At 68.0% G+C, this 57,671-nt stretch carries 53 protein-coding genes, 1 pseudogene and 1 riboswitch (1 of these 55 running past the window's edge); of the genes and pseudogenes, 31 read left to right on the forward strand and 23 right to left on the reverse strand.

Features of this window, described 5'->3' with window-relative positions:
• Together ON33_RS38055 and ON33_RS43170 are read left to right on the forward strand one after the other, a co-directional pair.
• Positions 1–722, forward strand: a 722-nt coding sequence (locus tag ON33_RS38055; RefSeq protein ID WP_373281022.1) for a hypothetical protein, incomplete at its 5' end; no start/stop codon positions are given.
• 192 nt (positions 723–914) lie between these two features.
• Positions 915–1,118, forward strand: a complete 204-nt coding sequence (locus ON33_RS43170) for a hypothetical protein (RefSeq protein WP_245550384.1) — start codon at positions 915–917, stop codon at positions 1,116–1,118.
• Between the two features lie 189 nt (positions 1,119–1,307).
• Here the strand turns inward: ON33_RS43170 and ON33_RS44360 are convergent.
• From ON33_RS44360 to ON33_RS08205, 7 genes and pseudogenes are all read right to left on the reverse strand, one after another.
• A pseudogene (locus ON33_RS44360) lies at positions 1,308–1,694 on the reverse strand (AraC family transcriptional regulator ligand-binding domain-containing protein); the annotation flags it as partial.
• An 808-nt stretch (positions 1,695–2,502) separates the two neighbouring features.
• Complete coding sequence (locus tag ON33_RS08185; RefSeq protein WP_051151795.1) at positions 2,503–3,450, reverse strand: glycoside hydrolase family 5 protein; 948 nt, start codon at positions 3,448–3,450, stop codon at positions 2,503–2,505.
• The gene (locus ON33_RS08190) at positions 3,437–4,030 is read right to left on the reverse strand and encodes a PadR family transcriptional regulator (RefSeq protein WP_051151796.1); all 594 of its coding nucleotides are present in this window, start codon (positions 4,028–4,030) and stop codon (positions 3,437–3,439) included. Before ON33_RS08190 ends, ON33_RS08185 begins: the two co-directional genes overlap by 14 nt.
• A 93-nt stretch (positions 4,031–4,123) precedes the next feature.
• The gene (locus ON33_RS41035; RefSeq protein ID WP_157184451.1) at positions 4,124–4,273 is read right to left on the reverse strand and encodes a hypothetical protein; all 150 of its coding nucleotides are present in this window, start codon (positions 4,271–4,273) and stop codon (positions 4,124–4,126) included.
• A 239-nt stretch (positions 4,274–4,512) separates the two neighbouring features.
• Complete coding sequence (locus tag ON33_RS08195) at positions 4,513–5,367, reverse strand: class I SAM-dependent methyltransferase (RefSeq protein ID WP_040857164.1); 855 nt, start codon at positions 5,365–5,367, stop codon at positions 4,513–4,515.
• A complete protein-coding gene (locus ON33_RS08200) occupies positions 5,367–5,711 on the reverse strand; it encodes a VOC family protein (RefSeq protein ID WP_040857165.1) in 345 nt (114 codons plus the stop codon). The genes ON33_RS08195 and ON33_RS08200 overlap by 1 nt, the downstream gene beginning before the upstream one ends.
• Position 5,712: 1 nt before the next feature.
• Positions 5,713–5,883 carry a hypothetical protein gene (locus tag ON33_RS08205; protein WP_040857433.1) on the reverse strand — a complete coding sequence of 57 codons (171 nt, stop codon included), beginning with the start codon at positions 5,881–5,883 and terminating at the stop codon, positions 5,713–5,715.
• A 653-nt stretch (positions 5,884–6,536) separates the two neighbouring features.
• Between ON33_RS08205 and ON33_RS08210 the strand changes: the two genes are divergently transcribed.
• The 9 genes from ON33_RS08210 to ON33_RS08245 all read left to right on the forward strand — a co-directional run bounded on the left by ON33_RS08210 (position 6,537) and on the right by ON33_RS08245 (position 14,323).
• A complete protein-coding gene (locus tag ON33_RS08210) occupies positions 6,537–7,061 on the forward strand; it encodes a hypothetical protein (protein ID WP_051151797.1) in 525 nt (174 codons plus the stop codon).
• A 218-nt stretch (positions 7,062–7,279) separates the two neighbouring features.
• Positions 7,280–8,200 (forward strand): alpha/beta hydrolase, encoded by a 921-nt coding sequence (locus tag ON33_RS08215; protein WP_051151798.1) that lies wholly within the window; start codon positions 7,280–7,282, stop codon positions 8,198–8,200.
• Between the two features lie 123 nt (positions 8,201–8,323).
• Positions 8,324–9,019 carry an LmeA family phospholipid-binding protein gene (locus ON33_RS08220; protein WP_040857166.1) on the forward strand — a complete coding sequence of 232 codons (696 nt, stop codon included), beginning with the start codon at positions 8,324–8,326 and terminating at the stop codon, positions 9,017–9,019.
• A 77-nt stretch (positions 9,020–9,096) separates the two neighbouring features.
• Complete coding sequence (locus tag ON33_RS42690) at positions 9,097–9,315, forward strand: hypothetical protein (protein WP_218001381.1); 219 nt, start codon at positions 9,097–9,099, stop codon at positions 9,313–9,315.
• A gap of 61 nt (positions 9,316–9,376) precedes the next feature.
• On the forward strand, positions 9,377–9,568 hold the full coding sequence (locus ON33_RS42695) for a hypothetical protein (protein WP_218001382.1): 192 nt from the start codon (positions 9,377–9,379) through the stop codon (positions 9,566–9,568).
• A gap of 30 nt (positions 9,569–9,598) precedes the next feature.
• Positions 9,599–10,141: a dihydrofolate reductase family protein gene (locus ON33_RS43175; protein ID WP_040857168.1), complete on the forward strand. Its 543-nt coding sequence runs from the start codon at positions 9,599–9,601 to the stop codon at positions 10,139–10,141.
• Positions 10,142–10,212: 71 nt separating this feature from the next.
• Positions 10,213–11,946: a serine/threonine-protein kinase gene (locus ON33_RS38060; RefSeq protein ID WP_051151799.1), complete on the forward strand. Its 1,734-nt coding sequence runs from the start codon at positions 10,213–10,215 to the stop codon at positions 11,944–11,946.
• 146 nt (positions 11,947–12,092) lie between these two features.
• Positions 12,093–13,487, forward strand: coding sequence for a polysaccharide pyruvyl transferase family protein (locus ON33_RS08240; protein WP_040857169.1), 1,395 nt, complete (start codon positions 12,093–12,095; stop codon positions 13,485–13,487).
• Positions 13,484–14,323, forward strand: coding sequence for a glycosyltransferase family 2 protein (locus ON33_RS08245; protein ID WP_040857171.1), 840 nt, complete (start codon positions 13,484–13,486; stop codon positions 14,321–14,323). Before ON33_RS08240 ends, ON33_RS08245 begins: the two co-directional genes overlap by 4 nt.
• A 21-nt stretch (positions 14,324–14,344) precedes the next feature.
• Here the strand turns inward: ON33_RS08245 and ON33_RS08250 are convergent, their stop codons facing one another.
• Together ON33_RS08250 and ON33_RS08255 are read right to left on the reverse strand one after the other, a co-directional pair.
• Positions 14,345–14,956 carry an MspA family porin gene (locus ON33_RS08250; RefSeq protein WP_040857440.1) on the reverse strand — a complete coding sequence of 204 codons (612 nt, stop codon included), beginning with the start codon at positions 14,954–14,956 and terminating at the stop codon, positions 14,345–14,347.
• Between the two features lie 252 nt (positions 14,957–15,208).
• Positions 15,209–16,306, reverse strand: a complete 1,098-nt coding sequence (locus ON33_RS08255) for a class I SAM-dependent methyltransferase (protein ID WP_040857172.1) — start codon at positions 16,304–16,306, stop codon at positions 15,209–15,211.
• 14 nt (positions 16,307–16,320) lie between these two features.
• Here ON33_RS08255 and rfbC point away from each other — a divergent pair, with 14 nt between their 5' ends.
• Complete coding sequence (gene rfbC, locus ON33_RS08260) at positions 16,321–16,890, forward strand: dTDP-4-dehydrorhamnose 3,5-epimerase (RefSeq protein ID WP_040857173.1); 570 nt, start codon at positions 16,321–16,323, stop codon at positions 16,888–16,890.
• On the opposite strand, the gene ON33_RS08265 is transcribed toward rfbC, so the two are convergent.
• From ON33_RS08265 to ON33_RS08280, 4 genes are read right to left on the reverse strand one after another with little or no spacing between them, the layout of a single operon-like run.
• Positions 16,874–17,902, reverse strand: a complete 1,029-nt coding sequence (locus ON33_RS08265) for an NAD-dependent epimerase/dehydratase family protein (RefSeq protein WP_040857174.1) — start codon at positions 17,900–17,902, stop codon at positions 16,874–16,876. The genes rfbC and ON33_RS08265 overlap by 17 nt on opposite strands.
• 2 nt (positions 17,903–17,904) lie before the next feature.
• Positions 17,905–18,555: a PIG-L deacetylase family protein gene (locus tag ON33_RS08270; protein WP_040857175.1), complete on the reverse strand. Its 651-nt coding sequence runs from the start codon at positions 18,553–18,555 to the stop codon at positions 17,905–17,907.
• Positions 18,552–19,334 (reverse strand): glycosyltransferase family protein, encoded by a 783-nt coding sequence (locus tag ON33_RS08275; RefSeq protein WP_040857176.1) that lies wholly within the window; start codon positions 19,332–19,334, stop codon positions 18,552–18,554. Before ON33_RS08275 ends, ON33_RS08270 begins: the two co-directional genes overlap by 4 nt.
• The gene (locus ON33_RS08280) at positions 19,331–20,596 is read right to left on the reverse strand and encodes a class I SAM-dependent methyltransferase (protein WP_051151828.1); all 1,266 of its coding nucleotides are present in this window, start codon (positions 20,594–20,596) and stop codon (positions 19,331–19,333) included. The genes ON33_RS08275 and ON33_RS08280 overlap by 4 nt, the downstream gene beginning before the upstream one ends.
• 517 nt (positions 20,597–21,113) lie before the next feature.
• On the opposite strand from ON33_RS08280, the gene ON33_RS08285 reads away from it, so the two are divergent.
• The 5 genes from ON33_RS08285 (at position 21,114) to ON33_RS08305 (ending at position 29,562) form a co-directional block, all read left to right on the forward strand.
• Positions 21,114–22,625, forward strand: coding sequence for a sugar transferase (locus tag ON33_RS08285; RefSeq protein ID WP_040857177.1), 1,512 nt, complete (start codon positions 21,114–21,116; stop codon positions 22,623–22,625).
• Positions 22,626–22,761: 136 nt separating this feature from the next.
• Complete coding sequence (locus ON33_RS08290; protein WP_157184452.1) at positions 22,762–23,157, forward strand: effector-associated constant component EACC1; 396 nt, start codon at positions 22,762–22,764, stop codon at positions 23,155–23,157.
• Positions 23,144–27,466: a caspase, EACC1-associated type gene (locus ON33_RS38065; protein WP_051151801.1), complete on the forward strand. Its 4,323-nt coding sequence runs from the start codon at positions 23,144–23,146 to the stop codon at positions 27,464–27,466. Before ON33_RS08290 ends, ON33_RS38065 begins: the two co-directional genes overlap by 14 nt.
• A 69-nt stretch (positions 27,467–27,535) precedes the next feature.
• Entirely contained in the window at positions 27,536–28,762 is a 1,227-nt protein-coding gene (locus ON33_RS08300) for a cytochrome P450 (protein ID WP_040857179.1), read from the forward strand.
• Between the two features lie 71 nt (positions 28,763–28,833).
• Positions 28,834–29,562, forward strand: a complete 729-nt coding sequence (locus ON33_RS08305; protein ID WP_040857180.1) for a TetR/AcrR family transcriptional regulator — start codon at positions 28,834–28,836, stop codon at positions 29,560–29,562.
• 40 nt (positions 29,563–29,602) lie between these two features.
• Here ON33_RS08305 and ON33_RS08310 read toward each other — a convergent pair whose 3' ends face one another.
• The 3 genes from ON33_RS08310 to ON33_RS08320 form a co-directional block, all read right to left on the reverse strand.
• Positions 29,603–30,112 (reverse strand): GNAT family N-acetyltransferase, encoded by a 510-nt coding sequence (locus ON33_RS08310; protein ID WP_218001384.1) that lies wholly within the window; start codon positions 30,110–30,112, stop codon positions 29,603–29,605.
• On the reverse strand, positions 30,099–32,330 hold the full coding sequence (locus ON33_RS08315) for an MMPL family transporter (RefSeq protein ID WP_051151802.1): 2,232 nt from the start codon (positions 32,328–32,330) through the stop codon (positions 30,099–30,101). The genes ON33_RS08310 and ON33_RS08315 overlap by 14 nt, the downstream gene beginning before the upstream one ends.
• Before the next feature lie 140 nt (positions 32,331–32,470).
• Positions 32,471–33,862, reverse strand: a complete 1,392-nt coding sequence (locus tag ON33_RS08320; RefSeq protein WP_051151829.1) for a threonine/serine exporter family protein — start codon at positions 33,860–33,862, stop codon at positions 32,471–32,473.
• Positions 33,863–33,994: 132 nt separating this feature from the next.
• Between ON33_RS08320 and ON33_RS08325 the strand changes: the two genes are divergently transcribed.
• Together ON33_RS08325 and ON33_RS08330 are read left to right on the forward strand one after the other, a co-directional pair.
• Entirely contained in the window at positions 33,995–35,902 is a 1,908-nt protein-coding gene (locus tag ON33_RS08325) for an acyl-CoA dehydrogenase family protein (RefSeq protein ID WP_040857182.1), read from the forward strand.
• A gap of 382 nt (positions 35,903–36,284) precedes the next feature.
• Positions 36,285–36,953 carry a phosphatase PAP2 family protein gene (locus ON33_RS08330; RefSeq protein WP_051151803.1) on the forward strand — a complete coding sequence of 223 codons (669 nt, stop codon included), beginning with the start codon at positions 36,285–36,287 and terminating at the stop codon, positions 36,951–36,953.
• On the opposite strand, the gene ON33_RS08335 is transcribed toward ON33_RS08330, so the two are convergent.
• Together ON33_RS08335 and ON33_RS08340 are read right to left on the reverse strand one after the other, a co-directional pair.
• Positions 36,928–37,818: a nuclease-related domain-containing protein gene (locus ON33_RS08335; RefSeq protein WP_040857183.1), complete on the reverse strand. Its 891-nt coding sequence runs from the start codon at positions 37,816–37,818 to the stop codon at positions 36,928–36,930. The two genes, ON33_RS08330 and ON33_RS08335, sit on opposite strands and share 26 nt — an antisense overlap.
• A gap of 83 nt (positions 37,819–37,901) precedes the next feature.
• Positions 37,902–39,596, reverse strand: coding sequence for a GMC oxidoreductase (locus tag ON33_RS08340; RefSeq protein ID WP_040857184.1), 1,695 nt, complete (start codon positions 39,594–39,596; stop codon positions 37,902–37,904).
• A gap of 217 nt (positions 39,597–39,813) precedes the next feature.
• On the opposite strand from ON33_RS08340, the gene ON33_RS08345 reads away from it, so the two are divergent.
• The 7 genes from ON33_RS08345 (at position 39,814) to gcvP (ending at position 46,950) form a co-directional block, all read left to right on the forward strand.
• Positions 39,814–40,431 carry a CDP-alcohol phosphatidyltransferase family protein gene (locus ON33_RS08345; protein WP_040857185.1) on the forward strand — a complete coding sequence of 206 codons (618 nt, stop codon included), beginning with the start codon at positions 39,814–39,816 and terminating at the stop codon, positions 40,429–40,431.
• Positions 40,432–40,493: 62 nt separating this feature from the next.
• Positions 40,494–40,892: a glycine cleavage system protein GcvH gene (gene gcvH / locus ON33_RS08350; protein ID WP_051151805.1), complete on the forward strand. Its 399-nt coding sequence runs from the start codon at positions 40,494–40,496 to the stop codon at positions 40,890–40,892.
• Positions 40,893–41,077: 185 nt separating this feature from the next.
• Positions 41,078–41,548 carry a glycogen accumulation regulator GarA gene (garA, locus tag ON33_RS08355; RefSeq protein ID WP_040857187.1) on the forward strand — a complete coding sequence of 157 codons (471 nt, stop codon included), beginning with the start codon at positions 41,078–41,080 and terminating at the stop codon, positions 41,546–41,548.
• An 11-nt stretch (positions 41,549–41,559) separates the two neighbouring features.
• Positions 41,560–42,378, forward strand: coding sequence for a transcriptional regulator FtsR (ftsR, locus tag ON33_RS08360; protein ID WP_040857188.1), 819 nt, complete (start codon positions 41,560–41,562; stop codon positions 42,376–42,378).
• Between the two features lie 67 nt (positions 42,379–42,445).
• Positions 42,446–42,919, forward strand: coding sequence for a bifunctional nuclease family protein (locus tag ON33_RS08365; protein WP_040807814.1), 474 nt, complete (start codon positions 42,446–42,448; stop codon positions 42,917–42,919).
• Between the two features lie 223 nt (positions 42,920–43,142).
• Complete coding sequence (locus tag ON33_RS08370) at positions 43,143–43,709, forward strand: MerR family transcriptional regulator (protein WP_040857189.1); 567 nt, start codon at positions 43,143–43,145, stop codon at positions 43,707–43,709.
• A gap of 141 nt (positions 43,710–43,850) precedes the next feature.
• A riboswitch (glycine riboswitch) is annotated at positions 43,851–43,946 on the forward strand.
• 163 nt (positions 43,947–44,109) lie between these two features.
• Positions 44,110–46,950, forward strand: a complete 2,841-nt coding sequence (gcvP, locus tag ON33_RS08375) for an aminomethyl-transferring glycine dehydrogenase (RefSeq protein ID WP_040857190.1) — start codon at positions 44,110–44,112, stop codon at positions 46,948–46,950.
• An 80-nt stretch (positions 46,951–47,030) separates the two neighbouring features.
• On the opposite strand, the gene ON33_RS08380 is transcribed toward gcvP, so the two are convergent.
• The 5 genes from ON33_RS08380 to ON33_RS42700 all read right to left on the reverse strand — a co-directional run bounded on the left by ON33_RS08380 (position 47,031) and on the right by ON33_RS42700 (position 50,432).
• Positions 47,031–47,441: a DUF7144 family membrane protein gene (locus ON33_RS08380; RefSeq protein ID WP_040857191.1), complete on the reverse strand. Its 411-nt coding sequence runs from the start codon at positions 47,439–47,441 to the stop codon at positions 47,031–47,033.
• An 89-nt stretch (positions 47,442–47,530) separates the two neighbouring features.
• A complete protein-coding gene (locus ON33_RS08385; RefSeq protein WP_040857192.1) occupies positions 47,531–49,207 on the reverse strand; it encodes a substrate-binding domain-containing protein in 1,677 nt (558 codons plus the stop codon).
• Between the two features lie 128 nt (positions 49,208–49,335).
• Positions 49,336–49,602 carry a WhiB family transcriptional regulator gene (locus tag ON33_RS08390; protein ID WP_040857193.1) on the reverse strand — a complete coding sequence of 89 codons (267 nt, stop codon included), beginning with the start codon at positions 49,600–49,602 and terminating at the stop codon, positions 49,336–49,338.
• A 78-nt stretch (positions 49,603–49,680) separates the two neighbouring features.
• Positions 49,681–50,226 carry an HNH endonuclease gene (locus ON33_RS08395; RefSeq protein ID WP_040857450.1) on the reverse strand — a complete coding sequence of 182 codons (546 nt, stop codon included), beginning with the start codon at positions 50,224–50,226 and terminating at the stop codon, positions 49,681–49,683.
• 53 nt (positions 50,227–50,279) lie between these two features.
• A complete protein-coding gene (locus ON33_RS42700; RefSeq protein ID WP_218001385.1) occupies positions 50,280–50,432 on the reverse strand; it encodes a hypothetical protein in 153 nt (50 codons plus the stop codon).
• A 248-nt stretch (positions 50,433–50,680) separates the two neighbouring features.
• Between ON33_RS42700 and ON33_RS08400 the strand changes: the two genes are divergently transcribed.
• The 5 genes from ON33_RS08400 to ON33_RS08420 all read left to right on the forward strand — a co-directional run.
• On the forward strand, positions 50,681–51,625 hold the full coding sequence (locus ON33_RS08400; protein ID WP_040857194.1) for a LysR family transcriptional regulator: 945 nt from the start codon (positions 50,681–50,683) through the stop codon (positions 51,623–51,625).
• A 74-nt stretch (positions 51,626–51,699) separates the two neighbouring features.
• A complete protein-coding gene (locus ON33_RS08405) occupies positions 51,700–53,433 on the forward strand; it encodes an AMP-dependent synthetase/ligase (protein WP_245550386.1) in 1,734 nt (577 codons plus the stop codon).
• Positions 53,434–53,440: 7 nt separating this feature from the next.
• Positions 53,441–54,691 carry an NAD(P)/FAD-dependent oxidoreductase gene (locus tag ON33_RS08410; protein WP_040857452.1) on the forward strand — a complete coding sequence of 417 codons (1,251 nt, stop codon included), beginning with the start codon at positions 53,441–53,443 and terminating at the stop codon, positions 54,689–54,691.
• A complete protein-coding gene (locus ON33_RS08415; RefSeq protein WP_040857196.1) occupies positions 54,688–55,287 on the forward strand; it encodes an SGNH/GDSL hydrolase family protein in 600 nt (199 codons plus the stop codon). Before ON33_RS08410 ends, ON33_RS08415 begins: the two co-directional genes overlap by 4 nt.
• A gap of 40 nt (positions 55,288–55,327) precedes the next feature.
• Positions 55,328–57,671, forward strand: partial view of a type I polyketide synthase gene (locus tag ON33_RS08420; RefSeq protein ID WP_051151806.1) — the 5' portion only. Its footprint extends 4,121 nt past the window's final position; only the first 2,344 of its 6,465 coding nucleotides appear in the window; its start codon is at positions 55,328–55,330; the stop codon falls past the right edge of the window.

Raw genomic sequence — 57,671 nt, forward strand, 5'->3', positions numbered from 1 at the left:
GGCCGTTGCCTGAGGACACCGTGGAGGTCGTCGTGCGGGCGTGCTGGGCGTTGGCGCTGTGCACGGAGCTGTACCGCAATCCGCTCGTCTTCCCCAATTCCCCGCTGGCCGAACCGATTCGCAGTGGCCGGTTCACCACCGAGGACCTGCTGACGCTCGCTCCTGGCGACGCCGTCGCCGAGATCCGGTCGCTGTATCAGCTCGCGCTGGCCGAACTGGCCGACTTCCTCTCCGCCACAACGCCGGTGGCGGTCCTGGGCCCGACATTCTCGGCCTCGAAGCTGTGCGCCGCCGATGCCGACCTCATCGTGGACGGTGTCCTGATCGAGGTGAAAACCCGCCTCGGCGTAGCCAACCGCAGGACAGGGCAACGATCGGACTCGCTGCCGCTGACCGACATCTACCAGATCATCGGCTACGCGCTGTTCGACACCACCGACACCTTCGCCATCCACACCGCGGCCCTCTACTCCGCCCGCTACGGCGCACTGCACACCTGGCCGCTCCAACACCTGCTCGACACCCTCGCCGATGAGCCGATCGACCTCGCGGCCGAACGCGCCCACGTATGGAAACTTCTCGGCGGCCAGCAGATTCCGGCGGTCCCCACGCCCGGCGGTGAAACGCTGGCACGTCAGTCCTTGCCCATCACGGACTCCATGCGGTCGGCGAGCTTGGTGAGCAGGCTCGGCAGGTTAGTCCGCCGAGTACAACATCGATGATCTCCCCGAGCGGCCCGCCGAGGTGGTCGGCCACGATCAGCACACGTCCGCAGCACCAGTCGTCTGGTGGGCCGGCCTCCGTCGATAGGGGCGTGCCATCGCATCCGACCATTCGTGCCGAAGTTGATCTTCGATGCCGCGAAAGCCTCTGAGGTGCAGCAAAATTGGTGCACCTCCCCGAAAGGTCGATACGTGCCCAAACCCTTGATCACGATGGCCGCGATGGCGGTGGCCGCGGCTGCGATCACGGGCTGCAGCGAGCACCGCAGCAGCCCGTTGACTCCGCCTTCCCCGCAGACCTCCGCACCCGTCCTCGGCGGCGGCCAGCTCCCGGACATGATCGAGGTCCCGATTACCACCCCCGCATCGACACCATCGTCGACCATGGCCGGGTGACGGCCTGTGGGGTCCAGTTGGCCGAAGAGTCGCGTTGAGCACTATTCCTGAGCGTGATCGACTCAAGACGCTCGCATCAGCGGCCAAGAAGGTCAACGCCGAACGCATCAGTGTCTCGTCCGCGCCGGACAGAGGAAGGGTGGTAATGCTGCGCGGCACCCGCAACATTGCCGCCGGACGCGCGATCTGCACCGGTGCGCCGAAGAACCGCTCGTACCGGTCGATCGGCGCGCGCGGTCGATACGGTCGGTCCACCGACCGCAGCCCGTACCGGCCTCCCAGCAGGAATTCGAGGGCGCGATGAACGAAGCCGAGTCCCAGATCCATCCCTTGTGCTGAGACGAGTCGCTCATCCGGCGAGACCCCGTATCGCAGAGCCAGCACCCCTCGTGCTCCGTTGGGGTCTGCCTCCGCTGCGATGCTCATTCCCTGGGCATGCAGGAACAGGTACCGCGACGTGCATTCGAGCACCGTGGCGACGGTCGGTGCGTTCCGGATCGCCAAAGCCAGCGGACCCGGCGATCCCAGATCCTGGCGCGTGGCCACCCGTAATCCGAGATCCGGGCAGTCCAGCACCCGCGCGGCGGACTCGAGGACCCTGGCAACAGCGAGGTCCGAGACGAGTCACGTCGTCACTGTCAAGAGCGACCGGCGAGAGCCTTGCCCTCGCGGCAAGCTCGTCCGCGTCACCACCAAGCTCGGCCACAGTGGCGCGGAACCCCCGCAGCGCGGCGGAACGGATCGTTGACATGTCGCCCAGTATCAAATCTCAGGCATCACAGAGCAAGGAAGGAATCTCGGTCCGATGAACAACCCGCAGCCACCCGATCATGACTGGAAACTTCTCGGCGGCCAGCAGATTCCGGCGATCCCCACACCCTGCGGTGAAACGCCAACGCGTCAGTCCTTGTCCATCACCGACTCCATGCGGTCAGCGAGCTCGGCGAGCAGGCTCGGCAGGTTGCTGCGTCGAGTTCAACGTCGATGATCTCCCCGAGCGACACGCCGGGGTGATCGGCCACGATCAGCGCGCCCCCGCAGCGCCAGTCGTCCGGTGGGCCGGCCGCCGGTAGGGGCGTGCCATCGCATCCGACCATTCGTGCCGAAGTTGATCTTCAACACTGCGAAAGCCATTGCGGTGCAGCAAAATTGATGCACCCCCCTGAAAGGTCGATACGTGCCCAAACCCTTGATCACGATGGCAACGATGGCGGTGGCCGCAGCTGCGATCGCGGGCTGCAGCGACCACCGCAGCAGCCCGTTGACTCCGCCTTCCCCGCAGACCTCCGCACCCGATCACCGGCACCGTGTCAGAGCCCGGATGTCCCGAGTCCCTGCCAGCCGGCAACCCCGAGGCGCCGAAGGACCGATCGGCGCGACCTTGTCAGTCCATCAGCGCGCGTAACAGCGGCTGATTCCAGCTCCGGGATTCGAGGTCGTAGAGGGCGAAGGTGGGCGCGAAAGACCAGCAGCCCCAGGAGAACCCGCGTTCTTCGGCTTGGCGCCTGTTGAACTCGGTCCAGCAGGCGCGGCTGGCCGGGTCGGCTTTGGCGGTGGTGCCGAACTCGCCGACGAAAACGGGGCGCTGGTTGGCCTCGGCCCATGCGGCCAGGCCCTCGTAGCCCGCCGCCAATTCGCCGCGCTGCTGGTCGGTTCCGGTCCAGGTGGTGCCCAGCCATGAGCGCGGATCGCCGAACGGGGTGTCGGCACCCAGCCATTGCTCGCCCTGCATGGTGAAGGTGATCGGCCAGTACTGATGGACGGTGACGATCAGGTCGGGGTCCTCGGGCAGCGCCAACTGGGGCAGCATGCGAATGTTGTTGTAAGCGCCGGGCCCGAAGACGACGGCGCGCTCGGTGTCGGTCTTGCGGATCACGGCCAGTAGCTCGCGCAGGGTGTCGTTCCACAGCGGGTCGAGGGCATCACGCGGTTCGGTGAACGGCTCGAGCACCACCGACCGCGGGCGGTCGGCGAACGCAGTCGCGACCTGGTCGGTGATAGACAGCAGGCGCGGCAGGTACCGGGTCGGGTTCGCGATCAGGTCCGGGTCGAGGAAATTGGTGAGCACCACCGCCAGGTCACGTTCGGCCGCCAGGTCCAGATAGGTGTGCACGCGGTCCACAGCCTGTGGTGCGATACGGAATTCGGGTGCGTCGCCGCAGTGCGCCGCCCAGTACACACCCAGCCGGACCGCGGAGAACCCCGCCCGCCCGAAGAGGTCGAATTCGTGTGCAGTCAACTCGACGGTGTAGCCGGACTCCAACTCGGACCCGAGGTCCGGGCACACGTTGATCGTGCGGGCCAGCAGCCGGTTGATGTCATGAATGGTCATCGGAGTACTCCTCATCGGCGAGAGGCCAGGTCAATGTGCCCTGGCGGAGGTCGGCGGCGAAGGCGAGCAGCCAATCGCGTTCGGCACGTCGTAGTGCTTGGGCGTAGGTGTGATCGGTGAGGAAGACCGGCTCGACGTGCGACGCGGCAGAGAGCCCGGCCTCGACCTCCTCGACGGTGGCGTCGATACGCTCGGCGCGACGCGAGACCAGTTCCGCCACTTCACTTCCGGGTAGCGCGAACATGAACGCCAGCGCCGCGGCGAACGCGGCCGCGTCGTGCGTGGGATCGCTGAGCACCTTCCGCAGCCCGGTCTTCAGCGCAGTGATCCCGGCCGGGGTGATGCGGTAGACCGTGCGCTCCGGCCGGTTTCCGGAGCGCGTCGGGTCGTCCTGCTCGACCAGTCCGGCCGCCGTCAGCCGGGGCAGCAGGTCGTAGAGCGTCGCGTGCTTGAGCTTGAGAGTGCGGTCGAGCCCGCGCTCGCGCAACAGGGTTCGCATCTCATACGGGTGCCGCGCGCTTTCCGCCAGGAGTCCCAGCACGGCCAGGGCGGGAAGACTGAACAGTGGCCTGGGCGGCATGCTCCCCCTTTAGTCGAATTCGATTGATCGAATTCGACCATACGTGGCGACAGGTCACCACAGCCAGTGGGGGTCGCCGTAGTGGTTCACCGATCACGTGAAGCTGGTCAGCAGCGAGGTATCGGTATTCGACACCGCGATGGTGTTCATTCGGTCGTCCGTGGCGTTCGGGATCACCGAGCATCGCGCCGCGATCAACCGCCGATCCTCGTCATCCAGGTAGCAGAACCGTTCCAAATCCACCCGCGACAACACACCGACGACCTACCTCAGCGGCCAACTGCTGACACCAATCTCACGAGACAACCGATGACACCCACTCTCTACCAGTGGATTACGTCAAATCCGTTGTTTTCCGGGCCGTTCAGCTGCTCGGTCGAGGGAACTCCTCCACCACGACCGAGCAGCCGAGAGAGCCGTGACCTCGGCCAGCATCCCGGGGTGAACAGCTGGTGCTGCTCATCGCCAGTCGATGACGTGCATCAACAGGTCGCGATGAGGAACTGCTCGGAATCCGCCGGGCGAAGCCCGTCGGTGCGGCCGGTGAAGTAGCGCTCGATCAAGGTACCCGGTGAAACATGGTGGGCGGTGGCGAAACCCGCTTCCTTGGCCAGTGCCAGGATCTCGTCGGGGTGGTAGAAGCTGATGAACGGTGTGCCTGATTCGCGGGCACCGTGCTCGGCGTACCGGCGCATCCGCTGTTCTGAGGGGCCGACCGTCTCGATCGGGACCATGAAGGTCATGGCCAGCGTCGATCCACGTGCGAGCTGCGAAATCTCGTGCAGGGTAGCGGTATTCGCTTCTCGGGTGAGGTACATGGAGACGCCGGTCGAGGCGACCACCGCGGGACGGTGTGGGTCGAAACCCGCGGAGGCCAGTCGCTCCCACCAGGAGTCCACCTCGAAATCGACCGGCACCAGCCGAAGTCCCTCCGGAATGCCGTATCCGAGCTCGAGGAGACGTTGCCGCTTCCATGCCTGCGGGCCGGGCTGGTCGACCTCGAACACCGTCAAGCGTTCGGCCAGGTCCGGTCGGCGTTGGACGAAGGTGTCCAGCCCGGCTCCGAGCAGTACGTACTGATCGACGCCGTGCTCGACCTGCTCGGCGACGAGATCCTCGATGAAGCGAGCGCGCGACAGAACACCGGCGCGCATGGGCCCGGTGGTCCCCGGTTCCATGTCGGGACGGTTGCGCCACCCGTCGTCCGGCGCCGCCAGCCGCAGACCGATGTCGTCACGGAAAACGTACGGGGAAGAATCGACTTCGAGATGCAAGGCCCGCCACAGCGCGACCCGGACCGCGGTATGTTCGGCGGCAATCGATTTCGCCACAGCCATCACTGCTTGTCCAGTGGGGCCTGCAGGTTCCACAGCCGTCCGTCGGGGTCGCGGACGACCATTTCCTGCGTACCGTAATGCGTCTGCTCGAACTCGGAGACGATGTCGACCTCGCCGCCGGGGTGGTTCCGAGCGCTGTCGACCTGAAGGACCAGCCGGGTCCGGGTCGGCTCGGACGGCGGGATCTCGGCGACGAAAACGTAGGGCCCGGTCTCGTTGCGGAACTGCCCCGAATTGTGCCCGGTCTCGAACTCGATCTCGAAACCCATGTCCTGCAGGAACTTTGCCGTCTTTCCCCAGTTGTGTGTCTCCAGGAACACGGCCTCGATGCCTCGGGTCGTCATGTCAATCCTCTCCCTGTGCCGACTGTCGGTGGGTGTCGTCCAAGTACGCCCGCAGCGCGTCGGCCACCAGCGCCGACAACGACATCCCCGACTCGATCGCCTGAAACTTGACCTGCTTGATCAGCCCGATCGGCAGGTAGATGTTGAACTGCTTCACATCCTCGTCGCCCACATCCACGATGCTAGCATGCTAGCAAGCTATCCGAGGCATTCGCTAAGCGGTCGGCATCTCAGTGCGGAAGGACGGAGTCACACGTAGGTACATCGCTAGCGTGCGGTATCGGGCGTCAGAGTCGGCGCGAATGCGCTGCATTCGGCAGTTGTGGACATTCCGCCGGCCTCGGATCGGCACGGCCAGTTGATTCCGATGCCCCGCGCTGGCCGGTTCGGTCGGCGCGGTATGCGGCAGAACAGTGCGTTCTCGGCGCCGTGTAGATGGACGTGGCGGTGTCCACAGATAGTGGGGGGATCACCTCCGTGACCACCCAAGGAGGCACCGCGTGTATCCGGATTTTGCTGACATTCGGGTGACGAGTCGCAGATGAGAGTTCCTACCAGAATGTCAGCGGGTGATTCCCGGTGAGCAGGATCAGCGGGCGCTGGTGACGCAAGTTGTCGCATTCTGAACAGTTAGCCCAGTTAGTGCCGCGTGATCGGGCCCGCCGCGCGCCTGGGCTTGGGCCAGTAGGGATTTCGCCCGCGTTCGGGCAGAGCCCGCAGGACGGGCCGAGAGGCCGCGCGAAGCGATCGCGATCTGGACCTGACCCCGGGGCCCGTCGCGGTCGCGTCTACTGGAACCTGACGCCGGAGGAAGGATTCGAGGCGATGCTGGGCCGGCTGCGGTCCCCACTGCTGCGCGAGGCCCTGACCCACGCCGAGCCCGCCGGCGCGGTGCGCGGATTCCGGCCCAAACCCAGTGCGCGACACCACTATCATCGCCACTCCCCTGACGGCCTGGTCGTCATCGGGGACGCCAACACCTCGGTGAACCCGGTTTATGGACAGGGCTTGACGGTCGCCGCGTTCGGCGCGCAAGCCCTGGCCCGCGCCGTCGCGACCCACGACGGGATCGGCCACGCGGCCGCCCGCGCCGCGCGACGAGACATCCACACCGCCTCTACGCAAGCCTGGCTGATCTCCGGCGCCGAAGACGCCCGCTTCCCCAGCACGGTCGGTGGCCCATCGAATGTGCTCGTGAAAGCCCAGCATCGGTTCCTCGACCGGGCGCTGGCCCGTGCGAGCACCGACCCGCGGGTCGCGAAGGCGTTCCACGACACCATGTCGATGGTCTCCCCCGCCGCGCTACTGCGTCCCACAGTCCTGAGCTCGGTACTGCTGGGGGCCCGCTGACATGCGCACCACTACGACACCGGCTGGGCCGCAGCCGGATTCGCTGTTCCACGACGGGTACCCGTTCAACGTCGCCGCGTGGCTCCCGCCCGCGGCCGACGCCGCGGCCACCCCTGCCCAGATCGCGCACCACCAGCGTTACACCCGCATCGGCGACCCGGCCGCCGACGCCGTGGTCGAAATGTTCCGCACTCTAAGCAGCTGTGGGCAGGAGACTTGTGGAGATCGGACTAACCCGGCTCATCGATGAGAGGCTCGGCGTTCACGTCGCGGAGAGCCGGCAGTTCAACGCGTCCGCGAAACCTGTTGCCGGTCCCGCCACCTTCGAGGAACTTCGTCAGGTGCGGGACAGGCAGGCCGTGTCCCGCCCGTCGTCGGACAGCCGGGCAACCGTGTACACCGCCGAACTCGGCGACCGTCGAGTCCCGGTGCGGGTCACGGTTCCCCGGGAAGCGGGGATCCGAGCCGCCTGTCTCGAGATCCACGCTGGCGGCTTCTACCTGGGCTCAGCGGCGAGCGAGGATGCCCGCAACGCACGACTTGCCGACGCGCTCGGAGTAGCCGTGGTGAGCGTCGACTATCGACTGGCCCCGGAGCATCCCTGGCCCGCCGCACCCGACGACTGCGAAACCGCCGCACTCTGGCTCCTCGACCATGCCGAGTCATTGTTCGGGACAACGGATCTGGCGATCGGCGGAGCGTCAGCGGGATCCACTCTGGTCATGACCACCCTGCTGCGGCTGCGAGACCGAGGCCTGGCCGGGCGATTCGCCGGTGCCGTCCTGCAATTCGGCGCCTACGACCTCAGCGGGCAATCGCCCGGCGGCAGACTCTACGGCGACGAGTACTTCATCCAGGCATACGCCGGCCACATCGCCGACCGCACCGACCCCGACATCTCGCCCCTCTACGGCGACCTCACCAACCTGCCGCCGACGCTGCTGATGGTCGGCGCGCTCGATCTCCTGCTCGAAGACAATCTGGCCATGGCAGCCCGCCTGTCCGCAGCGGGAAACGCAGTGGACCTCCGCGTCTACCCGGAGTCCGCCCACAACTTCACCTCCCGCCCGACCGGCATGGCCGCCGCCGCCCTCCGCGACGCCGATTCGTGGCTCGCCCAACGCCTGGCCGGGAAATAACCACCCGACCACACGAACCCGAATTCCGCGTTGACCTGGAATTCGATGACCGAGTGGCGGGTCGGAGGCAGCGGACGGGCCCGATCGCCAGCATGATGGTGGGATGGCTGAACGGGTGAGTGCATGCGTGCGTTACTGACAATGGTGGTGCTCCTGGCGATCGCGGTGGTCGTCGGAGACCGGGTAGGGGTCGTGATGGCGCAGAACGAGATCGGGCGCAGAATCGCCACCGGGTACAACCTTCCGAACCAGCCGCGCGTCGAGATCGGCGGTTTCCCATTCTTGACGCAGGCCGTCGACGGCACTTTCCAGAACATCGACATCCAGGTGGGCGACTGGAGTGACCAGCAGATCTCCGTCCATAATCTCGCGGTCGCGCTCAACGACGTCTCCGCACCGCTGAGCGACGTGGTGCACGGCCGCACCTCGAATCTGGTTGCCGCGACGGCGACCGCGACGGCGCTGGTGCCCTACGACGACGTGCGGAAATTCGCGCCGGAGGGAGTGGGCTCGATCTCCTACGCCGCGGACGGGCTACGCGTCACCGGGACGTTCTCGGTGGAGGGGCTGTCGGTGCCCGGGACGGTTGTCGTCACCGTCGCACCGACCCAGGACGGCATCGAGGTGACGCCGGTCTCGGTCCAGGCCGCGGCAGGCGGGCCGGCGATTCCCCTGGCCCTGGTGCGACAGAACCTCACCTTCACCGTGCCGCTGGAGCGACTGCCGCTCGGAGCGCAGCTGACGTCCATCCAGCCGGGCGTCGACGGGCTGCGCGTCACCGCGGTCGCCCACTCCGTCCGCTTCTCCGACCTGTCGTAGAAACGCCGATGACCCGCGGTCGAGGTGGCGCTGTCACATTTCCCGCGTGGCGCTGGTCGAGGAGATGACACCACGGAGTGCATCCCCACAGGAGAAGACCGATTGCCACCATCACCCAGCAGTTCCCGGGCCAGACCACCACCCCGGCCGCGCGCGGGCGGATTCGCACCTACGCCTACTGGGCGTGCACGATCAGCCTGGCGTTCATGATGGTCAGCGGCGCATACGGCGAATACACCCATCAGTACGGGACCCCGAGAGCCACACGATCCTGGGCTACCCGACCTACCTCCTGACGCTCATCGCGACGTGGAAAGTGCTGGGCAGCGCGGCGATTCTGGTCCCGGGTTCCCGCGGTTGAAGGAATGGGCCTACGCCGGAATGTTCTTCAACATGACCGGAGCCTTCATCTCGTACCTGGTCGAACGCGACTACGGCGCCGCCGGCATGCATCTCACCGTCACCGCGGGCATCGTCGCGCTGGTGCTCGCGTCCTGGGCGCTGCGCCCCGCGGACCGGATGCTCGTGCCGATGAACAGCGGCCGATGAGTTCGCGGCTCGCGACCCGTCTCCATTCCCATGACGCAGATGCTGTGGCACATCACGATGTCGGTCGACGGATTCATCGCACCCGAGGACGACTCCACGGAGTGGATGTTCGGTCACGGGTCGGCGGGCCCGCTGGGGGTGGAGGCGATGCGGCGGACCGGGGCCGTCCTGTCCGGCCGGCGCGGATACGACCTGGGCAATCGGGCCGGCGCCGGCGATCGAAAACTGTACGGCGGCATGTGGTCCGGGCCGATGTTCGTGCTCACCCATCGGCCGGGGGACGCACCGCCCGATCCCGATGTCACCTTCCTGTCCTGCGGCATCGCGGAGGCGGTCGCCGCCGCGAAGGCCGCGGCGGGGGAGGGCGACGTCGGGATCTTCGGCGCGAACATGGCCCGCCAATGCCTCGAGGCCGGGTTGGTGGACGAGATCGTCATGCACCTGGTGCCGGTCCTGCTCGGCTCCGGCGTGCGACTGTTCGAGGGGGCCGTGCCGGTGCGGCTGCGCAAGATCCGCTGCGACGATTCCGGCCAGATCACCGATCTCCGATTCCGGGTCGAGCACGGCGATTAACGCCGGAGCCGCGCCGTCGGATCTGGGTTACGGTGATCGGCGGGCACGACGTGGTCGGAGGTAGGCAGGCTGTGGGGCGGACACTCGCGCAGGGGCAGGTTTTCGCGGGCTACACCGTTGAACGGCTGCTCGGGGTGGGCGGGATGGGGGAGGTCTATCTCGCGAAGGACCGGGATCTGCCGCGCTCGGTGGCGTTGAAGCTCTTGGCTTCCGGCAAGGCCGACGACTCCGAGGTGCGGGCGCGCTTCCTGCGGGAGGCCGATACCGCTGCGCGGCTGTCGCATCCGAACATCGTCGCGGTGTACGCGCGCGGCAATGACGAACACCGCCTCTGGATGGCCATGCAGTACGTCGAGGGCACCGACGTGTCGGCGATCCTGCGCGACGGACCGGTCCGGCCCGACCACGCGGTCCGCATCATCGGGGAGACCGCACGGGCACTGGACCACGCACACCGGGCCGGAGTGCTGCACCGAGACGTGAAACCGGCCAATATCCTGCTCGCCTGGGGACCGGATCAGCGAGTGTATTTGGCGGACTTCGGAATTGCGAAGGCCGTCGACCACACCAGCGCGCTGACCCGGACCGGCGAAATGTATGCCAGCTTCCAATACGCGGCCCCCGAACAATTCGAACTGCGCGGCGACACCGACCATCGGGCCGACGTCTACGCCCTGGGCTGCACACTGTTCCACATGCTCACCGGCCGGCTGCCCTATCCGGGCGAGAGCACCGCGCAGCTGGTGGCAGCCCACCTCAGCGCCGATATACCCCGCCCGAGCCTGGTGCACACCACGGTGCCCACCGCCTTCGACGCGGTCATCGACCGGGCACTCGCCAAGAACCGGGACCAGCGCTTCGGCAGCTGCGGCGAACTGGCCGCGGCCGCCGCGCAGGCGCTCACGGCCACCACCGGCCGCTGGGGACCAGAGGTCCGCAAGGACGGATCCGCCGGGCCGGGCACCGGCCTGCCGTCGAATTCCGCTGCGGCACAGACCCGGATGGGCTTCGACCCGAGCAAGTTCACGGGCGCGATCACCAAACCCAGCATGCCCACCCAGCCCGCACCGGTCTCGTACGGTGAGCCGCCGACACCACTCAATGCGCAGTACGCGCTGCCCGAGACCCAGCTCAATCCCGACGACCAGGCTCCGTTCACTGCTCCGCGGCTGCAATACGACGGCCCGGCAGGTAGCGGTCTTCGCCCTGTCGACACCATGCCGCATCCTGGCGATGCGGCCCGGACCCCGGTAGCCATTGCGTCCTCGTCGACCCCGGACCGCCGCGCCCGTAAGGCCCTCGTCGGCGCCTTCCTGCTCGCTCTCCTGCTGGCCGGTGGCCTCGGCGCTGGATTCGGAACGGGCGCAATCCACTTCGGCAACGGCAACAGCCGCCCCATCTCCCAGCCGCCCGTGGCCGGCGACGCCTCCCAGGCGGCCGCCACCAAGGCCGCCTGCGACTACTCCGAACTCATGACCACCTACGACTACGGCAATGGCGACGACTGGCAGTCCAAGGTGATCGCGGGCGCGACCGGTGCCTGGAAATCCGAGGCCCAGACGCTGCTGCCGACCATTCGGCTACTGCTGGAGCAGGATTCCGAGCACACCCGGGCCGCCGACGCGACCTGCACCGTGACCTCGGGCAGCGGCACCCATTACGACCTCGCCGTCGACGTCACCCAGGTCAACTCCACCCAGGGCAAGGCCGGCACCACCAACCATCAGAAGATCACCCTGTCCATGGACTACGCGGACGGGAAATGGCTGTGCAGCAATCTGGTGAGCCCGCTTTTTCCCAGCTGACCGGTCGGTTCAGCCCGTGCCGATGATTCTGTGACCGAACCGATTTCGCACCATTCCGGGCGCCGCTCCTTATAGCGCTGAGGACTGATCGTGCGATAGATTCGCAGCGGATTCGTGCTCGGAGCGGGCGTCGGAAGGAATCGAGCGTGGGGAATTCTGGCGCGGGGGACGGTGCCGGGACAATGCGGGTACTGGTCGACAATGGTGAGTACTGGCTACGCAATCGGGGCGACATCGCCATGATGGTGATGACCGTCGAGCGCCTGCGGGAACGGTGGCCGCACGCCCGCATCGGCATGCTCACCGACGAACCCCATATCCTGCGCGGCGTCCTGCCGCAGGCCGAACCCGTGGCCGCTCACTCCGGTGGGCACTGGGGCAGAGACGGTCTCGCGGGCCGACTCGAGGAGGCCGCCGGCGTCCACGTGATCGGGCCCGCGGCCATGCGCTGGCGCTCGGCCACCGAGGTGCCCAAGCACTATCTGCGCGGCGCGAAGAACTGGGCGCGCAAAGAGGTTCACGTCCTCGCCACCGGCGAGCGGGAACCCGAACCCACCGGCATGCCCGATCTGCCGCCGGTGCCCGCCGCGCTCGCGGACGCCGGCCTCGTCATCGCCCAGGGCGGCGGCTACATGACCGACGTCGATCTCTACCAGGCCCACCGCACCCTCAATCTCCTGGAAGCCGCACAGCGCCAAGGCATTCCCAATGTCATGATCGGCCAGGGCCTGGGGCCCATGCGCGACGCGCACCTGCTGCGCCGCGCGGCCGAGGTCTTGCCCGGCGCGGACCTCATCGCCGTGCGCGAGGGTCTGCGCGGTCCCAAACTGCTGGCCGAACTCGGCGTCGCCGCCGAGAAGATCCTCGTCACCGGTGACGACGCGGTGGAATTCGCCTACCGCCTGCGGCGGCCCTGCATCGGCACCGATCTCGGCCTGTGCCTGCGTATTTCGGACTATTCCAAGGTGAGTGACTCGGCCCGCGACACCCTCGGGGTCGTGGTGCGCCGTGAGGCCGCCGAGCTGAACACCGCACTGGCCCCGCTCATCATCTCCGAATACGACGACGAGGACCGCCGGCATACGCTGCCCCTGCTGACCGGTGCGGCGAGCACCCGGCCCGTCATCGGGCGCGCGGGCACCGCGCAGGACGTGGCGCGGCAGGTCTCGCGCTGCCGGGTCCTGGTGACCAGCGCCTACCACCTCGCGGTTTTCGCGCTCTCCCAGGGCATTCCGGCCGTGGCTGTAACAGCGTCCCAGTACTACGACGACAAATTCTATGGGCTGGCCGACATGTTCGGCGCGGGCGAGGCCGGAGCCGGTCTGCGCATCGTGCATCTGGATGTGGACAACCTCGACGCCGAGCTGTCACGTGCGATCCGCCAGTTGTGGGAGTCCGCGCCGGAACTGCGGGATGCACTGCAGCAGAAGGCAGTTGAGCAGATCGACGCCGGCCGTGCGGGTCTGGATCGGGTGTACGGGCTCGTGGCGGGAGGTGAGGGCGCGCCCGGCGAAACCGCCGAGCCACGTCAGGGGGAATGATGAAGAACCTTTCGGTGTGCGTTCCGGCCTACAATTCCGGTCGCACCCTGCAGACGACGCTGCGCTCGATCCTGGACCAGGACACCGATATCGAGGTGCTCGTCCTGGACAATGCCAGCACCGACGACACCGGCGCCATCGCGAAATCCTTCGACGACCCCCGGGTGCGTGTGCACCGCAACGCGGAACCCCTGCCCATCGGCGAGAACTGGAACAAGGCCGTCTCGCTGACCTCGGGCCGCTTCGTGAAGGTGGTCTGCGCCGATGACATCCTGCTGCCCGGCGCGCTGGATCAGCAGCTGGAGATCATGGGCGACAACGGCATCGCCATCTGCTCATCCAAATTCCAGGTCATCGACGAGCACGGCACGGTCGAGGACGACGATCTCGGCCTGCCGAACCTGCTGGGCCGCCGCGACGCCCGCGCCCTCATGCGCACGATCGTGCACCGCGGCCCCGCCGATTTCGGCCCCACCGCCGCGGCGATCTTCCGCCGCCAGGACTTCGACCGGGTGGGCGGCTTCCGCGGCGACCTGGTCTTCCCGATGGATGTGGACCTCTTCGCTCGCGTGTGCGCCTTCGGCGACTTCTACGGCATGCCGGAAATCCTGGCCGCCTGGCGCAATTCGAGTTTCAACCTGTGCAGCCAGACCTCGACGGTCTCCAAACTGACCGAGATGCTGCGCTTCCATCATCGGCTGGGTGCGGAGTACCCGCAGTACGTCGGGCGGGGAGCGGTGCTCGGCGGCGACTGGCGGCTGGCGCGCGCCGCCGCCGAGCGAGTGCGGGTCCGGACGGTCGCGACCGCATTGCGCCGCCCGGACCTGCTGCACTGACTACATTCTCGACAGCACCGGCTAGATACTGGCGAGCGGCCCGTAGGCGACAACGGTGTCGCCGGTGCTGCTCACCAACCGCACGAACGGCCGGATCGTGGTGGTGCCCAGCACCCCGGACACGGTGGCGTGAAGGCCGGACATGGTGATGCAGCCCTCAGTGCCGGACACATCGCCGCCGGCCGCGTCCACGGACTGGATGCCGGGACCGAAGCCGACGTCGAGGGTCACGCCCAGTGTCGGAATCAGGTTGAAGACATCGGCTTTGGGGTCACTGCCGATCTCGAGCTCGAGGCCGGGCGTCTGGTACTGGAATTCGAGCTTGCCCGACAGCGTGGCCGGATAGCCGACCTGGTAGCCGAGCGTGATGTGGCCGGTCCAGGGATCATCGGCCGGGACATCGGCCTTGAAGCAGGCCTTGCCGCTGTGGAACCACTCGCGGGTGAGCGGGTTGCCGTCGAGCGGCGGCACGAAATCGATCTTGGTATCGGCGGAGATGGCCTGGACCGTCCGGCCCTGATGGTCGACGATCGTATTGGTGGCATCGACGGCGGCCGACGAGGCGCCGCCGCTCAGAACCAGGCCTATGGTGCCCGCGACCGCGACAATCGCGGTCCGAGAGAGCGCAGTCATGGTGTTGCGCATGATGTTCCCATTCCCTCATCAGATGTTGCTGCGTATTGCCCACGCGTGTTTGATGATTCCCCACTGTTGCGGGACGCCGGGCGAGGTCCCCCCGTCCCTTCGGTCGATGATCGACCCCCGCGCCGCGACCAGCGCACTCGAATGCCCTGCGTGCAGGCGCAATCGGATGATCGATATCACAGGCCGAGGTGGTGCGCGCCCGGCTGCCTCATCCGCATGCCGGGCGAGAGTTGCTGTCCTTCATAGGGATTCGGGTACGTCGATCACCCACTTCCCCTGAAGGTCGGGCCATCGGGACATGACCTCCGGCAACAGGTCGGGCAGGGTCAGCAGCACCCGATCCGGCTGCGCGGCAACGAGTTCCGCCGGAGACAGGATCGGGATGTCGGTGCCGGGCATGCGACGGCCCTGCTTGCCCGGGGAGGCATCGGCCACCCCGGCCAGTACTCCGCGATGCGCACCCGCCAGATGCAGCAGGGCGACTGCCCGCGAGGCGGCCCCATACGCGTAAACCGATCTGCCGGACGCGGTTTGGGCCTCGAGCCAGGTGCGGAGGGCCCGCGCCTGGCGGTCGGCGGCGTGCTGCAGCCCACGCACCACCTCGGGGTCCGCCACTATCGCCTCGGCGGCGCGGATCCGCGCGATGGCGGGGCCGGGATCGGCGGGCGCGTGCACGGCCGCCACCAGCACGGTGCCGCCGTAGAGCGGGAACTCCCACGCCGTCACCGGCACCAGCCCGGCCGCGCGCAGCAGGCCCTGCAGGGAATCCATCGTGTAGTAGGCGAAATGCCCGTGCCGCAACGCGTTCCACTGCCCCTGCCGCACAATGGCGTGCAAGGAGTGGAACTGCAGCAGCAGCACCCCGCCGAGCGCGGTGGCCGCCGCCCGCTGCGCGAAGGCAACCCGCTGATGGGGCTCGTGCATGATGCCGAAGCAGTCGATCACCACATCGGCGGGCCCGTCGGTGACAAGGTATCCGCGCTCGGTCAGCAACGGCAGCCAGCTGCCTCCGTGCGGACTGCCGAACTCCCGTACCGTGCCGCGGCCGGGCAGCCAACCCGCCGCGGCTACCTGGGCCAGCGCGTCCGCCGCCTGATCCCGCAGTGCCTGTGGTTCCACGCCGCGCGGTTCGGCGGTGACCGTATCGTCTTCGGCCAGCTGGGCCAGCCCGCACGCGGCACACAGATCCATGGCGAGCGGATGCGCCGCCTCGTCCGCCTTGCCCGCCGAGTCCAGCCTCGGAAAGTCGTCTGCCGCAGGCATTTTCCCGAGGTCCAGCACCCGCACCAGCGGCCCCGTCCCGCAGCCGCGGCACCCGTACGGCGGTGGGCCGCTCATGGCACCATGACCTGGTGCGTATCGAAGCGGCCGACCTCGCCGACGTCCTGATCCTCATCCCGCAGCCGTTCCGCGACGATCGCGGCCTGTTCACCCGTACCTTCGACGCCGAGGAGTTCGATGCCCACCTCGGCACGCCCGGGCTGTCGGCGAGTTTCGTGCAGGACTCGCAGTCCCGCTCGCACCGGGGCGTGGTGCGCGGCATGCACGGCCGCGCTGGGCGCGGTGAGGCCAAGCTGGTGCGCTGCGCGCACGGCGCGGTCCACGACGTGCTCGTCGACATTCGTCCGCAGTCGCCGACCTTCGGCCGTCAGCAGGCATTCCTGCTGGACGACACCGACTTCCGGCACCTCTACATCCCGCCGGGCTTCCTGCACGGCTTCCAGGCGCTCACCGACGTGGCCGATGTCTGCTACCGCATCGACCGGCCGCACGACCCGGCCGAGGACCTGGGCGTCGCCTACGACGACCCGGACCTGGCCATCGGCTGGCCGCAGCCGGTGACCGTGGTGTCGGAGCGGGACGCGGGCGCGGGTTCGTGGCGTGAGCTGCTCGCCGCCCCTCACCTCATACCCCGGTCCTGATCCGGCGCAGGTCGTCGTCGAGTGCCCCGGCCGCTTTCAGCGACTCGAGGTGCGCCAGGCGCGTGAAGCGCTGGAAGAAGGCCTCCGAGGTGAGCCCGCGCGCGGTGTACTCGCGGTACAGCTCCGCCGCGCCGTCGGGAATGCTCCATTGCGCCTCGAAGCCCAGTTCCTTTCGGGCCTGGGCGAAATCGACCCGGTAGGACCGCGGGTCCGCGCCGCTCTCGCCGGTGATGGCCAACGTGGATTCCGGGACCACGTCGACCACCGCCTGCGCGATCTGCGCGACGGTCAGGTTGTTGGCCTCGGTGCCGACGTTGTAGGCGCGGCAGTGGATTGCCTCGATCGGGGCTTCCAGACAGGTGGCGAACGCCTGCGCGATGTCCTGCGCGTGCACCAGCGGCCGCCACGGGGTGCCGTCGGAGAGGACCTTCACCTCACCGGTCAGCACGGCGTACCCGACCAGATTGTTGAGCACGATGTCGGCGCGCAGCCGCGGCGAGAACCCGAACGCGGTGGCGTTGCGCAGGAATACAGGGGAGAAGCCGGAGTCGGCGATGGCGGCCACATCGTCCTCGACCCGGACCTTCGACTCGGCGTAGGGGGTGAGCGGACGCAGCGGCGCGTCCTCGGTCACCAGGCCGTCGCCGGCCGCCCCGTACACCGAACACGTGGAGGCGTACAGGAACCGGCGCACTCCGGCCGCTTTCGCCAGCCGGGCCAGCCGCACCGACGCGTGATGGTTGATGTCGTAGGTGATCTGCGGCGCCAGCGCGCCCAGCGGATCGTTCGACAGCGCCGCCAGATGCACCACGGCGTCGAAGCCCGCCAGTTGTTCGGCCGTCACATCGCGCAGGTCCACACTGAGGGTGGGTGGTGCGGGCGGCGCCGCACCGAGCACGCATTCGGCGAAATAGCCGCTGTCCAAGCCGGTCACCTCGTGACCGGCCGCCTGTAGCCGCGGCACCATGACGGTGCCCAGATATCCCTGATGCCCCGTGACGAGCACGCGCATTACTATGCACCTCCGAAAGTGATGGTGGCCTTCTCGAGCAGAAACGCCTCGGCGTGCCGGGCGCGGCACTGCACCCCGCGCAGCCGGGACAGGGCCAGGAAGGACTGCTCGTCGAACCAGTCCCGATTGTGTTGCGAGGGATAATGTTTCAGCAACAGCGCGGCCTTGCGCTCCGCGCAGCCGGCGGGCAGCGGATGGAACACCGCCGGCTGCGGGGTGTCGTTCTCCCACTTGAGGATCTCGTACCCCAGGATCAGGTGGTCGCGGAACTCGGTGGGCGTCAGCTCGGCCAGCAGCCGGTGGTCCTGATGGGCGTCCGCACGCTGCGGCGCGAACACCACCTGGGCCGAGCTGTCGCGGCGCAGCGCTCCCACCGCGTCCTTGACCCGGGCCCAGTGCGCGGGTGCGTAACCGTCCGGCACATCGAGGATCCGCAGGTCGAGATCCGCTCCAGGACAGAATGATTCGAGTGCGGCGCGCTCCTCGTCGGCGCGCTCGGTGCCCGCGCCCGCCAGCACCAGAGCCCGTACCCGCAGGCCCGGCACGGACTCGGCCAGTGTCAGCAGGGTCCCGCCCAGGCCGATGGCGAGGTCGTCGCAGTGCGCCGCCAGCAGCGCGATCTCGGTGATCGCGCCGGTGTCCAGTCGGATCATGCGCTGCGCTGCTCCCACACCATCCACGGGCGGTCGCCCTGGAGATAGCCGGCATCCAGTTCGGCACGCTCCTTGAAGGTGTCGGCGGGCTTCCAGAAGCCGTGATGCTGATAGCCGAACAGCCGGCCCTGCGCGGCCAGCGCACCGCAGGCGTCCTCCACCAGATCCCCGCCGGCCGGCAGATGGTCGAAGATCTCCTGCGTCAGCACGAAATAGCCGCCGTTCTCCCAGATGGGCAGCCGCGAGACCGGGATGATGTTCTTGACCTCACCGGCGGAGTTCACGTCCACGCAGTGGAACGAGGACTGCGGCGGCACGATCATCATGGAGGCCGCGGCCCCGGAATTCTGGAACTGGCCGATCATTTCGTCCAGCGGGGCGTCGGTGAGCACGTCGGCGTAGTTGGCCAGGAAGTAGCGCTCGCCCTCGAGGTGGCCGCGCACCCGGCGCAGCCGCTCACCGATGGGCGACTCCACCCCGGTGTCGACGAAGGTGATGGTCCAGTCGCTGATGTCGGACTGCAGCAGCTCCACCTTGCCGCCGCGGATGACGAAGTCGTTGGAGACCGACTCCTGGTAGGTGAGGAAGAAGTTCTTGATGTGGGCGGCGCCGTATCCGAGGCACAGCACGAAGTCCTTGTGGCCGAAATGCGCGTAGTAGCGCATGACATGCCAGATCAGCGGGCGCGGGCCCACCATCTGCATCGGCTTGGGGATCATGTCCTCGGTGCCGTTGCGCATCCGCATGCCGTAACCGCCGCAGAACAGTACGACCTTCACTTCGCTTGCCTTTCTGGCTGTGTGGATGCGGCGGCGTCGTCGAACGTCGCATGATGGAGGTGAGGGAGCGGGTAGACGATCTCGCCACCCCAGCCCCTGACATGGCGCAGCTGTGCGGTGATCTCCCGTTCCAGATTCCAGGGCAGCACCAGCACCACATCGGGGCGGTCGGCGTCGATCCGCTCCGGTTCGTGTATCGGGATGCGCGTGCCGGGTGTGAACCGCCCGTGCTTGTAGGGGTTGCGGTCGACGGTGTACTCGAGCAGGTCGGTGCGGATGCCGCAGTAGTTGAGCAGGGTGTTGCCCTTGCCGGGGGCGCCGTAGCCCACCACGCGCTTGCCGGATGCCTTGGCGTCCAGCAGGAATCGCAGTAGATCCTGGCGCACGCGCTCGGTGTCGGGACGCAGTTCCAGGTAGCCGGCGACCTCGTGCAGACCGGCGTCGGCCTCGAGGCGCAGGACTTCCGCGACCCGTGCGGTCGGCGTACCGACACCCTCGGGGCGAGCCCAGACGCGCAGCGAACCACCATGTGTGCCAAGCAGTTCGCAGTCCACCACGGCCAGGCCGGCGGTCGCCAGGGCGCGCTGGGCCGACAGCAGCGTGTAGTACTGGAAGTGCTCGTGATAGATGGTGTCGAACTGGGCCAGCGCCACCAGGTTGAGGGCGTGGTGCACCTCGATGGACAGCCAGCCGTCGTCGGCCATGAGTGCGCGCAGCGACCGGGTGAAACCGAGCAGGTCGGGGATGTGGGCGTAGACATTGTTGGCCACCACCAGGTTTGCCGGTCCGTGGCCGGTGCGCACCCGGGCGGCCAGCTCCTCGTCGAGGAAGGCCGTCTCGGTGGGTACGCCCTTGTTCCGTGCTGCCGCACCGACATTCACTGAAGGCTCGATGCCCAGGCACGGGATGCCGGCGGCGACGGCGTGCTGCAGGAGATAGCCGTCGTTGCTCGCCACCTCAATTATGAAACTATTCTCAGTCAGACTTAGCTGCATGATTGCTTCGGCGACGAAGAGTTTCGCGTGCCGCACCCAGCTGTCCGAAAACGAGGAAAAGTAGGCATATTCCGTGAACGTTTCCTCCGGCGTGATGAGCGCCGGAATCTGTAGCAGCAGACAGTTTTCGCAGAGCCTCAGGTGCAGCGGATATGTCGGTTCCGGCAGATCCAGTTCGCCGGCGGTGAGAAATTTTTCGCAGGGCGGCGTCGCGCCCAGATCGAGAACGCTGCGCAGCAGATCGGAGTGGCACAGACGGCATTGCACGAAGTTCCCCACCTTTCACCGAGTTCGGGCTGCCGGCGCAGCGCCGCACGACCTCTGGTCGGCTCGGTCCGGCCTTACGTTACAACAGGATTGGGTGGTGTTCGGAGGCCCGAGCAAGTGACCGATAGTGCCAAGGCAACCGGTTTTCTGCGACCCGCAGAACGGCGCGTCCGGTCGGCAACCGTTCGGGCCCTGCGGCGCACGGGTTTCGACCAGCTCACACGGCGTATCTTGTGTAGTGCAACCTGCGATTTTGCGAATAGGGAAAATAGGGGGAGAGGTGGGGATGCCGGTCGTCTCGGTATCCGTTACTTTCCGGAAACGTTGTCGCCGTACGTGATACAACATGCGCGACGCCCGAGGTGTGTAACATTCGGCATCTGGCCACCGAAACACTCGGCGGCCGCTTCGGTTGTCATGGTCCTGAAAGCCCTTGGGAAACCGGCGTCAGCCCGTAGTGGAACTGATCAGCGGGGATCGGAACCGAGTTCTCCCGTGGGGGAGGTGCGTTCGTTTCATGAGTTACGAAATCTCCGCCGGTCGCGCCGTGCGCGCGCACCGGCCGCCGCGACCTGAGCCGCGCTCGGATCGTGAACGCTGGCAAGCGGATTACGCGCGTCGGCTATTTATTAGCGACTTGATCGTTTTAGTACTTTTCGTTGGATTTGCCCAATGGATTCGCTTCGGCGGTGCGGGGATGGAGCCGCCGTTGGCCTCCCAACTGCCGCTGGATGTGCGCTACACCATGGTGTCGGCGGTGCTGGTGCTGGCGTGGTCGATCACGCTGACCCTCAGCGGAACTCGTTCGCCGCGCGTAATCGGAAGTGGCACAGAGGAATACCGGCGCGTGGTGGCGGCGTCGCTGAAGTTGTTCGGCGGCATAGCCATTGTGTCGCTGTTGCTCCGGGTCGACATCGCCCGCGGCTATCTCGCCATCGCCCTGCCGCTCGGCATGATCGGACTGATGGTGGAGCGGCGACTGTGGCGGCGCTGGGTGGCCGCGCGCCGCGCCCGCGGCGACTTCCGCACCGCCATGCTCGTGGTCGGCAGCCCGGAGGCGGCCCGCGCCATGGTTGCGGCCTTCTCCCGGGACCGTGACTCCGGATATCAGGTGATCGGGGTGTGCACCCGCGACGAGGGGGCGCTCACGGACTCCGCGCTGGAGGTCGGTGGCAGCGAAATCCCGGTTGTCGCAGACGATCATGCCGTGATCGAGGCCGTCCGGCGTACTGGGGCCGACACCGTCGCGGTCACCGCCACCGACAATCTCGGCCCGGCCGACTTCCGTCGGATGGCCTGGGAACTGGATGAGCTGGGCGCGGAACTGATCGTGACACCGGGTCTGGTCGACATCGCCGGCACCCGGCTCACCCACCGGGTGGTCGCCTCCATGCCCATGCTGCACGTGGAGAAGCCGCAGTACGACCGCGCGAAGTCGATTCGCAAGGGTGTGTTCGACTTCTGTTTCGCCGTTGCGGCCCTGCTGGCCATCGCCCCGGTGCTGGCAGTGATCGCGCTCGCGGTGAAGGTCGACAGCCGCGGTCCGGTCTTCTACCTCTCCGAGCGGATCGGGCGGGACGGGCGGCCCTTCCGAATGATCAAGTTCCGCAGCATGTACGCCGACGCCGAGGCGCACATCAACGCGCTCATCGAGAGCAACGGCGGAAACCCGCTGTTCTTCAAGGTGCGCGACGACCCGCGGGTCACCTCGGTGGGCAAGCTGATCCGCAAGTACTCGCTCGACGAGCTCCCGCAGTTCTTCAATGTGCTGCGCGGCGAGATGAGCATCGTCGGCCCGCGGCCCCAGGTCCAGCGCGAGGTCGACTCCTACGACGGCGTCATGCGCCGTCGCCTGCTGGTGAAACCCGGCGTCACCGGTCTCTGGCAGGTCAGTGGCCGCTCCGACCTGACCCCCGAGGACGCCATGCGCCTCGACCTCTCCTATGTCGAGAACTGGTCCATGGTCCTGGATCTGCTGCTGATCGCCAAGACGATCGGCGCGGTGACCAGGGGCGAGGGCGCGTACTGACGCGAGGAAACCGAGCCCGCGGGCGCACACCGCCGACACGGTGCGCGCCTCGGCGAATCTCCTGCTACCGGTTGGGTTCTCACCATTTCCGCTCCCGTGGCAGACTTTCCGCGGACAGCCGCTCGGGGGAAGGATGATGGTGGAACTGGTACTCGCGGTCGGGGCTTCCGACGATGACGTCGAGGAGCTGCACTCGCTGTTCGAGGCGCTGGTCGAGGATGACGAACTGCGGCCGGCCCGCAAGTCGATCGAGCGATCGGCCACCCGGACCGGGACACTCGGGGCGGAGGAGACCATCCGGATCGTCGTGGACTCGGCCGCGCTGTGTACCGCGCTGTCCACCTGTGTCGTCGCGTGGCTGCGGATGCGGCGTCCGAAACTGCGGTTGATGGTCACCGGCGCGGACGGCGCGAGCGCCGAGATCGACGCTACGGGCGCGCGGGCGGTGGATCAGGTGCACGTGCGCGAGGTCATCGAACTGGTGCGCCGATCCGGTCCCGTGGAGCGCGGAGCGGTGGATGACGCTTCCTGATCCGGAAGCGACCCGTGCGGTTCTCATCGGGACCGCGAACTACCACTCGGACTCGGGCTTCGAGTCGTTCCCGGAGATAGCGGCGAGCCTCGCGGACTTCGCCGAGTTCCTGCGGACCGCAACGGGAATCCCGGAGCGGCACATCGAGGTGGTCCTCGATCCCTCGGACGGCCCCGCCATGGCGGCCCGCGTCACCGCGGCGGCACAGGCTGCCACGGGGTTGCTGATCGTCTACTACGTCGGTCACGGCGCCGTTGTCGACAACCAGCTTCACCTGACGCACACCGGATCCCGTGCCGACGAGGCGGACGTGACCGCCCTGGCGTACGCCATCCTGCGGGCGCGCATCAAGAAGGAAGCGCGCGGTCCCGTCGTCGTCATCCTCGACTGCTGCCACAGCGGCAAGGCCTTCGGGCGCGATGTGCTGGCCGCGGACGGCGACGCCCTCAGCGCCGCCACCGACATCGACGGCGCCTTCGTCCTGACCGCCACCGACGAGAAGTCCAAGTTCGCCCTCGCCAAGGGCGAGGGCGGCCGCACCGCCTTCACCGCGATGATGCTCGACATCCTCCGCACCGGGATGCCGACGAACGATCGATACCTCACGATGTCGGTGCTGTACCGCGAACTCCGCGACCGGCTGCCCGCTGCCAGCCTGCCCAAACCCAAAGCGCTGGAACGGGGTACGGCCGGGCGCGTGGCCCTGGCCGTCAACCCGCTGTGGTCGGGCCGGACCGAGTCTCCCGGGCTCCCACCCGCGGTCGCCACCGCGTACACGGCACAGATCCGCGACCTCGCCCCGTCGGACGGACTGCTCGACCGCGACACGGAGCTCGCCGAACTCGCCGACTTCTGCCACGGTAACGAGCCCTACGTGTGGTGGCAGGCCGGGCCCTGGGCCGGCAAGACCGCGCTGATGACCTGGTTCGCCCTGCACCCGCCGCCGAAGGTGCGCGTGGTGTCGTTCTTCATCACCTCTCGGCTGGCCGCGCAGGACGACCACAACGCGTTCACCGACGCTGTACTGGAACAGCTTTCGGCGCTCCTGCCGGATCAGGCCGCCGCGGTGGCGAGCGGGACCGTCAATCGGGACGCGCAGCGCCGGCATCTGCTCGCCCTGGCCGCGCAACGGGCGGACGAGAGCGGCGAACGGATCGTGCTGCTGGTGGACGGGCTCGACGAGGACCGCGGCAACCCCAGCATCGCCTCGCTGCTGCCGAAACGACCCCGGCCGGCCCTTCGGGTCCTCGTCTCCGGGCGGCCGAATCCCGCCCTGCCGCTGGATGTTCCGGCCAGTCATCCACTCCACCACTGCCGCCGCCGCGAAGTCGGCCGGTCCCGAGCGGCTTTCGACACCATCCAGGCCGCGCGCCTGGAGCTGCGTGGCATCCTGTACTCCGACAACGACCGGGAGATCCTCGGCCTGATCACCGCGGCGCACGGACTGACCGGGGCCGAACTCGAGGATCTGACGGGTCTGCCCCCGTTCCGGATCGAGCGCATCCTGTCCGGCGTCACCGGCCGCACCTTCCGTGCGCAGTTCAGCCGATTCGCGCCCGGCCAGATCAATCTGCTCGCGCACGAGACACTGCAACAGGAGGCCGAAACCGCCCTGGGCCGTGCGCTTCTCGACGAGTACCGTGACCGGATCCACGCCTGGGCGGCCAACTACCGGAACCAGGGTTGGCCGAGCGGTACGCCGCCCTATCTGCTCACCCGGTATTTCTCCATGCTGCGCGCACAAGGTGACACGGCGCGCATGACCGACCTGGCACTCGACACCGCGCGTCACGATCGGCTGCTACTGCTCACCGGCAGCGACCAGATCGCGCGGACCGAGATCGACACGGTGTCGGGAGTGTGGCTGGCGCAGCGGGATCCGGACCTGCTCGCGGTGAGTGAGCTTGCCATGCGGCGGCACCGCCTGACGCAGCGCGGCCGGGACATTCCCGTCGAATTGCCCGCCGCACTGGCGCGAATGGGGGAGCTCGATCGTGCGCGGAGCCTGGCGGACGGCATGCTGCAGCCGAGTCGCCGCTTGCGGGCGAGGATCGGCGTGGTCTGCACACAGCTGCTCCCCGGCGAATCGCATCGCAACCTGGCCCTCATCGACTCGCTGCGAGAATCGGACACGCCTGCCCTGAGCGACCCTCACCTCGCGCACCTCACCGAGGCCCTGATCGCCGCAGCCGATATCGAGGGCGCGGAGCGGCTCGCCGACGAGATCACCACACCCAGGGAACGGGTTCGCGTTCTGGCGCAGCTGATTTCGGTCTGGCGGCCGGTGGGAAGGCGTGCGGCGGTCGAGGCCGCGATGACCGAGATCGGCCGGCACGTCCAGTCGGCGGGACCGGCGCACCGGGTCGAGGTCTACCAGCACGCCGTGCGTGCCTACGCGGCGATCGGCGATCTCGACCGCGCGAACGAACTGGGCGCCGCCGCGGGTGTCGAGCTGCGAGTGACGGCACTGTGCGCTATCGCGCGATCACTGGTATCGCAGGGCAACTCGGAATCCGCCTCGGGCTACGTGCGGTCGGCGTTGTCGGCGGCACAGGAGATCGTCGGCCTGGTGACGCGGTCGCAGCTGTTGGCATCGATCGCCGCGGATCTGGTCGCGGCGGGGTTCGGCGACGACTTACGGGCACAGGTTGACGACGTCGAGGCCGGAATCGCCGGATATTCGCGGCTCGCGGCGCATTCGGCGGTCGTACACCTGGTCGAGTGCCTGGTGACGCTCGGGGAGCCGGATCGCATCCTCGCGCTCGGCCGCCGGTTCGTCCGCGGGACGGACGCTCTCACTGTGTCGACCAGCGCATTGACGGCCTTCCTGGCCGCGGATCGGCCTGCGGATGCCCGGCGGCTCGCCGCGGAGATCGAACTCCGCGCGTATCAGCGCGTCGATCCGCGCGAGCGAGATCTCGCGCTCTACCACGTGGTCCGGGCACTAGCCATCGCCGGGGAGACGCTCCGCGCGGGTACGGTGGCCGATCTCATCACGGGCGCGGAGCACCGGTTCCTGGCTTTCGCCTATCTGGGGACGCGATCCTCCGAAACCGCCGCGCGCGCAAGCGTTTTCCTCAACCGGTCGGTGACTGCTGTGCACGCCATGCTCGCCCGGCCCAGCAACGGAGAAATGAGCGTCATCGGGAACTTCGCCCCCACCGTCTTCGCCACCGACTGGCTCGGTGACGATCACGTCTCCGACTCGCACACACCGGTGGCCGAACTGGTGCGAAGCCTGCTTGTCAGGGGCGCGTACGGCAGCGCACGCGAGCTCGCTGATCGGGTCACGGCGCTGTATGCGGCGTCGATTCGTCCCCTCGACGGTCTGGCCCGGGGGCTCGGCGGCCTTGCGGCGGTATTCGTCGAAACGGGGCACGCCGACGACGCGCGACTGCTGATCGACCGGATCGCCGGTCTCCCAGGACGGTTGGTCGTGCTACGTACCATCGTCGAGGAGGTCGGTGTCGATCTGGCCGCACCGATCGTCGCACCGCTGCTCGACGACGGAGGCCGGACGGTGGCGGTCGGCGCTGCGCTCGGCACGCTCCCGAATCGGGTGAATCGGGCATTGCTCGCCGCGGCGCTCGGCGATGCCCGCGGCGTGGCTCGGCTGTCGGACGACCCGGGACGCCTCGAACTCGGTGACCAGCGTGTGATGTCGGCGCTCGCGACGGCACGAGCCCGTGCGGGTGCGGTCGGTGAGGCCGTGGCGATCGCAGCGGGCCTCACCGATGATTTCGCCCGGTCCGTCGCGTACCGGGAGGTTGTGGCCGCGCAGGTGCGCGCGGGACGTGAGCTGAGCGCGCTGGACTACTGTGATCGAATTCCATTGGCCGGTGAGCGAATCGGCGCGCTCGCGCAGGTCGTTCCGGCGCTGGCGGCGAACATCGGGGCCGAGCGCGCGCGGACGACACTGTCGGCGGCAATTGACCTGCTCGAGCGGATCCCGCGTGCCGATGTCCGCGACCGCGCGGTCGCGCCGCTGGTCGACGCCGCCCTGGCGATCGGAGCGGTCGGGGATGCGCTCGAACTCGCGCGCACAACCGCGACCGGCGTGCGTGTCCGCCTCCTCGCGCGGATCGCGGATGCCCTCGTCCGGACCTACGGCGACCTGCCGCCCGCCGAGCAGGGCTCTGCCCGCCGCCGCATCCGCCGGGTGCTCGCCGAGGTGTGGAGCCTCGCCGCCTGGTACTCGGTACTGGACACCGTCGCCCGATTCGACCCCGTCCTGCTGGTCGGCATCGCCGACGAGGCGATGCGGCTGGACTGGCAGGAGCGCCGGGCAAATCAAATGAACGCTATTTAGTAATAGGTGTTCACAAACGGGGGTGTGGTGTGGTTCACTCGGTGGCGAACGTGTTCCAAAGGAGGTTCCGTGTCCGCGCCGTCCATCCCTACCGGTTTCGACTTCACCGATCCCGACCTGCTGGCCCAGCGTCTGCCCGTCGAGGAATTCGCAGCTCTCCGCAAGCAGGCCAAGCCCTTCTGGGTGCCGCAGGCCAATGGTCTGACCGGCTTCGACGATGGCGGCTACTGGGCCATCTCCCAGATGGACGACATCAAGAAGATCTCCACGAGCCCGGAGACCTTCTCCAACGAGGAGAACACCGCGGTCATCCGCTTCTATGGCGACATCACCCGCGAAGAGATCGAGGTGCAGCGCTATCTGCTGCTGAACATGGACCCGCCGCGGCACACCAAGCTGCGCCGGATCATCTCCAAGGGCTTCACCCCGCGCGCCGTCGAGTCGCTGCGCAACGCGCTGCGCGAGCGCGCCGAGCGAATCGTGCACGAGGCCAAGAAGAACGGCTCCGGCAACTTCGTCGAGCAGGTCGCCTGTGAGCTGCCGCTGCAGGCCATCGCCGAGCTCATCGGCATCCCGCAGGAAGACCGCGGCAAGATCTTCGACTGGTCCAACCAGATGATCGGCTACGACGATCCGGAGTTCAACGGGGACCACAAGGTCGCCACCGCCGAGGTCATGGGCTACTCCTGGAACCTCGCCGAGCAGCGTCGCGCCTGCCCGATGGACGACATCGCCTCCACCCTGCTGCAGGCCGACATCGACGGCGAGTCGCTGGCGTCGGACGAGTTCGCCTGGTTCGTGATCCTGCTGTCGGTCGCCGGCAACGAGACCACCCGCAATGCCACCACCCATGGCATGAAGGCGTTCGTGGACAATCCGGACCAGTGGGAGCTCTACAAGGAGCAGCGTCCGCGCACCGCTCCGGACGAGATCGTCCGCTGGGCCACCCCGGTCATCGCCTTCCAGCGCACCGCCATCGACGACGTCGAGCTCAGCGGCCAGCTGATCAAGAAGGGCCAGCGCGTCGGCATGTTCTACAGCGCGGCCAACTTCGACGAGAACTACTTCGAAGACCCGTACAAGTTCAACGTGCTGCGCAACCCCAACCCGCACGTCGGCTTCGGCGGCACCGGCACCCACTACTGCGTGGGCGCGAATCTGGCTCGCCTGCAGCTGGATCTGATCTTCAACGCGATCGCCGACGTCATGCCGAACCTGCACCAGATCTCCGAGCCGGTGCGCCTGCGCTCGGGCTGGCTCAACGGCATCAAGAGCTGGGAAGTCGCGTACGAGTGAGCGACCGGGCCCCGGGGAGGTAATGTGCGTAACCCCACAGGGGCCCAATTCGTTCGAAGTATGGAGTCAGCATGAGTGAGCCTCGCCGACGCGGCCGGATGCCGGCGGTCAGCGACGCCGATATCCGGCGCGTCGCGCGGTCACTGCTGGTCGACCAAGGGCCCGACGCGATCACGCTGCGGGCCATCGCGCGGGAGCTGGGCATCACCGCTCCCGCGCTCTACCGGTACTACGAGTCCCGCGACGACCTCGTCGCCGCCGTCCGCACCGACGTATGTGCCGATCTGGCACAGGATCTCGAAGCCGCCATCGACGGCCTGCCCGACGACGCCGGCATCCGCTTCTTCGCCATCTGCCGCGGCTTCCGCCGCTGGGCCCTCACCCACTCCCGCGAATTCACCCTGGTCTTCGCCTCCCCGGTGACCGCCGGAATCACCAGCGCCATGCAGCAATTCGGCGAACCCGTCGGCCGCATCTTCCTCGGCGCCGCCGGCCGCCTCCTCACCGACTACGCCGTCGTGACCCCACCGCTGGAACTCATTCCCCCGGAACTCCGCGACGACCTCATCAAGTTCCAGTCCGAGCTCCTCAGCGTCCTCGCCGATTCCGGCCAGAACTTCCCCGCCGAGAAGCTGGACCTCGGCGTCAGCTACGTCATGATCCAGTTCTGGGCCCGCCTCTACGGCCACGTCACCCTCGAAGTCTTCGGCAACTACCCCATCCAGGTCAGCCACCCCGACGTCCTTTTCGACTCCACTCTCGCCGACATCGGCCGGGGCATCGGACTCGTCGCGAGCTGAGCTGCTTCGCCGCCATCGGGATCGACCGATGCGGAAGACGCTAGTGGCAGGCTGATTTCGAGGTCCGGCGCATGAAGCGCTCGCCGTCGTCGTCGGGGGACGGGCCGACGTCGATGAAGCCGTGGCGGAGGTAGAGGGTGGTCGCGGGGGCGTTGTCGGTTTTGACCGAGAGGACGACCTCGCGCTGGTCTGCCCAGTCGATGACCGCGCGCACGGCCGCGTCGCCGACACCACGGCCGCGAGCTTCGGCGGCGACCCAGAGCGAGATCAGTTCCGCTGCGCCGTCGTCTCGGAGGTAGCCGCCGGCCATGCCTACGGGGGCGCCGTCGACGCGGACGACGAAATTGAGCGGGACGGTGGTCAGTCGTGCGCGCCAACGGGTTTCGGTGTCGCCGGGGCCGGTCCACTCCGCGAGGGTCGAACCGAAGGCCGACGGCGATTCGGTGAGGGCCCGTAGGCGGAGTTCGCGCCAGAGCCGCCAGTCGTCGGGGTGGAGCGGCTGGATTTCGATCATCGGTGTCGGGTCCTGGGAGGAATCAGCTTCGGGCATCTGCCAATTCGGTCGGGCGGAGGTGGTGGGGCTCGTCGCGGAGGACCGGTTCGCCCAGGCCGATGCGCTGCTGAATGCGCTTCATCCAGGCGGGGGCCCACCAGACGCGGTCGCCGAGGAGCTTCATGGTGGCGGGAACCAGCAGCATGCGCAGCACGCTGGCGTCGATGACGAGGGCGGCGATCATGCCGTAGGCGATGTACTGCATGAGAACCAGGTCGGAGAAGGCGAAGGCGCCGGTGACCACCAGCAGGATCAGGGCCGCGGCGGTGATGATGCGGCCGGTCTGCGCGGTGCCGGAACGGATGGCCTCCTCGGTCGTCGCGCCGCGCGCACGGGCTTCGACCATGCGGGACACCAGGAATACCTCGTAGTCGGTGGAGAGCCCGTAGATGATCGCGATGATCAGGAACAGGATGTTCGCCTGAATCGGCTGCGGGGTGAAGTTCAACAGGGTCGCGCCGTGGCCCTCGGTGAAGATCCAGGTCAGGATGCCGAGCGTCGACCCCAGGCCGAGCACGCTCATGAAGGCGGCCTTGAGCGGGAGGACCAGGGACCCGAAGGTGAGGAACATCAGGATCGTGGTGAACGCCAGAACCAGCAGGATCATCAGCGGCAGCCGTTTCAGCAGCGCGGCGATCGCGTCGTGCTGCACCGTCGGCACGCCGCCGACCAACACGGTCATATCGTCGGGCACCGGTAACGCGCGCAGGTAGTCGATGGTCTTGTCGTACTTGGTGGAATCGATCAGATACGCCTGTGTCCGATAGACATTCGGCTGCGTCTGGGAGCGGGTCGGAATCTCGAAACCGGTCGACAGTCCGGTGGTGACCAGACCGGGAGCGCGACTCGCCTGTTCGATGAAGGGGCCGACCTCGGTGCTGTCACCGGCGGTGATGAGCAACTCGATCGGGTCGGGCTTGCGGAGGGGGAAATAGGTGTCGATCTGCTGCTGGGCCACGCGGGTCGTATTGTCCGGCGGCAGATACTTCTCGCTGAAGCCGCCGAAGGCGATATTGCGAACCGGCACGATCAGCAGCAGCAATCCGAGAATCAGCACCGCGGTGATCTCGCGCGGATGCCGCATCACCCAGCTGGTGGACCGGCCCCAGAAGCCCTCCTCCACCTCGTGGGCGGAATCGGCGCGGCGGAATCGCTTGATGCCCAGGGCATTCACCCACGGCCCGAGGATCGCCAGCATGGCGGGCAGGATCGTGAGGGCCGTCAGCGCCGCCAGGGTGACGGTGGCGATCGCACCGTACGCGATGGACTTGAGGAAACCCTGCGGGAACAGCAGCATGCCGCCGAGGCTGGCGACGATCATGGTGGCGGAGAACAGCACCGTGCGGCCCGCGGTCATCACCGCGCGGCGGACCGCGGTGCGGGTGTCGTATCCGGCGGCCACCTCCTCGCGGAACCGGCTCACGATGAACAGCGCGTAGTCGATGGCCAGGCCCAGGCCGATCATCGAAACGACCGGCGCCACGAACGAATTCACATCGGTCACATTGGTGATCGCCCGGACGATGCCGTTCGCGCCCAGAATCGTCAGCACGCCCATCAGCAGCGGCAGCGCTGCGGCGACCACGCCGCCGAAGATGAAGAACAACAGCACCGCCACCGCCGGAATGGCCAGCAGCTCCATGCGATGGGTATCGGCCGAGATGGTGTCGGTCAGCGCGGTCGCGACCGGCTGCAGGCCACCGACGTAGACCTTGACGCCCGGAACCGAGAAGTCGTCCTTCACGTTCGTGGCGGCATTGTCCTTCAGCGCGATGGAGGCGACCGCGCGCGTCTTGTCCTTGGTCGCGAACGCCACGGAGGAACCCCGGATCGCGGAGACCTCGGGCCAGTACGTGGCGTACACGCCGGCGATATCGTTCGGGTAGCGCTGGGTGAGTCCGTTGAGGCTGTCCACGATCGACTGGCTCACGTCCGGATCGTCGACGGTCGTCCCGTCGGGCGCCTGATAGAGCACGATCACGTCGGCGGCGTGATTCGGCCCGAACGCATTGGCGGCCAGCACCGCGGCCTGCGCCGATTCCGAATTCGGATCGTCCAGACCGCCCGAGCTGAGCCGGCTCTCGAAGCCCCAGGCGTAGCCGCCGAGGCCCAGCAGGGCGGCGGCCACGATGCCCAGGACGAGAAAACGGTGGTTGGCTACGAGTTTTCCCCATAGCGCGAAGACATCGCGGTCGCGCGGGCCTCTCGTGGTCATACTGCACGGTAGCAGCCAAGATCACGATAAGTGAAAAGCGTTGTATCCGAATATAATAAGTGAATTCCGGTACGTGATTTTGCGATAGATAAATCGCATGATCCGTGGTGAGAAGCCCGCATCGGACCGCTCGGTATTGATCAACCGGAGCTGAGCCGCGGCCGGCGCAGCGAGCCCATACGCTTCAGGATGCGCGGCCGGCGCAGATCACGGGCCATCCATTCACCGAGTGTCACACCGGCGGCCAGGGCCAGACCGACCGCGAAAGCGCCGAACAATTGGTTGAGGCCGAGAATCAATTCGTCATTGAGCAACGCGTACAGCCCGCGATAGACGCGCAGACCCGGAAGCAGGGGAGTGATGCCCGCGACCGCCACCACCAGCGGGGGCGTCAGCGCGCGCCGCGCCAGCAGACCGCCGGCCAGGCCCACCACCGTGGCCGCCACCCCCGACGACACGATCGGGCCGAACCCGAAGTGCTGGACCAGAAGATAGACGACCGTGGCGGCCGCACCGCTGAACGCCGCCGCGGCCACGGCCCGCCGCTCCGCGTAGCAGGCGAGCGCGAACGCCGCCGAGGTCACCGCACCCGCGAACAGCTTGATCGGCAGATTGGTCAGATCGCGGGTCGTGGTTATGTCGGCCGTCGGCACTGTCGCCTCGAACACCTCGGCCACCCGCAGTGTGAACGCGATACCGGCGATGATGCCGCCGGTCATCATGATCACTTCCAGCATGCGCGCCGACGCCGTGATCGGCGCCCCGGTGATCGCGTCCTCGACCGCGCCGACCAGCTGTAAACCGGCCAGCAGCACCGTGATTCCCGCGGCGATGATGAGCGAGGGGTCCAGATGCAGGTTTTCGGCGAATGTGGAGACCAGGACCGCGGGCGCGGCGGCGATCACCCCACCCGCCATGTGCTGGAAGAAGAACGGCAGCCCGCGCCGGTTCAGGACCCGGTTGGTCCGATCGATCATGGTGGTGGCCACGAAGCTCAGCAGGGCGATCAGCAGCCCGCCATTGAGCAACAGCGCCACCGCCGCGGCCATGACCGCCCAGCCGAGCGTCGCCAGCCAGCGTGGATACGGGTGTGGCGCACCGGTGATCTCGTCCAGTGCCGCGAGGGCCTCCTGCGGCGGCACCAGTTCGCGGCGGATCCGGCGCGTGAGTCGGTCTGCCGCCGCGAGGCGGGTGAAGTCGAGCGACCGGTAATGCACGACGCGCATGGTGCTGTACGGCGGCAGTCGGGGTCCCCGGTCGGCGGAGATACGAATCGAGTTGTAGGTGACGTCGATATCGCACTTGTCCAGGCCGTAGGTGGCGGCGATGAATTCGATCTGCGTCGTGGTGTCCATGACCGCGGTGCCGGATGCCAGTACGACCTCGCCCACCCGCTCGGCCAGATCCATCACCTCGGTGACCGTCGCGTCATCGGTGACGTCGATCGGCTGCAGCGGGGCGGGCGCTTCGACCACGGTATCGACCGTCGCGCGGCGGTCCGCGACCAGGCGGTCCACCGTCCCGGTCAGCATCCGCCGCCACCGGGTGCGCAGCCGCGGAGGCGCCTCCAACTCGGTAGCCACATCGGTGCTCACATACAGAAACGTACACGGGTGCGGGAGATCACCTGGTTGAGCGGAACGGGGGCAGTAGTGTTTTCGAGTATGGCGACGAGCGGCGTTTCGATTGCGGAAGAGCTACGCGCGGCACTCGACGGCCCCTGGCGTGACGTGCGCGAACGCGCGCGGGGGATCCTCGACGACGATCGCCTCTACAGCGATCCCGCCCTCGATATCAAGGCGGCGCGGGCCCGGGTGCTCGAGCAGATGCAACTGGTCGCCTCCTATGGCTGGGTCGAGGGCGGCTTCCGGCACGCGGACGGCAGTCCGGGCGACCCGGGCGCGGTGGTCACCGCACTGGAGATGCTGGCCTACACCGACCTGTCGCTGTGGGTGAAAAGCGGTGTGCAGTGGGGACTTTTCGGCGGCGCGGTCGAGAACCTCGGCACCGAGCGCCACCGCGAATACATCGACGATCTGATACCGCTGCGCCTGCTCGGCTGCTTCGCCATGACCGAGACCGGGCACGGCAGCGATGTCGCGAATCTGGAGACCACCGCCACCTACGACCCGGCGACTCAGGAGTTCGTGGTTCACAGCCCGACGCCCTCCGCCCGCAAGGACTACATCGGCGGTGCGGCCGAACATGCCCGGATGGCAGCGGTTTTCGCGCAGCTGATCACCGGCGGCGAGAGCAAGGGCGTGCACTGCTTCCTGGTGCCCATTCGTGACGAGGCGGGCAGCGGCCTGCTGGGGGTGACCACCGGCGACTGCGGCCTCAAGGGCGGTCTGCCCGGCGTCGACAATGGCCGAATCATGTTCGACCAGGTGCGGATTCCGCGGGAGAACCTGCTCAACCGCTACGCCGATGTCGCGCCCGACGGCACCTACAGCTCCGACATAGAGAACCCCAGCCGCCGCTTCTTCACCACCCTCGGCACTCTCGTGCGCGGCCGGATCAGCGTCGGTGGTGCGGCGGCCGCGGCCGCGCGGGTCGCGCTCAGCATCGCCGTGCGCTACGGCGAGCAGCGCCGCCAGTTCGCCGACCCGGACACCGGCGAGGAGACCGTGCTGCTGGACTACCGCAGCCATCAACGCCGTTTGCTGCCGCTCGTAGCCCGTTCCTACGCACTGGCTTTCGCGCAGAACGATCTCGTCCATCGCATGCATCTGGTGCAGACCGGCCAGACCACCGATCCGCGCGCGCAGCGCGCGCTGGAGAACCGCGCCGCGGGCCTCAAGGTCGCCCAGACTCGCCACGCCACGCAGGCGATCCAGGAATGCCGCGAAGCCTGCGGCGGCGCAGGCTATCTCACCGAGAACCGGCTGGTGACCCTCAAGGCCGACACCGATGTTTTCACCACCTTCGAGGGTGACAACGTGGTCCTCACCCAGTTGGTAGCCAAAGACTTGCTGACCGCCTACGCCGACGAGGTCCGCGATCTCGATACCCTCGGCTGGGTGCGCTTCGCGGCCACCATGGCACGCGACGTGGTGCGCGAGCGATCCGGTGTGCGGCAGATGATCCAGCGGCTGCGCGACCGCGGCGACGAATCCGTCGACGAGGCCGACCTGTCCCGGCGCTCGGTCCAGTTGCAGCTGTTCGCCGATCGCGAGGACTACTTGGTCCGCACCGCCGCGCACCGGCTTCAGGCCCGCGCCAAGGAGACCGGTCCATTCGAGGCGTTCAACAATGCCCAGGACCACATCCTCGCCGCCGGGACCGCGCACATCGAGCGGATGGTGCTGGAGGCCTTCATCGACGGCATCGCCGCGATCGAGGACCCGGACGCGCGGGCGCTCGCCGATTCCGTCTGCGACCTCTACGTCTACTGGACCATCGAGCAGAACCAGGCGTGGTTCATCATGCACCGGTTCATGTCGGTGGAGCGGGCCAAGGCGGTGCGCCGCGGCGTCAACGAACTCGTCGATCGACTGCGCCCGCAGGCGCTCACGCTCATCGAGGGGCTGGGTGTGCCCGAGGGCATGCTGCGGGCCGCCATGCTCGGCTGACCCCGGCCGCTGCCGGCGCTGAAACTTATTGCCTCCGCGCATCGTTGAGAGGTCGCACACACGGTACTGATCATCGGGCGCTATCGGGAGGAGATCGCCGCGGGCCGCGATCGGACCGCAGCGCTCACCCTCACCCTGGTTCGCATGGTCCTGGTCCCCGCCTTCATGCGGCTCGTGGGCACCGTCGAGTGGTGGGCGCCCCGGCGCTCGCGCCGGCTGCTGAGAAGCGAATACGCCGGGAGGCATCGGTTGAGCCGGGTGATGCATTCGACGCCGGACCTGCCGAGTTGCGCCCGCCGGTGTCGGTGGCTGCCGGGGCCGCGCCGCGGGAGTGACGCCACGGTCGGCAGGGGCGGGACAGGGGCGTCGGTATCGTGCAGGCGTGACTCGATCGACTCCACCCGCGCCCGTCCGGCCGGACGAGCGGCTGCGCCGTGCCGCCCTGACCGGCGTGATCCTGACCGGGGTGATCGTCACTCTGCTTGTGCCGCTGTCGTTTCCGGCGGGCGGCGGGTCGACGAGCGCGGACCTGTCCGTGGAACGCGATATCCACTCCGCGTTCGACGCCCACACCTGGGTGTACCGAGTCCTGGTGTTCCCGAGTGACAGTTACGTGGTCCTGCCGCTGCTGGTCGCCTCGGCGGCATGGTTCGCCTACCGCCGCCAGTGGTGGCAGGCCGGATTCGCGCTGGTGGCCCCCGAACTGGTGGTCGCCGTCAATACCTTTGCGCTCAAACCGTTCTGGGACCGCAAGCTCGACCACTATCTCGCCTACCCCAGCGGCCACACCGTCCAGCTGGTCGCGGTCGTCACCACCTTCGCCCTCGTGACCGAATCCGCGCGTGTGCGGACCGTCACGGTGATCGTCATGGCGGCGGTGCTGCCGGCCGTCATGATCGGCATGGTCGGCTTCGGATATCACCATCCGACCGACGTGCTCGGCGGAACGGCGGCCGCGGTCACCCTCGTGACCGCCCTCTATCTACCGTTCCGCTACTTCACGGCTACACCGGTTGCGGCGCCGTCTAGTACGACGCCGCCCCCGCGATGATGAACCACACCACCCACAGTGCGGCCACCAGGAAACCGAGCGTCAGCATCACCCGCATGAGCCCGCGGGTCACCTCGATCCGGTCGCTGCGGCGCGGATAGAGCTTGCGCGGGCTGAACCACGGCTCGGGGATGTGCAGGCCCCGTCCGGCCGACCCGTGCTCGCGCTCCAGCCGCGCCTGCTCCTCGGCGAAGGCCTCGGCCTGGGCCTGCTGCGGACCGCCGTGCCAGAGCGTCGGATCCACCGGGCCCAGGAAGCCCTCGTTCAGCAGATCCTGCGGCCCGGGCAGATACGGCAGGATGCCCAGACCACGGAACGCCCAGGCCACGTCATTGGCCGACCACTGCGGCCGGCCCCGCGAGAGCAGGCTCGTGAAGTGATCGCGCAGCCGCCGCTCGTCGCCCAGCAGCACCTGGAAGCTGGGGTCGTTCCACAGCTGGGTGACCCGCAGGTTCGACCCGGGCGCCGGCACCACGAGCACGATGCCGTGGATGACGCGCTGCCCGAGACCCCGCTCGGCCAGCCAGTTCTGCAGCGCGAAGGTGTGATCGCGGGACTGGTCCAGCGGATTGCGCTTGTCGCCACCGTCGAAGGCGATGATCCGGTCGCCGACCCGCCAGGGGCCGTTCACCGGAACCTCGAGCTCACCGTCCATGCGCTCGGACAGCGCCTCGGCCTCGATCACCACACAGCTGGTCGGCGTCCACACCACCGCGTCGAACGGATGCAGCTTATCGCCGTGGAACAGAGTGCAATTGACGGTGGCGACGCCCTTGGGATCGGTGCTGCCCTTCCAGGTTCGCAACCAATCGATGAGCACCTTCTCGGCATGGGTGCCGGCGGCGTTCTGCACTCGGACGAGCATCGGCTCTCACCTTTCTCGTCGAATCGATACCGGGAATGGTACGGGCACAACACCCCAAACTACCGCCGGGCACGCCGCCGCGCTCAGTTCGCGGAGAGCTCGTGATCGTTCGGGAACAACGGTAGCCGCAACGCGCCGGGCGCGAAGTCCGGCACGGCGGCGTGTTTGGGCGCCACCGGGCGGATCCGGCGGTACGCCGCGCCCAGCTCCGGACGTGGATCGGCCTCGTTTCGGTTGGGCCAGAACGCCATTGCGCGCTCGGCCTGGGCGGTGATGGTCAGTGACGGGTTCACGCCCAGGTTGGCCGTCACCGCCGAACCGTCGGCGACATGCAGGCCCGGATGGCCGTACACGCGCTGATACGGGTCCACCACACCGCTTTCCGGACCCTCGCCGATGACGCAGCCGCCGATGTAGTGGGCGGTGGCCGGAATGTTGAACACGTCCATGGCCAGCATCTGCACATCCCCGTCGACCTTCTCGCCGAAGCGGCGGCCGACTTCGTGCGCCAGCGGGATCCAGGTCGGATTCGGTTTGCCCATGCCCTGTCTGGTCTTCAGCTGACCCCAGCGCCGGAACGAGGTCAGCGAGTTGTCCAGGGACTGCATGACCAGCAGGATGACCGACTTCTCCGACGCCCGGCGGGCATTGAGGCTGCGCGCGAATACCACCGGGTGCAGCAGCATGGCCAGCAGGAAGCGCAGGAACCGGAAGGCGCCGCCGTCCACCAGCGGCACCGACAGCGGGAACAGGGCGTTCTGCCCCTTGCCGTAGTGGCACACCTCGACGTGGGTGTCGGGTTCGGGGTGGATCGAGGAGGTGATGGCGATGCCCTCGGCGAAGTCGTCGCGGGCCTTGCTCACCACGTTCAGGATGGCCTCGGAGTTGGAGCGGGTCAGCTCGCCCAGCCGCGGCGACAAATTCGGCAGCACGCCCTCGTCGCGCATCTTGTGCAGCAGCTTCTGGGTGCCCAGCGCGGCCGCCGCGAACACCACCTGCTCGGCGGTGAACACCTTGCCGCCCTTGCGGATCCAGCCATTCGAACGCTGCGTCTCGATGGCGTAGCCGCCGCCGGTCATGGGCCGCACCTTGGTGGCCGTCGTCAGCTCGAACACGTGCGCGCCGGCCTGCTCGGCCAGGTACAGGTAGTTCTTGGGGGTGGTGTTCTTGGCGTTGTGCGGGCAGCCGGTGAAACAGCGCGCGCAGTGGATGCAGCCGCTGCGCCGCGGGCCCGCGCCGCCGAAGTACGGATCGTCCACCTCCTCGCCCGGCGCGGCCTCGTTGAAGAAGACGCCCACATTGGTGGCGTGGAAGGTGTCGGCGACGCCCAGATCCTGTGCCACCGAACGGATCACGTCGTCGGCCGGGGTCATGCGCGGATTCGGGGCCACGCCCAGCATGCGCTGCGCCTGGTCGTAGTAGGGCGCGAGCTCCGCGCGCCAGTCGGTGATGTGGGCCCACTGCCGATCGGTGTAGAAGGCCGGCAGTGGCTCGTAGAGGGTGTTGCCGTAGATCAGCGACCCGCCGCCCACTCCGGACGCGGAGAACACCGCGCACTTGCCCAGAATGCTGATGCGCTGGGTGCCGGTCAGCCCCAGCCGCGGGGCCCAGATCGACTTGCGCAGATTCCAGTTCGTCTTGGGGATGTCCTCGGCGTTCCACCGTCGGCCGGATTCCAGCACGGCCACCCGGTAACCCTTCTCGCTCAGGCGCAGCGCGCTCACGCTCCCCCCGAAGCCGGAGCCGATAACGACGACGTCATAGTCGAAGTCGGGCATGGTCTTTCCTCTCCCTGGGCTGTACGGATCAGCCTTCACCACTCGGGCCCGAACCGCAGCACGCCCCGCGAATTCGCACCCCTCGCATACAGTGAGAAAAGACTGCTGTCATTCTCTCACTGCGCAAGTATGGCAGCGGCCATATCGATCGCCCTCCCGGCCTGGGCAGCGGCGTGCCCGGATGGAGATGGCGGAGTGATTGGGGTATGACCGGGTTGTGACAACCGAGCGGAACACGGAACCGGTCTACAGCGACCGCATCATCACCGTGCCCAACGTGCTCAGCGTGCTGCGGCTGATCGGCGTCCCGGTGTTCCTGTGGCTGCTGCTCGCCGAGCGGGCCGACGGCTGGGCCTTCGCCCTGCTGGTCGCCAGCGGCATCACCGACTTCCTCGACGGCAAGCTGGCCCGGCTGCTGGACCAGTCCTCCAAACTGGGCGCCATCCTCGACCCGCTGGTGGATCGCCTCTACCTGCTGGCGACCCTGGGCGGCTTCCTGATTCGCGGCATCCTGCCCTGGTGGGTGGTGCTCATCCTGGTCGGCCGTGACGCCGTCCTGACCCTCACCCTCGGCATCTACCGCCGCCGCAACCTGCCCCCGCCCGAGGTCATCTACCTGGGCAAGGCCGCCACCTTCGCGCTCATGTCCGCGCTGCCGTGGCTGCTGGCGGGGCAGATGGACTGGGCGGCGGCGGGTTTCGGCCGCGCCTTCGGTGGGGCATTCTTGATCTGGGGCACGGCGGTCTACGTCTGGACCGGAATCCTCTATCTCCGCAAAGCCGTCGCCGTGTCCCGAGCGATACCGCCCGTGCCGCACCATGATCACTCCCGATAGGGTGTGCGGCGGACGGATCGACGACGATCCCGAGAGGAACGCCCGTTGAAAGGACACTGCCAGTGACCGCAGTACCCGAGGATTTGCGCTACTCCGAAGAGCACGAGTGGGTGAGCAAAGTGGGTCCGACCCGGGTGCGGGTGGGTATCACCGATTACGCGCAGTCGCAGCTCGGTGATGTCGTGTTCGTGCAGCTGCCCGCGCTGGACTCCGCGGTGGCGAGTGGTGACAGCGTCGCCGAGATCGAATCCACCAAGAGCGTGTCCGACATCTACGCTCCGCTGGCCGGGAAAGTCGTTGCGGTGAACGATCTTCTGGACGGTGAGCCGGAGACGGTCAACTCCGACGTCTACGGCGACGGATGGCTCTTCGAGCTCGAGGTGGACTCCGCCGAGGCGCTCGACGCGGCGCTCGGAAAGCTCCTGGATGCCGCAGGTTATCAAGGAGTTATCGGAGGCTGAAGGAGCCTTCACAGTTCTACCTGCACGGGTACGCCCTGGCAGGGTACGGTCAATGCCAACAGAAGTGCGCGCAGCCGGTGCCCGGAACATTGGGGCCTGCCCGAAGCGGGGAGTGGCCGGAGTGCCGCATCGCTGAGGGCATCAACTGCTTGCATGGATTATTCGGTTCGAGGAGGAGAGCAAGGGTGAGCGAGAACAAGGACCCGGGTTACCAGGAAACGGCAGCAGAGACCACTTCGGTGTTCCGTGCCGACTTCCTGAACGAGGTCGACACGTCGCGCACCGAGCAGACCGGCGAGCAGCCGGTGCAGGGAGTGGAGGGCCTGCCCGCGGGCGCGGCCCTGCTGGTGGTCAAGCGTGGTCCGAACGCCGGCTCGCGCTTCCTGCTCGACCAGCCGACCACGTCGGCGGGACGCCATCCCGACAGTGACATCTTCCTGGACGATGTCACCGTCAGCCGTCGCCACGCGGAATTCCGCCAGGATGACGACACTTTCCAGGTGGTCGATGTGGGCAGCCTCAACGGCACCTACGTCAACCGGGAGCCGGTGGATTCCTCGGAGCTGCAGAACGGTGACGAGGTCCAGATCGGCAAGTTCCGGTTGGTGTTCCTGACCGGTCCCCGTCCAGCGACAAGCGATTCGTCGGCTCTATAGGACCGAGCGGAATGACTGGCGCAGCGCAGTGGACGCGCGGAGGCATGTCGATCGGCTCCGTGCTGGATCTCCTGCGTCCGGATTTTCCGGACATCACCATCTCCAAGATCCGATTCCTGGAATCGGAGGGCCTGATCAGCCCGGAGCGCACGCCCTCGGGGTACCGCCGCTTTCATGTGGCGGACGTCGAGCGCCTGCGCTTCGTGCTGACCGCGCAGCGGGACCAGTACCTGCCGTTGAAGGTGATCAAGGAACAGCTCGAAGCGATCGACAGTGGGGCGGCGACGCTCGGGGTCCGGGAGGCCCGGGCCCGGGCGAACGCCGTGGGAGGGTCCGTGCCCGATTCCAGACCTGGGCCCGATGGCAGAGATGGCCTGTCGCCCAATGGAGGCGGCCGCCTGCGGCGGCTGAACGCCGTGCCGGGTGAGGTGTCGCCCGAGGAGCTCCGGTTCGATCACGAGATCCGGATCACCCGGGCCGATCTGCTGGATCAGGCGGGCATCGACGAGAAGTTCCTGACCGAGCTGATCCGCGCCAACCTCATTACCCCCGGCGCCGCAGGCTATTTCGACGGTGACGCCGTCACGCTGGCGCGCACCGCCAAGGCGTTGAGCGAATTCGGTTTGGAGGCAAGGCATCTGCGCGCCTTCAAATTGGCCGCCGATCGTGAGGCCGCCATGGTCGCGCAGATCGCCGCCCCGATCGCCAAGAGCCGCGACGCGGACGCCCGCGCCCGGGCCGAGGAGACGGTTCGCGAGTTGGCGGCACTGTCGCTGACCCTGCACACCTGCCTGGTGAAGACCTCGGTGCGCGCGTCCCTCGGGGGCTGAATTCTTCGCCTAGACTCGGTATTACAGCCGGGTTGGGCGGCCGGTGAGGATTTTGGGAGGCAGTGCGATGAGCGAAATGCGTGTGATCGGCATCCGTGTCGAACAACCACAGAATCAGCCCGTGCTGTTGCTCCGAGAAGTCTCCGGCGACCGCTATCTACCGATCTGGATCGGCCAGGCCGAGGCCACCGCGATCGTGCTGGAGCAGGAGGGTGTGACTCCGATCCGCCCGCTGACTCACGATCTGATCAAGATCCTCATCAAGGAGCTCGGGCACACCCTCAAGGAAGTGCGGATCGTGGATCTGCAGGAGGGCACTTTCTACGCCGACCTGGTCTTCGAGAACGATCTACGCATCTCCGCGCGGCCCTCGGATTCGGTGGCCATCGCGTTGCGGGTGGGGTGCCCGATCTATGCCGAGGAGCCGGTGCTGGAAGAGGCCGGACTGGTCATGCCGGACGAGCGCGAGGACGAGGTCGAGAAGTTCAAGGAGTTTCTCGAATCGGTATCTCCCGATGACTTCAAGGCCACGGACAGCTGACCAGTTCCTGACCGGGGGTTGATCTCGAAAAGGGACAAAACCGGGTCTCTACCTCAGGTTTAGGGTTAAAAACACGCGCCTGTTCATGCTTTGACGGTGCCGATTCTCCCGCGACAATCAGGGGAGTAGCCTCGATTGTTAGGCCAACGCTCCAGAGTCGATTCGGTGTCGTTTCCACCGAGATGAGCCCAGCCCTGATAGGCAAGCAGTAAGGGAGTAGTCAGTGGGAGATCAACCGCAACCTCAGGATGTGGTGCAGCCAGGGCTGTTCCCGGATGACACGGTGCCCGACGAACTCGTCGGCTACCGCGTGCCCAGCGCTTGTCAGGTGGCCGGCATCACCTACCGCCAGCTCGATTACTGGGCCCGCACCGGACTGGTCGTTCCGTCCATCCGGAGTGCCACCGGATCCGGCAGCCAGCGCCTGTACTCGTTCAAGGACATCCTGGTCCTGAAGATCGTCAAGCGTCTCCTCGACGCCGGCATCTCGCTGCAGAACATCCGCATCGCGGTGGACCACCTGCGCAGCCGCGGTGTCGAGGACCTCGCCGGGATCACCCTCTTCTCCGACGGCACCACCGTCTACGAGTGCTCCTCCGCCGAAGAGGTGGTCGATTTACTGCAGGGTGGGCAGGGCGTGTTCGGCATAGCCGTCAGCGGCGCCATGCGTGAACTCACCGGCGCGATCGCCAACTTCCCGGCCGAGCGGGCCGAAACCGCGGTCAGCTCGGACCGTCCCGAGGACGAGCTGTCCTTCCGCCGCAAGGCCCGCATGAGCAAGACCGGCTAGACCCCGCTTTCCGAACGCGCGTCGCCTCCGGGCGGCGCGCGTTTCGTGTGCCCGGAGAAGGTGATCCGGGAGCAAGCCGGAGTGTGAAACTAGACCAGGCAACATTGTTGTAACCTGGCGCCGCTTAGACTGACAGTGCGTCGCAGCCGTGCGGGAGAGTTCCGGGGTTAGTCTCGGACGCCGAAGGAGCAGCACCTCCCCGTCAATCTCTCAGGCACCAGGGACCGTGCGGAGTTTCGACGCCTCTGGAAAGTGGTGACCTCGCGTCACCCGCCCATGGTGAAAGGTCAACGGCCGCAAGGTCGAGGGCTGAATCTCTCAGGCATCGAGGACAGAGGGGGAGGGCAGACGACACGTCGGCCGCCTGGCCGACCCCCGCCCACCCCTTTGGAGAGCAGCCGTGATCTGGACTCGATCCTTCGCCGACCGCCACATCGGCCCCGACAGCGGTGAGACCGGCCGCATCCTGGAGACCGTGGGCGTCGAGTCGCTGGACGAACTCGCCACCAGGGCCGTGCCCGCCAGCATTCTGGACGCGCCGGAGGGCAACGGGCTGAACGCGCTGCCCGCCGCGGTGTCCGAGCACGAGGCGCTGGCCGAGCTTGCGGCGCTGGCGAATTCGAACACCGTCGCCATCTCCATGATCGGGATGGGCTACTACGACACCCTCACCCCGCCGGTGCTGCTGCGCAATCTGATCGAGAACCCGGCCTGGTACACGGCGTACACGCCCTACCAGCCCGAGATCAGCCAGGGCCGGCTCGAGGCGCTGCTGAACTTCCAGACCATGGTCGGCGACCTGACCGGCATGGAGGTCGCCAATGCCTCCATGCTCGACGAAGCCACCGCGGCGGCCGAGGCCATGACGCTGCTGCAGCGGGCCAACCGCAAGAGCAAGTCCGAGCGGCTGCTCATCGACACCGACCTGTTCCCGCAGACCCGGACCCTGCTCTACACCCGCGCCGAGCCGCTGGGCATCGAGATCGTCGAGGCCGATCTGGCGGACGGGCAGCTTCCCGAGGGCGACTTCTTCGGCGTGATCGTGCAACAGCCGGGCGCGTCGGGCCGGATCGTGGACTGGGCCCCGGTCATCGAGATCGCGCACGCGCGGGGCGCGCTGGTGGCGGTCGGCGCGGATCTGCTTGCGCTGACCCTGATTACGCCGCCCGGCGAGCAGGGCGCGGACGTCTGTTTCGGCACCACGCAGCGCTTCGGCGTGCCGCTGGGCTTCGGCGGGCCGCACGCCGGCTACCTCGCGGTGCACAGCGCGCACGCCCGGCAGCTGCCGGGCCGCCTCGTCGGCGTGTCCGTGGACGCGGACGGCAACCTGGCCTACCGGCTCGCGCTGCAGACCCGTGAGCAGCACATTCGCCGCGAGAAGGCGACCTCCAACATCTGCACCGCACAGGTGCTGCTGGCCATCCTGGCCGCCATGTACGCCTCCTACCACGGCGCCGACGGCCTGCGGTCGCTCGCGCGCCGGGTGCATGGACACGCCCAGTGGCTCGCCGCGGGGCTCGGCGACGCGGTCGTGCACCAGAGCTTCTTCGACACCGTGCTGGTGAAGGTGCCCGCCGGCGCGGAAGCCATCGTGGCCAAGGCGAAGGGCGAAGGGATCAACCTGCGCCTGGTCGACGCCGACCATATCGCCATCGCCTGCGACGAGGTCACCACCGACGCCCACGTCGTCGCCGTGCTGGACTGCTTCGGCGCGGAGGTTCCCGTCGGCCCCGAGGGCGCGCTCTTCCACGGCAGGCAGCGCCCGCACATCGAGGTCCGGACCTCGGAGTACCTGACCGCGCCGGCATTCACCAAGTACCGCACCGAGACCGCCATGCTGCGCTACCTGCGCGCGCTCTCGGACAAGGACATCGCGCTGGACCGCAGCATGATTCCGCTCGGCTCCTGCACCATGAAGCTGAACGCGGCCGCGGAGATGGAGCCCATCACCTGGCCGGGCTTCAACCGGGTGCATCCCTACGCGCCGGTCGAGGACGCGCCTGGCCTGATCAAGCTGATCGAGGACCTGGAGGGCTGGCTGTGCGCGGTCACCGGCTACGACCGGGTTTCCCTGCAGCCCAATGCCGGTAGCCAGGGCGAGTACGCGGGCCTGCTGGCCATCCGCCGCTACCACCTGGATCGCGGTGACTCGCACCGCGACACCTGCCTGATCCCGTCCAGCGCGCACGGCACCAATGCCGCCTCCGCGGCCATGGTGGGCATGCGGGTGGAAGTCGTGAAGACCCGCCCCAACGGCGACATCGACCTCGACGACCTGCGCGCCAAGATCGCCGACCACGCCGAACGGCTGGCCTGCATCATGATCACCTACCCGTCCACCCACGGCGTGTACGAGCACGAGGTGGCCGAGCTGTGCGGCCTGGTGCACGAGGCCGGCGGCCAGGTGTACGTGGACGGCGCGAACCTCAATGCCCTTGTCGGACTGGCCCGTCCGGGCAAGTTCGGTGGCGATGTCAGCCACCTGAACCTGCACAAGACCTTCTGCATCCCGCACGGCGGCGGCGGTCCGGGCGTCGGCCCGGTGGCGGTGCGCGAGCACCTGGCGCAGTACCTGCCCGGCGATCCGCTGGTGCCGGGGTCGCACGCGGTGTCGGCGGCCATGTACGGTTCGGCGTCGATCCTGCCGATCACCTGGGCCTACATCCGCATGATGGGCGCCGACGGCCTGCGCCGCGCCACCCTGACCGCCATCGCCTCGGCCAATTACATTGCGCGCAAGCTGGATCCGCACTTCCCGGTGCTCTACACCGGCGACAACGGCATGGTCGCCCACGAGTGCATCCTGGATCTGCGCGAGATCACCAAGCGCACCGGCGTCACCGTCGACGATGTGGCCAAGCGCCTGGCGGACTACGGCTTCCACGCCCCGACCATGAGTTTCCCGGTGGCGGGCACCCTCATGGTGGAGCCCACCGAGAGCGAGAACCTCGAAGAGCTGGACGCTTTCATCGCGGCCATGATCGCGATCAAGGGCGAGATCGACCAGGTCGAGGCCGGGGTATGGCCGGTGGAGGACAACCCGCTGCGGGGCGCGCCGCACACGGCGGAATGCCTGGTCGGCGAGTGGGATCACCCCTACAGTCGCGAGCTGGCCGTCTACCCGATGGGCGTGAGGCACGCCCGGGCCAAGGTGTGGCCGTCCGTGCGCCGCATCGACGGCGCCTACGGCGACCGCAATCTGGTGTGCTCGTGCCCGCCGCTGGACGCCTACGCCGAGTGATCGGCGTCGCCGCTCCTGAACGGTGAAGCGCCCCATCGGTTCGAGAACCGCTGGGGCGCTTCGCCGTTCGCCGCCGAGGGTCAGATCTTGACGGGCTTGTAGGTGGCGATGGCCCAGATCACCACGACATCGAGCGCGATGATGAGCAGCGACCAGGCGGGGTAGTACGGAATCCAGAGGAAGTTCTCCACGATGGACAGGGATGCCAGCACCAGCGCGGCGATCCGGCCCCAGGTGGTGCCCCGGAGCAGGCCGATCGCCACGATGACCTCGATGATGCCCAGGCCGATGTGGATCCAGCCCCAGCCGGTGGTGTTCATCTTGTAGACGTAGTCGTAGCCGACGACCAGCAGGTCGTCCGACGCCACCGCGGAAATGCCCTGCAGGATCGAGAGCACGCCGACGACGAGCAGCAGGATGCCCGCCGCGATGGTCGTGCCGGCGGCGAGGCCCTGCTTCAATGTGGGTTCGGGAGCAGTGCTATGTGCCATTCGCCGAATATGCCACGGGTTTGCTGACCAATGCGGAAAGCGCTGCCGAAGTGTCGCCTTTCCGGTTTGCGCGGTCGGCGCCGGATCGGTCAGGGGGTGGTCAGCGCCTGCGAGACCGCGGTTCCGAACGGCAGGTCCGCGGTGGTGTTCACCTTGGTGTACGTGCCGCCGGTGCGCTGGGTGAGGGTCTGCAGGGTCTGGGTGCCCGGGCCGCCGACCACGATGACGTCGATCCGCACCGGATGCGCCGGATCGGTCGCGCCGGCGAGGTCGGCGAGCAGTTGATCGCCGGTGACGGTGGAATCGTCTTCGGGGCCGTCGGTGATCAGCAGGATCGAATTGGTGCGGGCCGCGGCGTAGTTGGCGATCACGTTCTTGTAGGCCGCCAGCAGCGTCGGGTAGGTGCGGTCCGGCTTGGAGGTGCTCGCGGTGACCGTGGTCAGGGCCTGGCCGATGGCGGTGCGCTGGTCGTTGGACAGCGGCGCGGTCGGGGTGAGCACCTTGTACGGATTGTTGCCGTCGAGGTTCTTCGAGTACTCCCACAGGCCCAGGCCGAACTCCGGCGGCATGACGCCCATCGTGGATTCCAGTGCCGCAACCGCATTGGCGAGGCGGGTGCCGTAACCCTCGGTGGCGGACATGGAGGAGGAGACGTCCAGCAGCACGGTGGCCTGCACGCCGAGGATCGGGTGGGCGAGGATCTGGCCGACCTTGTCCAGCACGGCCTTCGCCGGGACCGGGGTGGTGGCCGGGGGCGCGGCGCCGAAACCGTTGTCGGTGAACAGCTTCGACTGGTCGGGGGCACGCAGGAAGTCGGCGAACAGGCCCGCTATCAGGTTCTGGGTCTGGTCGACCCAGGAGCCGGTGAGCTGGGCGGCCGGGTAGTCGGCGACCGGGCCGGCGCCGTCGGGGCGGAAGGCGGTCAGGCCGTCGCGGGCCCGGATCTGCTGCTCGGTGGCGGCGACCGCGTGCAGCGGAGCGGTGGCCGGGTCGGCAGCGCCGGACAGGTCGGTGAGCGCGCCGGCCACGTCCTTGGCGGCCGGTGCGTCCGCGGCCAGGTTGGAGATGGCCGAGACCACCTGACCGGTGGCGACGGCCTTCTCGTCGAGGGGCTCGGTGCCGGAGACGCCCGAGCCGACCGCGGCCGCGACGGCCTGCGCGCTGTCCCCGGTGGGCAGGGCCAGGCGCAGCCTGCCCCAGGTGGGCAGGCCGAGATCGGCGAGCGAACCCTCCTGCAGCTTCGGCAGATCCGACCAGTGCACCTTGCCGGCCTCGAGCGCGCGGCGCAGTTCGTCGGGGACGGCCAGGGAGATCGGGCTGACCGCGATCGGGGCCGGCGTGCCCGCGATCAGGCCCGGCACCCGCATCTGCTCGACCGAGCGGGAGGATTCCGGAATCCAGAGCGCGGGCTGCGGGCCCAGCGCGGGATCCCATGACTTGCCGGAGGTGAAGGCCGCGACCATGGCCGCCGAAGGCTGTGCGGTCACGGCCACCTCGGCGCAGTGGTCGCGCACGTGCGGTTTGGTGGTGTTGAACCGGTCGGCGGCGGCCCTGACCGGGGTGAGGATGTCAGGATCGACGGTCACGTTCAGGGTGGCGGTGCCCTCGACGCAGGAGGCGGCGGCCCGGTTGTCGCGTTCCTTGGACCGGTCCGACAACCAGGCCCAGCCGACGACGGCCAGCGCTAGCACGATCACCGCGACGACTACTATGACCGGTCCCTTGCTGATCCCTCGTGACCCGCCCTCGGCGCGATGAGTACCCACGAGCGACCATCCTATGTTGACGTCCTGGTAGCGCCTGTGCCAGGCGGTTACGCGAAATCCGACCGGCCTGGACCTGCGGCGGGGAACGACAATGGCGGCGACTCCGGAAGGAAGTCGCCGCCGAGGTGTCAGTCGCGGATCAGCTTGCCGCGGTCGTACTCGTGACCGCCCCAGACACCGGACTGGCCGGTGCGGGCCGCGAAGTCACCACATTCGCGGCGGATCGGGCAGCCCGCGCAGACGCCGCGCGCGTAGTCGAAGTCCTGCGACGGGTAGGGGAACCACGCCTCGTGGTTCGGGTCACCCTTGCAGGCCGCGCGCTGCCAGTAGTCCTTCGAGTCGGAGATGGGGAGCAGATCCGCAAGGGTCGGCTCCAGCAGTGCAGTGTTCGTCATCGGATCTCGCTCCTTTCATGTCCGATCACGCGGGATGTGCGTTTTCCGTTCAACGAGCCCGGACCCGGTCCCTGGAGATCAGGACGCCGCCAGTTCCTTCCAGACCTGGCGCTGGGTCCGCTCTCTGTCGTTGGGGGCTTTGGGCTCCCACAGCAGGCGCATGCCGGCCTCCTCGGGGGTCCGGTCCGCCTTGTACGTATTGCAGGGACCGCACGCGGCGATGAGGTTGGCCCAGGTGTTGGGCCCACCCTTCGAACGCGGGCGGATGTGGTCGACGGTGCGGGCCCAGTCGTTGCAGTACCCGCAGCGGTAGTGGTCGCGGCGCAGAACCGCGGCCAGGGTGGCGCGGCTGTCGTCGTCGTGCACGAGAATCCGGTGCTCGAGGTAGATGTAGCGGGTGAGCCGGATGGTCTCCGGCAGTGCCAGCTCCAGGTGCTTCGAGCGGATCGGGAAGTGCGGCTGCCGATCGCTGACCGTCTCGGCGGCGCCGCTGAGCAGCAGCACCATCGCACGGTCGGCGCGGATCGTGGTCAGCGCCTCATAGGAGGCGTTGAGCAGCAGCACTCCGGCGTGTATCCAGTTGTCGGTGGTTATCTCCGGGTCTTCGGCATGACGGAACAGCATGGGGTTCACCATGTTTCGTGAAAAGGGAACGAGCAGGAGGGGGAGTCGGCCGCTTACGCGTGAGCCTGGAGACGGCCGCTGGTCCGGTCATCGCCGCGCAGGCTGCGTTCGGCGTGGCGCATGCGTAGGGTGCACCGGTCGGGCGAACTCGGATGTTGTCCGCTGAACTTCGGATTCAATGCCGTCTCCTCCTTCCTGCTGGTCACGACCGTGACGGTCGGATGATTTTCGGTGAAACACATGGTGGCACAACGGACCTGCCGTTGTCGTGGTGATTTTCTGCGACCCCCTACCAGCATGCCAACGAGTGGGGGCGCGGGATTGTTCCACGGAGAGCAGGATCACATCGGAGATTCACTGGCAGGTAACCGAACCGGCGGCGGCTGTGCGGATTCGATTCATCGCCGGTTACCTGCCGAAGCTACCGTAACGGGTACTCGGGAGGAGCCGCGTCATGGAATTCCGGCATTTGGTCTCGTTCATTACGATTGCCGAGGAGTTGCACTTCGGCCGCGCAGCGCAGCGCCTTCATCTCACTCAGCCAAGTTTGAGCGCTCAACTCCAGAAACTGGAGAAGTCGCTCGGGGTCCAGCTGGTGGCCCGGAATTCGCACGAGGTCCGGCTCACCGCCGCCGGGCGTGAGTTCGAGTTACAGGCCCGCCAGATCGTCGCCCAGATGGACCGGGCCGCACGCGCGGCCAAGGCCACCGCGGAGGGCCGTGCGGGCACCCTCAATATCGGATACAACCTGCCGGCCAGCCGGCATGTGCTGCCGGAGACCCTGCTGCGCATGACCGAACGCCGTCCCGACATCGTGGTCTCGCTGTGGGAGAAGCGCACGGGACCGCAGCTGGCGGCGCTGTCGGACGGATCCCTCGACATCGCCCTGGTGTACGGCCACCCCAGCACGGTGGAGTTCCGCTACCGCCGACTACTACACCGGGTGCCGCTGGTCGCCGTGGTGGGCCGGCGGCACCGCTGGGCCGATCGGCCGGGAGTGCCGTTCGCGGAACTACAGGGACAGGACTGTGTGCTGTTCACCCGCGAGCAGTGTCCGGCCATGTACGACACCATCTTCCGGTGCGCCGCTCAGACCCGCATCTCGCTCAACGTGGCCCACCACGCCGACGATCCGGGTGCGACGGCGCACATGGTGTCGGTGCGGCCGCTGGTCGGGTTCGCCTCGCTGCCGCGCGCGATTTCCATGGGAATGGGTGCGCCCGGCAGCAATTCGGTGGCGGTGAAGTTATTGGATCCGGTGCCCACGCTGGACTTGTATGCGGTGTGGCGGGCCGAGGAATCGAATCCGGCGGTGGAGGCGTTTCTCGATTGCGTCGAATCCGCGGAACCGGCACCACTCGATGATCCTCGCCCGGTTTCCGTGGCGGCGATTCGATAGGCAATGACTTTCGCGCGGTAGGAAGGCCGGTCGGGCGGCGACGAGAATGATTGCCGCCCACCAGAATTCATTTCGTGAACACTGCGCCTGTCACGAAGACCACGCCTGTCACGAACCCCGGGTCCGGTACCCCCGCGACGCCGGTCGCCGCCCGATCAGATACCGGCAACGGTGTCGAACCGGCCGCCACGGCCGGCCTGTACGAGATGGTCGCCACGGCGGCGGCCCGGCACCCCGATCGGGAGACCCTCGCCGACGGTGAGGGCGCGCCTCTGACCTGCGCCGAACTGGACCGGCAGGTGCGCGCGGTGGCCTCCGCGCTGCTCGACCGGCGGGTGGCCGCCGGTGACCGGGTGGCGGTGCTGGGCCGGACCGGCCTGGCCTGGGCGCTGCTGGACTGCGCGGTGCTGGCCATCGGCGCGGTGGTGGTGCCGGTGTATCCGACCTCCTCGCCCGCCCAGATCGAGCACATCCTGACCGACAGCGGCAGTGCGTATTCCGCGGCGGAGACCGCCGCGGACGCGGAGCGGCTGCGCGCCGCGGGCGCCGGCGAGGTCTGGACCTTCGAGGACATCGCCGCCTGGGCACGGGGTCCGGTGCGGGCCGACCTGGACGAGTACATCGCGCCGGTGCGGGCCGACGACCTGGCCATGATCGTCTACACCAGCGGCACCACCGGAGTGTCCAAGGGCTGCATGATCACGCACCGCAATATGTACGTGTCGTCGGCCAACACGGTCCGCCAGACCGGTGAGCTCTTCGACGGCGTCACCGCGCTGGCGCTGCCGCTGTCGCACGTGTTCGGACAGACCACGCTGTTCGCCTGCCTGTTCGGGGGCGCGAGAACACATCTGCTGCCGGGCATTCCGGAGCTGGTGCCGGCGCTGGCGCGGCTGCGGCCGACCTTCCTGTCGCTGATTCCCTACGCGCTGGAGAAGATTCGCAAGCACTGCCGCTCGCTGCTGACCCCGGAGGACGAACAGGACGCCGTGGTCACGGGCCTGATCCGGTTGCAGAACGGCGACGGGCCGGTGGCCTCCGAGGATCCGGTGGCCGCCGCGCTGGGCGGGCGGTTGCGCTATGTGATCTCCGGCGGTGCGTCCCTGGATGATTCGACCGCCGGGTTCTACGCGGGCTTCGGCACGGTCATCCTGAACTGCTACGGCCTGACCGAGGCGGCCACCGCGGTGACGGTCAGCGCCCCGGAGAACAACCGGCTCGGCACCGTCGGCAAGCCGATTCCCGGGACCTCCGTGGGCATCGCGGCCGACGGTGAGGTGCTGGTCAGTGGCCCGCATGTGTCGCCGGGCTACTGGGGCGCCGCCCGTGACCAGCGTCCGGTGGACGACGAGGGCTGGCTGCACACCGGGGACATCGGCGTCCTCGAGGACGGCTATCTGCGCATCACCGGCCGCAAGAAGGAGATCCTGGTGACCTCCGGCGGCAAGAACGTCGCGCCCGCCCCGCTCGAGGATCGGGTGCGGCTGCATCCCCTGGTCAGCAATTGCATGGTGGTGGGGGAGGGACGGGCCTTCGTCACCGCGCTCGTCACCCTCGACGCCGAGCGCGCGCAGGCGTGGCGACTCGAGCACCCCGACCAGGACCCGGCGACCGCCGTTCAGGTCGCCGTCGACGACGCGAATTCTCTCGTGTCCCGCCCGGAATCAATTCGCGAGTTCCGGATTGTGGCAGGCGATTTCACCGTTGCCAACGGATTGTTGACCTCGTCACTGAAATTGCGCCGCGCGGCCATCGCGGAAACCTATTCGGCCGATATCGATCTCCTCTACTCGACGAAGCGAAAGTGAATTGAGCATGTACGACGTCATCGTTGTCGGTACCCGGGTTTCGGGTTCCCCGCTGGCCATGTTGCTGGCACGCAAGGGTTATCGGGTGCTGGCGGTGGACCGCGCGCAGTTCCCGAGCGACACCCCTTCCACGCACTACATTCACCAGGCCGGCCTGAGCCTGCTCGAGACCTGGGGTCTGCTCGACCGTGTGGTGGCCACCGGCTGCCCGCCGGTACGGCACCTGAACTTCACCTACACCGACATCGACATCCGCGGCATGGCCGACCCGTCGACCGACGGCATCGACGCCGTGTACTGCCCGCGCCGCACCGTGCTGGACAAGATCCTGGTCGACGCGGCCGGTGAGTCGGGCGCCGAGATGATCGAGGGCTTCACCGTCACCGGCCTGTTGCGCGACGGCGACCGGGTGGCCGGTATCCGCGGCCGCGTCGGCGACGGTCCCGAGCAGGAGTTCCGGGCGCGCTTCGTGGTCGGTGCGGACGGCGCCAACTCGATCGTGGCCAAGGAGGTGGGCGCGCAGGTCTACGAGGGTTCCGAGGCCGCGTGCTTCGTCTACTACTCGTACTACGAGGGCCTGGACTGGGGCATGAACCACCGCACCGGTTTCGGTGAGCAGCAGTTCGCGGCCTGGCCGACCAACGACGACCTCTACCTGGTCGCTGTCATGCGCAAGCGGGACCGGTTCCGCGAGTTCCGCGCCGACCCCGATGCCGGCGTACAGGAGATCGTGGATCAGATCGACCCGGAACTCGGTGCGCGCCTGCGGGATACGGGCAAGCGGGCGGAGCCGTTCCGTCCCATGCTGTATCCCGACAACTACCGCCGCCAGTCCTTCGGCCCGGGTTGGGCGCTGGTCGGCGACGCCGGTTACCACAAGGACCCGTTCACCGGCTGGGGCATCACCGACTCCTTCAAGTACGCCCAGCTGCTGGCCGACCTGGCCGACGAGAGCCTGTCGGGCGGACGGCCTTTCGAGGAGACCCTGCCCGAGTATCAGCGGGAGCGCGACGCCCAGAGCGCCAGCACCTACGAGCTGACCCTGAGCATCTCCGAGCTGACCCTGACCCCGTACTACGACTCGGTGTTCCGGGCGACCAGCATGAGCCCGGACTACATCAAGAAGTTCTTCGGCCTGATCGCCGGGCTGTACCCGTCGGAGAAGTTCTTCGGAGAGCAGGAACTGGCCGAGCTGTACGAGCTGGTCGGCTTCCCGGAGGCCGCGCGCCACGTCTCCAAGGCCGAGGCGTCGCTATGAGCACCCCGGGCCTGATCGCACTGGGCGACAGCTTCACCGAAGGTCGCGGCGACCCGGCCGCGGCCGGCGGGTACCGCGGCTGGGTGACGCGGCTGGGCGGCCAGCTCGGGATGCGCCCCGGCGCCATCCGCAATCTGGGCGTGCACGGCGCGACCACCGGTGACGTCCTGCGGCAGCAGCTGCCGCGGGCCGGTCGCACCGAGCTGTACGGCGTGGTCGCCGGGGTGAACGATCTGGTGAGCGCCTTCGATCCGGAGGCGTTCGAGGACAACCTGAATGCCCTGTTCGGCACGCTGACCGGCACGGGCGCAACGGTTTTCACCGCCGACTACCCGGATATCCCCGCGCGCCTGCCGGTTCCGGAGAACTTCCGGGGCCTGCTGCGCGAGCGGTTCGCCTTCGCCAACGCGGTCATGGCCCGGGTCACGGCCGCCCACGGCGTCCTGCTGCTGGATCTGTCGGCCCGCCCCGAATGGGAGCTGGCCGCCACCTGGACCGAGGACGGGCTGCACCCGAGCCCGTCCGGTCATCGCCTGTTCGCCGCCGCCGCGGCCGAACTCATCGCGTCCACCACCGCCACCATCGTCGCCGCCTGAGCGACACGGCTCACCACACCATGGTTCGAGAGGATTTTCCGTGACGGACGACAGACGCCTGGCGCGCGACCCGATTGCCATCGTCGGGATGTCGGGCCTGCTGCCCAAGGCACGCAACCATCGAGAGTACTGGCAGAACATCGTCGACGGTGTCGACTGCACCGAAGACGTGCCCGCCTCGCGATGGAGCCTGGACGACTACTACGACGCCGATCCGGCGACGCCCGACAAGACCTACTCGCGACGCGGGGCGTTCCTGCCCGATGTCGACTTCGATCCGCTCGAGTTCGGGCTGCCGCCCAACCAGCTCGAGGTGACGAGCACCATGCAGACGCTCAGCCTCGGAGTGGCGCGCGACCTGCTTGCCGACGCGGGCGCGACCGGGTCGTCCTGGTACGACCCGGCGCGCACCGGCGTGGTGCTGGGCACCACCGGCCCGGTCCCGCTCATGCATCCCCTCGCGGCCCGGCTGTCGACGCCGGTGCTGAAGGAGGCCGCCCGCTCGGTGGGTCTGTCCGACGGTGACGCCGACGCCATCGCGGACCGCTTCGTCGCGGCTTTCGCTCCGTGGGAGGAGAATTCGTTCCCGGGCCTGCTCGCCAACGTGGTCGCGGGCCGGGTCGCCAACCGGCTCGGGCTGGGCGGCATGAACTGCACCGTCGACGCGGCCTGCGCGGCCTCGCTGGCGGCGATCCGCACGGCCATCGCCGAACTGCGCGACGGCCGCGCCGATCTGATGATCACCGGTGGCGTGGACACCGAGAACACCATCTTCATCTACATGTGTTTCAGCAAGGTCGGCGCGCTCTCGCACGGCGGCCGGATCAGCCCATTCGGCGCCGGCGCCGACGGAACGCTGCTGGGCGAGGGTATTTCGATGCTGGCGCTGCGCCGGCTCGAGGACGCCCGCCGCGACGGCAACCGCATCTACGCGGTGATCCGGGGCCTGGGCTCGTCCAGTGACGGCCGGGCCAAGAGCATCTACGCGCCGGTGGCCGAGGGCCAGCGGGTGGCGCTGGACCGCGCCTACGCCGACGCCGACTGCTCGCCGGCCGATGTCGAGCTCATCGAGGCGCACGCCACCGGCACCGCTGTCGGTGACAAGACCGAGTTGACCGCGCTCAAAGGGCTGCTGTCCGAGGCGACTCCCGAGGCCCGGTTCGCGGCGCTGGGCAGTGTGAAGTCCCAGATCGGACACACCAAGGGCGCGGCGGGCACCGCCAGCGTCATGAAGCTGGCGCTGGCGCTGCACCAGAAGGTGCTGCCGGGCACGATCAATGTCGACGCGCCCAATGCCGAGATCGCGTCCAGCACCGCGCCGTTCTACGTGAACTCACGCACCCGCCCGTGGATCCTGGACCCGCAGCGTCCCGTGCGCCGGGCCGCGGCCTCGGCAATGGGCTTCGGCGGCACCAACTTCCACCTGGTGCTCGAGGAGGCCGACAGCGAGCGGACTCCGCTGCTGCATCGCACGCCGCGCGCGCATCTGTGGCACGCGCCGGATGTGGCCGGCCTGATCGACGCGGTGCGCGGCACCGAGGGCACCGACGGTGGCGACATTCCCGAGCAGCACGCGCGCGTCGGCTTCGTCTCCCTCGACGACGACTCGGCCGCGGACCTGCGGGCGCTGGTGGTCGACGAGCTGGTGCGCAATCCCGAAGCGCCGCAGTGGGATCACCCCGAGGGCGTGTATTTCCGCGCCGCCGCGCTGCCCGACCGCAAGGTGGGCGCGCTGTTCGCCGGGCAGGGCAGCCAGTACGTCGACATGGGCGCCGATGCGGCACTGAACAATCCGCCGGTGGGCGCGGCGTTCGATGCGGCCAACGCCGCCTTCGCGCAGGCGCCGGTGCGGCTGGGCGCGGTGGTCTTCCCGCCGCCGGCGTTCGACGACGAGACGCGGGCCGAGCAGGACAATGCCCTGCGCCGTACGGAATTCGCGCAGCCGGCCATCGGCGCGCTGTCGGCCGGTCAGTTCCGGGTGCTGAGCGAGTTCGGCTTCCGGGCCGACGGCTACCTGGGGCACAGCTTCGGCGAGCTCACCGCGCTGTGGGCGTCCGGCGCGGTCGGCACCGAGGACTTCTTCACCCTGGCGCGGGCACGCGGCGCGGCCATGACGGTCCCCGAGGGCGTCGAGGCGGGCACCATGGTGGCCGTCGGCGCCGCGCGCGAGGAGATCGAGCAGGTCATCGCCGAGGTCGAGGACGTGTGGATCTGCAACCACAACGCCCCCGATCAGGTGGTGGTCGGCGGCGGCACCGAGGCGGTCGCCGCGGCCACCACGCTGTTCACCGAAAAGGGCTGGATCACCAGGGCGTTGCCGGTCTCCGGCGCCTTCCACACCCCGTACGTGGGGCATGCGGTGGAGGTGTTCGGCGCGGCGGTGG

It is taken from the genome of Nocardia niigatensis NBRC 100131 (genome assembly GCF_000308655.1).
GTDB classification, from domain to species: Bacteria; Actinomycetota; Actinomycetes; order Mycobacteriales; family Mycobacteriaceae; genus Nocardia; species Nocardia niigatensis.

Bases quoted from the DNA above. Each gene is read 5' to 3' on its own strand.
- ON33_RS08335 (WP_040857183.1), bottom strand. From the start codon at position 37,818: ATGCTCGTCCGAGTGCAGAACGCCGCCGGCACCCATGCCGAGAAGGTG.
- ON33_RS08390 (WP_040857193.1), bottom strand. From the start codon at position 49,602: ATGACGAACACTGCACTGCTGGAGCCGACCCTTGCGGATCTGCTCCCC.
- ON33_RS38065 (WP_051151801.1), top strand. From the start codon at position 23,144: ATGACGCTTCCTGATCCGGAAGCGACCCGTGCGGTTCTCATCGGGACC.
- ON33_RS08325 (WP_040857182.1), top strand. From the start codon at position 33,995: ATGGCGACGAGCGGCGTTTCGATTGCGGAAGAGCTACGCGCGGCACTC.
- ON33_RS43175 (WP_040857168.1), top strand. From the start codon at position 9,599: ATGACGCAGATGCTGTGGCACATCACGATGTCGGTCGACGGATTCATC.
- ON33_RS08245 (WP_040857171.1), top strand. From the start codon at position 13,484: ATGATGAAGAACCTTTCGGTGTGCGTTCCGGCCTACAATTCCGGTCGC.
- ON33_RS08220 (WP_040857166.1), top strand. From the start codon at position 8,324: ATGCGTGCGTTACTGACAATGGTGGTGCTCCTGGCGATCGCGGTGGTC.
- ON33_RS08340 (WP_040857184.1), bottom strand. From the start codon at position 39,596: ATGCCCGACTTCGACTATGACGTCGTCGTTATCGGCTCCGGCTTCGGG.
- ON33_RS08285 (WP_040857177.1), top strand. From the start codon at position 21,114: ATGAGTTACGAAATCTCCGCCGGTCGCGCCGTGCGCGCGCACCGGCCG.
- ON33_RS08270 (WP_040857175.1), bottom strand. From the start codon at position 18,555: ATGATCCGACTGGACACCGGCGCGATCACCGAGATCGCGCTGCTGGCG.
- ftsR (WP_040857188.1), top strand. From the start codon at position 41,560: ATGACTGGCGCAGCGCAGTGGACGCGCGGAGGCATGTCGATCGGCTCC.
- ON33_RS08310 (WP_218001384.1), bottom strand. From the start codon at position 30,112: ATGCCCGAAGCTGATTCCTCCCAGGACCCGACACCGATGATCGAAATC.
- ON33_RS08290 (WP_157184452.1), top strand. From the start codon at position 22,762: ATGGTGGAACTGGTACTCGCGGTCGGGGCTTCCGACGATGACGTCGAG.
- ON33_RS08380 (WP_040857191.1), bottom strand. From the start codon at position 47,441: ATGGCACATAGCACTGCTCCCGAACCCACATTGAAGCAGGGCCTCGCC.
- ON33_RS08195 (WP_040857164.1), bottom strand. From the start codon at position 5,367: ATGGCTGTGGCGAAATCGATTGCCGCCGAACATACCGCGGTCCGGGTC.
- ON33_RS08210 (WP_051151797.1), top strand. From the start codon at position 6,537: ATGCTGGGCCGGCTGCGGTCCCCACTGCTGCGCGAGGCCCTGACCCAC.
- ON33_RS08255 (WP_040857172.1), bottom strand. From the start codon at position 16,306: ATGAGCGGCCCACCGCCGTACGGGTGCCGCGGCTGCGGGACGGGGCCG.
- ON33_RS08400 (WP_040857194.1), top strand. From the start codon at position 50,681: ATGGAATTCCGGCATTTGGTCTCGTTCATTACGATTGCCGAGGAGTTG.
- ON33_RS08410 (WP_040857452.1), top strand. From the start codon at position 53,441: ATGTACGACGTCATCGTTGTCGGTACCCGGGTTTCGGGTTCCCCGCTG.
- ON33_RS08305 (WP_040857180.1), top strand. From the start codon at position 28,834: ATGAGTGAGCCTCGCCGACGCGGCCGGATGCCGGCGGTCAGCGACGCC.
- ON33_RS08265 (WP_040857174.1), bottom strand. From the start codon at position 17,902: ATGCGCGTGCTCGTCACGGGGCATCAGGGATATCTGGGCACCGTCATG.
- ON33_RS08200 (WP_040857165.1), bottom strand. From the start codon at position 5,711: ATGACGACCCGAGGCATCGAGGCCGTGTTCCTGGAGACACACAACTGG.
- ON33_RS08320 (WP_051151829.1), bottom strand. From the start codon at position 33,862: ATGCTGACCGGGACGGTGGACCGCCTGGTCGCGGACCGCCGCGCGACG.
- ON33_RS08185 (WP_051151795.1), bottom strand. From the start codon at position 3,450: ATGACCATTCATGACATCAACCGGCTGCTGGCCCGCACGATCAACGTG.
- ON33_RS08190 (WP_051151796.1), bottom strand. From the start codon at position 4,030: ATGCCGCCCAGGCCACTGTTCAGTCTTCCCGCCCTGGCCGTGCTGGGA.
- ON33_RS08365 (WP_040807814.1), top strand. From the start codon at position 42,446: ATGAGCGAAATGCGTGTGATCGGCATCCGTGTCGAACAACCACAGAAT.
- ON33_RS08415 (WP_040857196.1), top strand. From the start codon at position 54,688: ATGAGCACCCCGGGCCTGATCGCACTGGGCGACAGCTTCACCGAAGGT.
- ON33_RS08250 (WP_040857440.1), bottom strand. From the start codon at position 14,956: ATGACTGCGCTCTCTCGGACCGCGATTGTCGCGGTCGCGGGCACCATA.
- ON33_RS08395 (WP_040857450.1), bottom strand. From the start codon at position 50,226: ATGCTGTTCCGTCATGCCGAAGACCCGGAGATAACCACCGACAACTGG.
- ON33_RS08315 (WP_051151802.1), bottom strand. From the start codon at position 32,330: ATGACCACGAGAGGCCCGCGCGACCGCGATGTCTTCGCGCTATGGGGA.